This is a genomic window from Paenibacillus sp. FSL R7-0272 (genome assembly GCF_037969905.1).
Classification (GTDB): domain Bacteria; phylum Bacillota; class Bacilli; order Paenibacillales; family Paenibacillaceae; genus Paenibacillus; species Paenibacillus polysaccharolyticus.
On sequence record NZ_CP150221.1, the window covers coordinates 4611474 to 4669144 of the forward strand.

At 43.8% G+C, this 57671-nt stretch carries 48 protein-coding genes and 1 pseudogene (2 of these 49 cut by a window edge); 20 read left to right on the top strand and 29 right to left on the bottom strand.

Going from position 1 to position 57671, the window contains the following annotated elements; genetic code table 11:
- Positions 1-1108, bottom strand: the 5' portion of a protein-coding gene (locus tag MKY23_RS20435) for a tyrosine-type recombinase/integrase (protein ID WP_339831792.1). It extends 26 nt beyond the left edge of the window; 1108 of the gene's 1134 nt are visible here — the first part of the coding sequence; its start codon is at positions 1106-1108; the stop codon falls past the left edge of the window.
- A gap of 877 nt (positions 1109-1985) precedes the next feature.
- Between MKY23_RS20435 and MKY23_RS20440 the strand changes: the two genes are divergently transcribed.
- Positions 1986-3998: a DUF927 domain-containing protein gene (locus MKY23_RS20440; RefSeq protein ID WP_339831794.1), complete on the top strand. Its 2013-nt coding sequence runs from the start codon at positions 1986-1988 to the stop codon at positions 3996-3998.
- A 667-nt stretch (positions 3999-4665) separates the two neighbouring features.
- Here MKY23_RS20440 and MKY23_RS20445 read toward each other — a convergent pair.
- A complete protein-coding gene (locus MKY23_RS20445; protein WP_339831796.1) occupies positions 4666-5304 on the bottom strand; it encodes a hypothetical protein in 639 nt (212 codons plus the stop codon).
- 713 nt (positions 5305-6017) lie between these two features.
- On the opposite strand from MKY23_RS20445, the gene MKY23_RS20450 reads away from it, so the two are divergent.
- A complete protein-coding gene (locus MKY23_RS20450) occupies positions 6018-7238 on the top strand; it encodes a hypothetical protein (RefSeq protein WP_339831799.1) in 1221 nt (406 codons plus the stop codon).
- 250 nt (positions 7239-7488) lie between these two features.
- Positions 7489-7788 carry a hypothetical protein gene (locus MKY23_RS20455; RefSeq protein WP_339831801.1) on the top strand — a complete coding sequence of 100 codons (300 nt, stop codon included), beginning with the start codon at positions 7489-7491 and terminating at the stop codon, positions 7786-7788.
- Positions 7789-7858: 70 nt separating this feature from the next.
- Here MKY23_RS20455 and MKY23_RS20460 read toward each other — a convergent pair whose 3' ends face one another.
- The 4 genes from MKY23_RS20460 to MKY23_RS20475 all read right to left on the bottom strand — a co-directional run bounded on the left by MKY23_RS20460 (position 7859) and on the right by MKY23_RS20475 (position 9632).
- Positions 7859-8095: a hypothetical protein gene (locus MKY23_RS20460; RefSeq protein WP_184182066.1), complete on the bottom strand. Its 237-nt coding sequence runs from the start codon at positions 8093-8095 to the stop codon at positions 7859-7861.
- Between the two features lie 2 nt (positions 8096-8097).
- A complete protein-coding gene (locus MKY23_RS20465) occupies positions 8098-8334 on the bottom strand; it encodes a hypothetical protein (RefSeq protein WP_339831807.1) in 237 nt (78 codons plus the stop codon).
- A gap of 190 nt (positions 8335-8524) precedes the next feature.
- Positions 8525-9268 carry a Crp/Fnr family transcriptional regulator gene (locus tag MKY23_RS20470; RefSeq protein WP_339831809.1) on the bottom strand — a complete coding sequence of 248 codons (744 nt, stop codon included), beginning with the start codon at positions 9266-9268 and terminating at the stop codon, positions 8525-8527.
- A gap of 25 nt (positions 9269-9293) precedes the next feature.
- Positions 9294-9632, bottom strand: coding sequence for a helix-turn-helix transcriptional regulator (locus MKY23_RS20475; RefSeq protein WP_184182064.1), 339 nt, complete (start codon positions 9630-9632; stop codon positions 9294-9296).
- Positions 9633-9789: 157 nt separating this feature from the next.
- On the opposite strand from MKY23_RS20475, the gene MKY23_RS20480 reads away from it, so the two are divergent.
- The 3 genes from MKY23_RS20480 (at position 9790) to MKY23_RS20490 (ending at position 12278) form a co-directional block, all read left to right on the top strand.
- Complete coding sequence (locus MKY23_RS20480; RefSeq protein WP_339831812.1) at positions 9790-10521, top strand: NPCBM/NEW2 domain-containing protein; 732 nt, start codon at positions 9790-9792, stop codon at positions 10519-10521.
- Positions 10522-10768: 247 nt separating this feature from the next.
- Positions 10769-11791 carry an S-layer homology domain-containing protein gene (locus tag MKY23_RS20485; protein ID WP_339831814.1) on the top strand — a complete coding sequence of 341 codons (1023 nt, stop codon included), beginning with the start codon at positions 10769-10771 and terminating at the stop codon, positions 11789-11791.
- 130 nt (positions 11792-11921) lie between these two features.
- Positions 11922-12278 carry a hypothetical protein gene (locus MKY23_RS20490; protein WP_127544934.1) on the top strand — a complete coding sequence of 119 codons (357 nt, stop codon included), beginning with the start codon at positions 11922-11924 and terminating at the stop codon, positions 12276-12278.
- Between the two features lie 358 nt (positions 12279-12636).
- On the opposite strand, the gene MKY23_RS20495 is transcribed toward MKY23_RS20490, so the two are convergent.
- Both MKY23_RS20495 and MKY23_RS20500 read right to left on the bottom strand, forming a co-directional pair.
- Positions 12637-13254 (bottom strand): hypothetical protein, encoded by a 618-nt coding sequence (locus MKY23_RS20495; RefSeq protein ID WP_339831819.1) that lies wholly within the window; start codon positions 13252-13254, stop codon positions 12637-12639.
- A 293-nt stretch (positions 13255-13547) separates the two neighbouring features.
- Positions 13548-13805: a hypothetical protein gene (locus MKY23_RS20500; protein ID WP_127544929.1), complete on the bottom strand. Its 258-nt coding sequence runs from the start codon at positions 13803-13805 to the stop codon at positions 13548-13550.
- A gap of 102 nt (positions 13806-13907) precedes the next feature.
- Between MKY23_RS20500 and MKY23_RS20505 the strand changes: the two genes are divergently transcribed.
- On the top strand, positions 13908-14117 hold the full coding sequence (locus MKY23_RS20505; protein ID WP_127544926.1) for a KTSC domain-containing protein: 210 nt from the start codon (positions 13908-13910) through the stop codon (positions 14115-14117).
- Here the strand turns inward: MKY23_RS20505 and MKY23_RS20510 are convergent.
- The 5 genes from MKY23_RS20510 to MKY23_RS20530 form a co-directional block, all read right to left on the bottom strand.
- Entirely contained in the window at positions 14114-14269 is a 156-nt protein-coding gene (locus tag MKY23_RS20510) for a BC1881 family protein (protein ID WP_127544923.1), read from the bottom strand. The genes MKY23_RS20505 and MKY23_RS20510 overlap by 4 nt on opposite strands.
- 237 nt (positions 14270-14506) lie before the next feature.
- Complete coding sequence (locus tag MKY23_RS20515; protein WP_127544920.1) at positions 14507-14731, bottom strand: hypothetical protein; 225 nt, start codon at positions 14729-14731, stop codon at positions 14507-14509.
- Positions 14732-15200: 469 nt separating this feature from the next.
- Positions 15201-15833, bottom strand: coding sequence for a hypothetical protein (locus MKY23_RS20520; protein ID WP_127544917.1), 633 nt, complete (start codon positions 15831-15833; stop codon positions 15201-15203).
- A gap of 64 nt (positions 15834-15897) precedes the next feature.
- Complete coding sequence (locus MKY23_RS20525; protein ID WP_339831824.1) at positions 15898-17043, bottom strand: PIN-like domain-containing protein; 1146 nt, start codon at positions 17041-17043, stop codon at positions 15898-15900.
- A gap of 180 nt (positions 17044-17223) precedes the next feature.
- Complete coding sequence (locus MKY23_RS20530; RefSeq protein WP_339839765.1) at positions 17224-17499, bottom strand: hypothetical protein; 276 nt, start codon at positions 17497-17499, stop codon at positions 17224-17226.
- Between MKY23_RS20530 and MKY23_RS20535 the strand changes: the two are divergent.
- Positions 17439-17873, top strand: a pseudogene (locus MKY23_RS20535) (rhodanese-like domain-containing protein); the annotation flags it as partial. The gene MKY23_RS20530 and the pseudogene MKY23_RS20535 overlap by 61 nt on opposite strands.
- Before the next feature lie 151 nt (positions 17874-18024).
- On the opposite strand, the gene MKY23_RS20540 reads toward MKY23_RS20535, so the two are convergent.
- Positions 18025-18864 (bottom strand): helix-turn-helix transcriptional regulator, encoded by an 840-nt coding sequence (locus MKY23_RS20540; RefSeq protein WP_339831827.1) that lies wholly within the window; start codon positions 18862-18864, stop codon positions 18025-18027.
- A gap of 119 nt (positions 18865-18983) precedes the next feature.
- Here MKY23_RS20540 and MKY23_RS20545 point away from each other — a divergent pair, with 119 nt between their 5' ends.
- Positions 18984-19763, top strand: a complete 780-nt coding sequence (locus tag MKY23_RS20545; RefSeq protein WP_339831830.1) for an SDR family oxidoreductase — start codon at positions 18984-18986, stop codon at positions 19761-19763.
- A gap of 224 nt (positions 19764-19987) precedes the next feature.
- On the opposite strand, the gene MKY23_RS20550 is transcribed toward MKY23_RS20545, so the two are convergent.
- The gene (locus MKY23_RS20550) at positions 19988-21547 is read right to left on the bottom strand and encodes an acetamidase/formamidase family protein (protein ID WP_339831833.1); all 1560 of its coding nucleotides are present in this window, start codon (positions 21545-21547) and stop codon (positions 19988-19990) included.
- Between the two features lie 456 nt (positions 21548-22003).
- Here MKY23_RS20550 and MKY23_RS20555 point away from each other — a divergent pair, with 456 nt between their 5' ends.
- Positions 22004-22444 (top strand): hypothetical protein, encoded by a 441-nt coding sequence (locus MKY23_RS20555; protein ID WP_154887899.1) that lies wholly within the window; start codon positions 22004-22006, stop codon positions 22442-22444.
- Between the two features lie 139 nt (positions 22445-22583).
- On the opposite strand, the gene MKY23_RS20560 is transcribed toward MKY23_RS20555, so the two are convergent.
- On the bottom strand, positions 22584-23195 hold the full coding sequence (locus MKY23_RS20560; RefSeq protein ID WP_154887898.1) for a hypothetical protein: 612 nt from the start codon (positions 23193-23195) through the stop codon (positions 22584-22586).
- Positions 23196-23341: 146 nt separating this feature from the next.
- On the opposite strand from MKY23_RS20560, the gene MKY23_RS20565 reads away from it, so the two are divergent.
- Both MKY23_RS20565 and MKY23_RS20570 read left to right on the top strand, forming a co-directional pair.
- Positions 23342-24160 carry an alpha/beta hydrolase gene (locus tag MKY23_RS20565; protein ID WP_339831841.1) on the top strand — a complete coding sequence of 273 codons (819 nt, stop codon included), beginning with the start codon at positions 23342-23344 and terminating at the stop codon, positions 24158-24160.
- Between the two features lie 439 nt (positions 24161-24599).
- Positions 24600-29573 carry a discoidin domain-containing protein gene (locus MKY23_RS20570; RefSeq protein ID WP_339831843.1) on the top strand — a complete coding sequence of 1658 codons (4974 nt, stop codon included), beginning with the start codon at positions 24600-24602 and terminating at the stop codon, positions 29571-29573.
- A 154-nt stretch (positions 29574-29727) separates the two neighbouring features.
- On the opposite strand, the gene MKY23_RS20575 is transcribed toward MKY23_RS20570, so the two are convergent.
- From MKY23_RS20575 to MKY23_RS20585, 3 genes are all read right to left on the bottom strand, one after another.
- Entirely contained in the window at positions 29728-30672 is a 945-nt protein-coding gene (locus tag MKY23_RS20575; protein ID WP_339831845.1) for a DUF5050 domain-containing protein, read from the bottom strand.
- 240 nt (positions 30673-30912) lie between these two features.
- Complete coding sequence (locus tag MKY23_RS20580) at positions 30913-32664, bottom strand: exosporium glycoprotein BclB-related protein (RefSeq protein ID WP_339831847.1); 1752 nt, start codon at positions 32662-32664, stop codon at positions 30913-30915.
- 33 nt (positions 32665-32697) lie between these two features.
- Positions 32698-33057, bottom strand: coding sequence for a hypothetical protein (locus tag MKY23_RS20585; protein WP_154983262.1), 360 nt, complete (start codon positions 33055-33057; stop codon positions 32698-32700).
- 781 nt (positions 33058-33838) lie between these two features.
- Here MKY23_RS20585 and MKY23_RS20590 point away from each other — a divergent pair.
- Together MKY23_RS20590 and MKY23_RS20595 are read left to right on the top strand one after the other, a co-directional pair.
- The gene (locus tag MKY23_RS20590) at positions 33839-35779 is read left to right on the top strand and encodes a carbohydrate-binding protein (protein WP_154957850.1); all 1941 of its coding nucleotides are present in this window, start codon (positions 33839-33841) and stop codon (positions 35777-35779) included.
- Between the two features lie 46 nt (positions 35780-35825).
- Entirely contained in the window at positions 35826-37391 is a 1566-nt protein-coding gene (locus MKY23_RS20595) for a glycoside hydrolase 43 family protein (RefSeq protein ID WP_154983263.1), read from the top strand.
- A 128-nt stretch (positions 37392-37519) separates the two neighbouring features.
- On the opposite strand, the gene MKY23_RS20600 is transcribed toward MKY23_RS20595, so the two are convergent.
- Positions 37520-38050: an NAD(P)H-dependent oxidoreductase gene (locus MKY23_RS20600; RefSeq protein ID WP_154983264.1), complete on the bottom strand. Its 531-nt coding sequence runs from the start codon at positions 38048-38050 to the stop codon at positions 37520-37522.
- Between the two features lie 199 nt (positions 38051-38249).
- Between MKY23_RS20600 and MKY23_RS20605 the strand changes: the two genes are divergently transcribed.
- A complete protein-coding gene (locus tag MKY23_RS20605; protein WP_154887885.1) occupies positions 38250-38618 on the top strand; it encodes a helix-turn-helix domain-containing protein in 369 nt (122 codons plus the stop codon).
- Positions 38619-38802: 184 nt separating this feature from the next.
- Positions 38803-39522, top strand: coding sequence for an SDR family oxidoreductase (locus tag MKY23_RS20610; protein WP_090915079.1), 720 nt, complete (start codon positions 38803-38805; stop codon positions 39520-39522).
- A gap of 38 nt (positions 39523-39560) precedes the next feature.
- On the opposite strand, the gene MKY23_RS20615 is transcribed toward MKY23_RS20610, so the two are convergent.
- The gene (locus MKY23_RS20615) at positions 39561-40589 is read right to left on the bottom strand and encodes a hypothetical protein (RefSeq protein ID WP_339831854.1); all 1029 of its coding nucleotides are present in this window, start codon (positions 40587-40589) and stop codon (positions 39561-39563) included.
- A 217-nt stretch (positions 40590-40806) separates the two neighbouring features.
- Between MKY23_RS20615 and MKY23_RS20620 the strand changes: the two genes are divergently transcribed.
- Both MKY23_RS20620 and MKY23_RS20625 read left to right on the top strand, forming a co-directional pair.
- Entirely contained in the window at positions 40807-42879 is a 2073-nt protein-coding gene (locus MKY23_RS20620) for a methyl-accepting chemotaxis protein (RefSeq protein WP_221788155.1), read from the top strand.
- Positions 42880-42972: 93 nt separating this feature from the next.
- On the top strand, positions 42973-44157 hold the full coding sequence (locus MKY23_RS20625; protein WP_154957857.1) for an aminotransferase class I/II-fold pyridoxal phosphate-dependent enzyme: 1185 nt from the start codon (positions 42973-42975) through the stop codon (positions 44155-44157).
- Between the two features lie 109 nt (positions 44158-44266).
- Here MKY23_RS20625 and MKY23_RS20630 read toward each other — a convergent pair whose 3' ends face one another.
- The 8 genes from MKY23_RS20630 to hcp all read right to left on the bottom strand — a co-directional run bounded on the left by MKY23_RS20630 (position 44267) and on the right by hcp (position 54239).
- A complete protein-coding gene (locus MKY23_RS20630) occupies positions 44267-46321 on the bottom strand; it encodes an iron ABC transporter permease (RefSeq protein WP_154957858.1) in 2055 nt (684 codons plus the stop codon).
- Positions 46318-47319: an iron-siderophore ABC transporter substrate-binding protein gene (locus tag MKY23_RS20635; protein WP_154887873.1), complete on the bottom strand. Its 1002-nt coding sequence runs from the start codon at positions 47317-47319 to the stop codon at positions 46318-46320. Before MKY23_RS20635 ends, MKY23_RS20630 begins: the two co-directional genes overlap by 4 nt.
- Before the next feature lie 238 nt (positions 47320-47557).
- Positions 47558-48100, bottom strand: a complete 543-nt coding sequence (locus MKY23_RS20640) for a CueP family metal-binding protein (RefSeq protein ID WP_154983267.1) — start codon at positions 48098-48100, stop codon at positions 47558-47560.
- Between the two features lie 135 nt (positions 48101-48235).
- Complete coding sequence (locus MKY23_RS20645; RefSeq protein ID WP_090915093.1) at positions 48236-48685, bottom strand: V4R domain-containing protein; 450 nt, start codon at positions 48683-48685, stop codon at positions 48236-48238.
- Positions 48686-48939: 254 nt separating this feature from the next.
- On the bottom strand, positions 48940-49971 hold the full coding sequence (locus tag MKY23_RS20650; protein ID WP_339831862.1) for an NAD(P)/FAD-dependent oxidoreductase: 1032 nt from the start codon (positions 49969-49971) through the stop codon (positions 48940-48942).
- A complete protein-coding gene (locus MKY23_RS20655; RefSeq protein WP_221790236.1) occupies positions 49971-50984 on the bottom strand; it encodes an ABC transporter substrate-binding protein in 1014 nt (337 codons plus the stop codon). Before MKY23_RS20655 ends, MKY23_RS20650 begins: the two co-directional genes overlap by 1 nt.
- Positions 50985-51095: 111 nt before the next feature.
- The gene (locus tag MKY23_RS20660; RefSeq protein ID WP_339831866.1) at positions 51096-52700 is read right to left on the bottom strand and encodes a helix-turn-helix domain-containing protein; all 1605 of its coding nucleotides are present in this window, start codon (positions 52698-52700) and stop codon (positions 51096-51098) included.
- A 246-nt stretch (positions 52701-52946) separates the two neighbouring features.
- Entirely contained in the window at positions 52947-54239 is a 1293-nt protein-coding gene (hcp, locus tag MKY23_RS20665) for a hydroxylamine reductase (protein WP_154983270.1), read from the bottom strand.
- A gap of 231 nt (positions 54240-54470) precedes the next feature.
- Here hcp and MKY23_RS20670 point away from each other — a divergent pair, with 231 nt between their 5' ends.
- A complete protein-coding gene (locus tag MKY23_RS20670; RefSeq protein ID WP_154983271.1) occupies positions 54471-54842 on the top strand; it encodes a hypothetical protein in 372 nt (123 codons plus the stop codon).
- A gap of 225 nt (positions 54843-55067) precedes the next feature.
- Positions 55068-57671, top strand: partial view of a cation-translocating P-type ATPase gene (locus MKY23_RS20675; protein WP_154983272.1) — the 5' portion only. 48 nt of this gene lie beyond the right edge of the window; 2604 of the gene's 2652 nt are visible here — the first part of the coding sequence; it begins with the start codon at positions 55068-55070; its stop codon lies beyond the right edge, outside the window.

Here is a 57671-nt window from a genome sequence, read left to right on the forward strand (position 1 = left end):
ACAAGTCGTTTAGCCGCTCCGCTGCTCCGTAATCTACACCGTACGTATGCGAGTAACGATCCAAAGTAATCCCCACCGACGAATGCCCCATTCGCTCCGATACAATCTTCGGATGCACGTTTTGCTTCAATAACAATGAAGCATGGGTGTGACGCAAATCGTGGAACCGGATTTTGGGAAGCCCTGACCTCCTAAGCAAATCAAGCCAACGTGCTTCAAAATAATAAGGACTGATTGGCAAACCATGTTTGGTCTGAGAAATGAGCCCGTGATCATTGTATTTAGGACCAGATGCCAACTTGTCCTCTGCCTGCAATACTTTTTGCTTTTTCAAGGCGGTCATAGTTACATCAGGTATAGCCATGGTTCGAATGCCGGAAGCAGTCTTTGGTTCCTGAAATATATGCCCCTTTTCTCCCCTGGTGTAGGATTGCTTTACGGTTAGTGTTCTAGCTTTCAAATCAACATCGTCCCATCTCAGTGCGATAGCTTCTCCACGACGTAATCCGCAAGTGGCAGCAAACAAAATAATCATATGATATCGATACGGCTCGGTGTATTGCAAGAATTGAGTAAGCTGTTCACTTGTCCATACAGTCGTTTTAGTTTTTGGAATCTTCGGCGGCTTTACTAGTGCGGCCACATTGCGATTCAGGATTTCATGCCGGACTGCTGTAGCTAAACCGTCATGTAGCACCTTGTGGACATGATTAATCGACTGGGGCGACAGACCAGCTTCAATCCGTAGCTTCTCGTACATAGCGACCAAATGATGTGGAGCAAGCTTGGCCAGCGGAATCTGACCAAGCTTCGGAATGATATGATAGTTAATCAGCCATTTGTATGTTTTAATTGTGCCCGGACGTAGCTGGGGCCGCTTTAGATCAAGATACTTGATAAAATAATCTTGAACAGTCTCCTTCGTTTCAGTAATATAGCTACCTCTCCCTATTTCAGCTAAAGCCTGAGCCAGTGCTGCTTCTGCCTCTTTCCGTGTAGCAAATCCTGCTTTCATTTTTTGCCGACGTTTACCGGTTTCCGGGTGTTTCCCCATCTCAATGGTGTAAGCATATGTACCATTTTTCCTTTTACTGATACAACCTCGCATGATCATGCCTCCTTACATAGTTGTCCCCAAAAGTAAAACATGGAGAACAAATCCTCGCCAAGGGATTTCCTGTATCTTGCGAAGGATTACATCATTCTTCTCACCTGCTTCGTTAAACGGTGTTCAACCCGGTTGAACACCGTTTAACTTTTCCAGAAAAACCATTCTCTTTAACGTAATAAGAAATATTTTGATCTACAAAGTTAAACTGTTAATCCTGCGAAAAGATGCGAATAGAATAATTATTTTTACATATTTTTACATGATAAAATAAATTTAGAAAGGAGGATACACCTAGAATCAGCATGTACACGACCGGGCAGTTAATGTAATGGAGACATAACTAATCAACTATATGAATTTTTTCAAAATAGTTGAAGGAATATGAAAAGCTTTGTAAATATGCACTCCCCGTATTCTTTCTATCCCCAGGAGGACACCCAAGCTTTGACCTGACGAGGTTAAGGAATGGATGAGAAGACATTCTCGTAAAAACTCTTGACTTTTTCAAAGCCATCAGTCATACTGCTTGAGCAGATAAGAATTTCTCTGTATATGTATATTTTCTGCTTAGAATGTAATTTATCTTTTTTAATGTAAACCATGTTGAAGAATGTTGATCGCTTTTATTAAACTTTCAATGATAGATGAAAGTTTGTTTGCGATTACTTCATTCGGCATGGTTTTTTTGTGTTTTGTCTTCTTTTGATGTCAGCTTTAAAAAACATAAAAAGGGTCTGGACATTTTCAATCAATGTCCAGACCACACATCAAAATAGGCGAACCATTTCATATTTTTATTAAAATACGCCAATATGATTTCTGTCAATTATTGGAGTGTAGAGATGGACGCCTCCCAATTACAGGAGGTATATTAATGAAGTATCTACAAATGTATAGCAATAACGTTAGAGGAAACACCAATTATAATGATCATCTTCAAGAAGCTATCATTTCTCTTAACGATTCTGCAAAATATCAAAGAACAGAAGGAATTCCTTCGCATCGGACTGAACGTAGTTCAATAATTGAGGCCATTATGGGAATGTTTCCTGACAAAACAGAAGAAATAATCGTTGTCGATCTGATTCACGCTCCATCAATTAGTCCTGATGCAGTTAATGATTTCATGTATTTTCATCATCGAACCTTCCCAGGAAACAAGGCATGTCTCATTCCTGAATTCAATTTAAATAAAGCAAAACAAATCGGTCTACACATTCATAATTTCTTTGGGAGTACTCCGTATTCAGGCTCTCACTTTGAAGTTGTCAATGTCAAACTCGCTCCCCAAACCATTATTAGTTATTATAACGATAATTCTGAAAGATGGGTCCTTCTGCAGGTAGCCGACACAGAGTTGTATCGGGTGACTAAAGAATTTGAGGAAACATGTATTTCAAACGGACTCCCCTTCCAAAAAGGTGAATTTGAAAAACTTATGAAATACATTTCTGCGTATAAGGAACTAAATCATCGCCTCATACCAAGCTATGATCAATATGATTTTATTGGCTGGAATGAAGACAAGACCAGTTTCATTAGCCCACGTCGAAAAGATTGTTATGTTCGTATTGCTGATGATAAAGCACAAATCATGATTAAAAAGGGCTATGTAACAAAAGGAGACGATGCTAAACAGAATTTGGAACAAATACTCGAACAACTTAAAGACAATCCTCTGTCCATTGCAATTTATTTAAGCTCGTATATTAATGCGCTAATGAGCGGTAGATTCGCCTCTTCAAGCTATTTAATACTTGATATTTATGGGGCTAAGGGCAAGGGGAAAAACCTTTTACAGTATACTGCGATGAATCCGATTGGAAAATCTGAGGAAAAATCTCCTTTGATGCAGACATGGGTTGGCGCCACAGATGCGGGAATTTTGGCAAGCATCCGCCCCCATAGTAGTCATCCTGTATTTTTCGATGACTCTCAGATCCAGACTAAAGAAACTTTGCAGAAAGCTATCTATACTGCTTTTAACTCTTCGCTTGGGGTAAAGGCCAATAAAGATGGAACTTCAAGAGAAGATAAGAATACAACTTCCATTATTATATCCACTGGTGAAACATCTATTTTATCAATGGTTCATATGGACGGGCTTACTCGACGTGTTCTCCCCCTTCCCATCGACCGTATATTGGAAACACTTATGAATCAACCTGAGAAGTTAAAAGATTGGCAAGACCGACTTGGAAAATTGCTGAATATGTCTTACGGACTCACACTTGATCTTTTCGTTGATTATGTGCTGGAAAACAAAGAAGTTATTGAGAAACGATTCGAGGAGTGTATTGCACTATACAGAGCTGACTGCCAACACATCATGTTTGACCATGAAAGATATAATTCCTATGCAAAGTATTTGGCAAGCATGCATGTCGTTCTGCAATGTCTTTCTGACAAATTTGGATTGTCCTCTCTAGATGATGAAGAAATTAAGCGCATATGTGAATATACTAATAATTATTTGAAAGAGATTTGTACAGAGAGAAATAAGAATATCCAAGCATTGGAGGCTGTAATTGCCTATGCCACAACTAATCAAAACAAGCATTTCACAGCAAACAACCCCAACCATACTCAATACGGAAAATTTTCTCCCTATAAAAGGGATGGAAAGCAAATTACCTGCCTTATGATTGTGACCAATGAATTAAATAACCTTCTTAATACGTGGGGATATGTATCTAATAATGTAATTTCTTCTTGGGCAACGTATGACGTTATCCGCACATCCACAAGTAATAAAGGCGGTGGGAGGATTTCCAAAGTTAACAGTTACAAATGCTCATTGAATCAAGCCGGTAATACAAAAACCAAACCTTATTGTACATTCATTTATCTAGAAGATGCGCAAAATCTTATTGATCAGAACCAATAGAATATTAACACCATTTAAAATTTAGATCACTTAACTATAAAGGGCTCCTGTTTCGCTTGATGCGAAGGAGCCCTTTCTTATTTACGCCAGATAAATCAGTAAAAAACGAACAATAAGTCCGTTGACTAGTTTCATAAGATGAAGCTTACTACAGTAATTATCAATTATTGACTTAAAGACTACAAGTAAAGCAGCAAAGTATCTTGGTATTTCTACCTCCCACAAGACGACAAATTCGTGGGAGACGAAAAAGCTGGGGGGCATAGGAGAGGTTGGTTGAAGCTTGTGAGGAACGGGGCACAGCTTATCCGTCCTCCCATTCCCCCAAAAGAAATGCACAACAGAAACAAAAACATGCTAACACTAGAAAAGGTCGTTGAAAATTGTACAGAGTGTGGGAGACTGGGAGGATGATATATTTATTTTTTTATTTTTGTTTTGTTTTTATCGGATTTTGGTTCACTAGGGTAGGGTACTCCCGTCATGTCCCCCGCATTTCTCCCGTCCTCCCATGTCTGAAAAATGCTGTGTATAATTTAATCTTATATGTTGGCTGAGCGTTAACATTTTAATACTTTCTATTACTTTCATCTCATGTGAAATATATACACATGGAGAGAGATGAGCTTTAAAGAAGTTTATTTCCTAACGAAGAACAGGTAACTTTTTAGTCGAACAATTTTTCTCCCAATATAGCTCTCAACTCTTCAGTATTTATGGTAGACGAATCTGTACTCGCTAATTCAAGCAATTTCAAATGAACCTCACTAAAGCCTCCGATCAGTCTAATCATGTCTTCAGTCTTTACCGTGACAGGATGTTTTCGCCCAACATATTTATTAGATAGTTTGATTTTTCCGACATTTTCTTGCATCCATTTTTTTATAGTAGATTCTTTATATCCGTACTTCACCAATAACTTAATAACCTCTATCTTCTCTAACCCAGATGGCACTAAACTGACTGGTGATACATATAGGTAAGTTTTGTCATGATTTTCCCAGATATATTTATCTATTTCAGGATGGAATATCTCCTTCATCGTAAAGCTATTAATTGATTTTTTATTTTTTAATGCCCTTATGAAATTTATGTTTCGTTTAGAATAGTCTTGTTGCCTCGCTATAGCTCTATAAACATACATTTCCATTATATTACTATAACTCTTCGGGAGTAAACGTCCAGCAATCAGTTGTTTAACTTTTTCTTCCAATCCAAGCCTCTCAATAATTTCGTCCCTTAATGACTCGTCTTCTACTACTTCTTTATACTTCTTACCTTCAATGCTTGCTACCCATTCTTTCACTGTGAGTGTCATAGTACACTTTCACTCCTTTTAATTTTTGATCAGTTCATATTATAAAGATTTATTTTCATGAACGCCGATCAATTGAGGAATAAAATTCCCGATCCCCCCCCTTTGGTTTGATATAAGCAGCAGAGTACACTGTGTGAACAGGTTGGACATAGCCTTTTAGTTCATCAGATCAAACGAGAACCACTAAGCAACCACCTGAAACCTAACTAAGGAGAGGATTTGTAATGTTCCAAGTCCCTAATGTAACTATTCACCAACTGAAAAGAGTATTCCGTAGAGCAATTCATTCACTAGAAAACTCGGATGTAGTTCTATCCAAAAAAGGGGTGTACATGGAAGGAAGCGCAGCAATTCATCCGCTGACTTGTCATATACGCGCTTCAAAAGAACACATTATTGTACGCTTCCTTCACCAATTTTCTGTATACGGGTATCAAGTAGAGTTGCTTCACTTCACATTCCCAAACAACACAGATGATATTCTCGTACAAACCCTTATTGACAATCTGGATATGAAAAGTTTCACAAATGATCAAACGCTGATTCAGCTTTTAATAAAATCGACCCTCCGTCTCCAACAATTCTTCATGTTCGAAAGAGCGCTCGAAACATTATTCAAAAATTCTCAACCTTAAAAGTTCAAAGAGAGAGTCTACAGACTCTCTCCACCTACTCACTATATTTAAAGGAGCCAACCATCCATGAACACAAACCAAAAGACTTCGCACACACTAGAGCAGTTGCAACAATTGATCATCGCTCCCCATAGCAACAATAAAATGGAACAATTTTCTAAAATAAGCAAAATGCCTTATGAAAAGGACGGTCTTCGTTCTCAACTACTGACTCTTTTTTGGAAAACCCTATATGAGCCATTCCTCATTAGATCCAATGATACTCCCCTGTATCTTGAAACCAATTTTAAACAAATGAACGGAAAGTTTCGAACACAATACTATGGACTCAATGAAGAAAATTTACAACGGGCAGCAAACTTTAGCCTGGCTAAAAATGAAGGCGATTGTGCGTACTATGGAGTCAATCCTAGAACAGAAGTCCGTATGCATGATGAAATGGGATATGAAATGAAAGCCACTAATTCTGGAATAGATCTGTCGAGTGTGCTTTGGCTCGACGTGGACATCAAGTCTGTAGAGGCCACTACTCCAAAGGAAGCAAAAGAATTCATTCTACAATTGTTGGATGAAAAGCTGCCCTTCTCTCCATCTATCGTCGTAGACAGCGGAAATGGTTTCCACGTTTATTTCCTCTTGGACCAGCCATACGATTCCAAACAAGTATCATCCATATGTGCCCGGATGGAGAAACAGATAGGCATCGCTGATCACTGTCATGATGCCTCACGTATCATGCGAATGCCTGGATCTGTTAACCGTAAAGATCCAAAAAAACTTAAACGTACTCGCTTCGTTCGTTGGGAAAATGTTCGATACTCGTTGGATCAATTTGAGGACCTGCCTGCAATAGAAACTATACATTCTTCCCTACACATGCAGAAAATAGAATTGCCAACATTATATAATTTAGAACCATTTCCTGAATCAGAGCTTCGTGAACGTATTAAAAAGGATAAACGACTCCTTGACAAGTTAAATACAGAGTCGATTAATGAATACCTGGACACCTTCGCAAGCAGTAGTATGCGAGATAAAACTCGATCAGGGAGAGATTTCCATATCACCTGCCAGCTACTAAAAGAAGGCTTCACCCCAGAAGAGATCACCAGAATATTTATATCTACCCCTGTCGGTGACAAGGTTCGTGAAAATTGGGAGGACAGGGGAGAATCGGCTGCGTTATCCTATATGACCAAGACTATTGAAAATGCGTTAAGAACCATGGCTGAAGAAGAAAGACATTCCAAAATAAGTGTGAAAATAATAGATCGTCCTCGATATTAATAAACTTTCCTTGTGCCTCTCTCTCCTACTCTAATGGAGAGAGAGGCACAAGGAACATCTGAAATAGTCACTGTTGCTTGGAGCTCTATTTTCCAAAAAAATCGGCCATGTTGCTCAACTCAGCAAATCATGGGGGGGGGGACATTGACTACAGTTTAATGGTCATGATTGGATGTATATGGAGAGTTACATGTACACTTTTGTATCAAGTATGTATCTTCAAAAATACGAGGAGCATGGAGGGATTTGAATGAATATATCAGATCAGGTAAAAGAAATCATAGACTTAGTTCAACAAGCCCCATTGACTGGCAAGGACTACACCGCCTCTTCCTCTGGAGTGGGAGTATTCTATGAATCAAATGTGCATACCATATTGCGAATTGCTAATGAAGCTACAACAATGACAGTAGAGTGCAACATAGATAGTGGTACTGCAACTGTAAAAATTAGAGACGTCGATGTTGACCTGACTGTTAAAACAGGAGCCATTGATGATCTGAAGAGTATGCTTGGAGAAGTGATTTTAGCGAGCGGGCTTGCGCTTTAACTTCTGTTTCGTGTAATCCCGGGATAAAGACTCCATGTGACTTAGGTGGGGCAATACGCCCCGCCCGAGATCACATTTTAGCTGCCACCCTAATCCTTGATAGATTCTCCCTAATCACTGGTAAAAGTTCGTGATCCTCCAATTTAATATAAATCAGACTCCCACAAAATAGATCAAGTAACAATACAAAATCTGCAGGCTCCCTCCCCGCTTCAAATACAAAGCCATTTACTGCAATGTATTCCCGATGTTGTATCAAAATCTCTGAACACGAATATAATTCAATACCAACAACACTTTTTCTCATGTTCAGATCCACCTAACTTCTTCGGGCAGAGAAAGTGTCGTCTTTGTTCGTCCAGCATCCGTGAACACACAAAACACAACACCATGTTCACTCAAGTACACGGACATTAAATATGATCCTACTAACAAACCATTCTCATTTGCTCGAAACTCTTCCTCGGTTACCATCCCCCAGTCTCCTTGAGCATGACGATTCAATGCAATCAGTTGATCGGTTTCACTAATCCGCTCCAACACCATGTCAGTAACTACAACGTCACCTAATTGAAATCTAGCTATATGACTTCTCTCCCCTACAAAATTTGTCCCTATTGAAACATGGAGAAATTTTGCCGGACAAGTAAATGAATGTACTAGGCGACACGATCTATAGGAACATTTGTTTGTAATAAGAATTACATAAATTCTGTAAGAAAGAGTGCAGAATCATCTAAATCGTTGGGATATGATACTTATGGGTCGAATGCCACACACGTTTTTCAACTGGATCTTGATTGGCATTAGCAACACATTGTAAACCTTCAAGATCAATAACGTAAACTTTGCGATGATCCATGTGAATTAATTTCTCAGTCTTAAAATCATTAAGAGCCTTGGAAGCAGTTTCTCTACCTACACCGATCATACTACCAAAGTGTTGTTGCGTAATTTTCCAATTGATCAGATATCCATTTGATGTTTTTTTACCAAAGTTGGATACCAAATCGAGCAGTAAGTTTGCTGCACGCACTCGCACATCCAAGAAGGCAAGATATTCGATTTTACGATCCGCCTGAATTAAGCGTTCACTAAGTATGTATATTACTTTACGCATGAGATCCGGATAGATCCGGACAATTTCATCCATTTGTTCACGTCTGATTTCCCACACACTTACTTCATCAAACGCGGCGACAGAAGCTGTTCTGAGATTATCGTGATGAAATAACTCAAGTTCACCAATAACTTCTCCAGGAAACTGATGCCCGAGCACAATCTCTTGGTGATCTTCTTGACGAAATATTTTCAGAATACCCGTTTGGATAACGTACATCGTGTGACCTGGATCATTTTGAAAGTAAAGTACTTGGTTTTTAGGATATTTTCTGAGAAGAAACTTGGACTCTATCCAAGTTCGCTCCTCTTCTTTAATTATATCTTTGAAAAAAGGACTATCCACTACAGATTGGTACATCGTCATACTCCTTTACTATGGGAGATCAGAATTTTTGGTCCCCCCAGCGAAACACGGATTGAAGCAATTGAAGTGCAAGTTGTTTGTCTTGTGGGGGTCTATCTTCAAGCAAAAGAAGAAGTCTTTGAAGGTCATCTGTCGGAGGAACTGGATCAAGGTGACGGAACAATTGTTCAAGTGTAATGTTCAATCCATTGGCTATTCTCTCCAGACTTTCTACTGTTACATTTTTCTCGCCACGCTCAACTTGTCCAATGTAATTGGTATGTAGTCCTGAACGTTCTCCTAAAAGTTCCTGACTCATCCCTTGTTGCTTTCTAATATTTCGAATACGATCTCCGAGTTTTATTACTAAATTTTCCACACAAACCACCTCAAACTAAGCGTAACTGAGGCGGCACACCATATTAACACACTATAAATGTTATAATTATATATAATAACATTTATAGTTTTTAATTTAAAGTTTTTTCACAAGTTTATTCTATTCAAACTAATTCTAATTACGGAGGTAACAATCGATGGGAAAAATGGGGAAATGGAAATTTGGAACGGTAGGCTTTTTAGTCGGTACTTTATTTTTCAGTGGAATAGCTTGGGGAGCAACAAACAAGATTGAAGTCAGCTTTGATCCGGTTAGATTTATTGTGGACAAAGTCGACAAAACTCCTTCTGGTGGTAAATTTAACAATAACGGCTCGCCTGTTCCCTCCTCCTTCATCTACAGTGGAACAACATATGTGCCTATTAAGCTCATTGGAGATATGATAGGGAAGCCTGTTGCCTGGGATGGTAAAACAAAATCTGTTTTGTTTGGGGACTCGGTAGCAGAAGGAGATTACCTTTCTAACAAGCCTCCAATTAAGATAGCTGAAGATATGGTGATTAATGGTAAGATGAAAATCGACGGGCAGGAATATGATAAAGGTTTACAGCTTCCAAAAAGAGGTTTTATCATTAACGGTTTTGGTGATCATCATAAGTCCCTTACTCAAAGCTACACCCTAAATGGACAATATTCAGATTTATCCTTTATGTACGGGGTTGACGATAGTGTTAAAGAAGGATCAGGAAAATTAACTATTATAGGGGATGGGAAGGTTCTTTGGACTAGTATAGTTAGCAAAGGTGTGCCAATCCAGAGTGCGAGTGTTAATACTTCTGGTGTTCTAGATCTTAGCCTGGAATTCGGAGTCGTTAATGAAGGATATGCTATGATTAATATTGTGAATCCTGTGTTATCTCGTAAATAATTAAAAAATTATGTAGTTAGTTCGCACTTCTATGAAATTAGCAAATTGAACTGTAATCTTACACCTATCCTAAAGCACCTGCATTTAAAATTTGCATCAGCAATTATTGCTTCATAGGTAAACATCATCTAACAACAATATTTCGCAACATTACATCAGTCTTTCATGCTAAAAAGCTTTAATTTGTTAACATTGACAAAAATCTTTCAATCATATTTTAATGAAAAAAATGATCAGGGGGATTAAAATGAAATGCAAGAAGCTACTGGGTATAATGGGGACGGTACTGCTCTCTGTACAATTGGTAACTACAGCCTTCGCCACAGATCCAACTGAAAAATTCGAAGACGTCAAATCCTCTCACTGGGCGTACGGTACAATTCAATGGGCCGTCAACAATGGTGTAATCAAAGGTTACCCAGATGGTACGTTCAAACCAAACAAGCAAGTATCTGAAGCTGAATTCTTGATGATGTTCATCTCGGCTTACGAAGATGTAAAACCAATTTCTGGTCAAACACACTGGGCTGACCCAGTGTACCAAATCGCAGTTGCGAAAAACTGGCCAGTAAATGGTGCCGCTAACACTGCAATTGGCAGAGCTACACGTGACCAGGCAGTTACTCGTGGTGATGTAGCCAACATCATCGCTGGTGCCAACGGTATTAACTACATCGGAAAAGAAGCTATTCAGTACTTGTTGAACGAGAATCTGGCAGGTGGTAAAACTGGAAGTACAGTAGAAGGATACAAGGGTAATGATAAACTTACTCGTGCCGAAGCTGTAGCGTTCATCCAACGGGCTAAAAACAATGGCCTGACTAAATTGGAAGATCGTCCACGTTTCCCAACTGACAAGCCGGTAACACCACCAGCTACAAATGTATCTGCTGATGTTAAAACAGTGTACGATGCTATGAACAATGTGGTGCATAGCAACAGTACATACAAAGACTATACAGTCCGATACTCAACTACCACTGTTAGTGTGATGAAAACAGAGGGAGGAGGACACACCTCCTTCAGTATAGCAGAAACTTCACAGGGATATAACAGAGTTATGCTTTTTGAAGCTGGCAATCCCGATACTTGGAAGTTGGCCATAGAAATGCTCAAATCAGTTGGTATACCTGTTTCAGAAAACTTTCTTAATAAGATTGATGATGCGGTGAATGAGCGTAAGACTTTTACCACAACATATGATAAGTACAAGGTCTCAATATATCCACATGCTACAGCATACAACACCGTACAAATTATGTTTAAGTAATACTTTTGGGGGCTCACACTAATGTGCGGGTCCAAATTTTTTTGACGAGCATCGCATCCTCCTAGCACAGTTAAATAATTGACACAAAAATATTGTCCGATTTTTAATTGAAATAAAAGGACTGAGTCAGTTGTCAATAAAACAAAGTTTTCTAGATGCCTGCCAAAACAACGATTCATTAAAGTGTGCTATGCTCATTAGTATCTATAGAAACGAAATTCTCCAAGAGCCACTATTCATCTTTGAATGCGTGGCTCTTGGAGATGTACAGACACTTTTATTGATGTTAAACAACGGTCTGAATCCAAATTTGTGCGACTTTGAAGGGATCAGTCTGCTACACCTTTGTTGGCAACTTGATAAGAGTGATGAAGCAGGTGTACTCCTTGACTTTGGTGCAGACCCAAAGCAATTAAACATTTATGGTGAAACGCCGTTTAAGACAGCAATGAGAAATGCATGCTTCCACACTGTATCAATTCATTAACATTTCAGTGGATTTTTTGATTTAGAGGACTGCCAGAACATGAAGAACCCAATGGCAAAGAAACTTTGAGTGTATTCAGCAAAACACCATGCATTAAAGAAAGCCCTTTTACTCACGGTAATGTCAGCTAAGCTCTACTGATGCCGCCGACCATGTGCCCTGTGCGTTCGTTCCAGACAATAGGTTCAACATAACCGAACTCCTCTATGCTCCCGCGAAGCTTCTCATATTCAATGTCACCAGGCTGAAAGTCAACGCGGGGGTATATACTGCTATGTTTATCTGATCGATCGGCACGATTCTGATGTTCATCTTCTCTACCTCCAAAATAAAAAGACAGGCTGTACATCGCCTGTCCTTAAAAAATACCTATCATATCTATAGCTTTTTCTACGCGGGCCTTTGAGGACTCACCATAGTACAAAATATTATTGCATTCCAAAGCCAAAAACTTTATAACACGGAATACTGGTTTAAGAATTTCCTCCTCACTTCCAGTAATCACGTAAGCCATAGGCTTAAAATGAGCAAATTGATTACGGTAATCGATCATTTTCTCAATAGCATCTAATTCAGCCTGTGTCAGTACTAAACTTCTGCTTTCTGTATATTTCAACATAAATTGATCATCTTGGCATCGTTCAAGGACTGATCTGATATCTAACAATTTCCCTTTAGCAGGGTAAATGAACATATCTATATAACCCGGATCGTCCTCACCATATTTCTTAGATATGTCATCTCTCATTTCAGCCAATACACGTTTATTAATTTGTCCATCTAGAGACTTGTATACTGTCGCTGATGGGTTCGACCCCTTAATCGCAAGGATCCCAAAACCATAGAGCGCCCCGTGTAATGCAACCATTAGCCACTTAAACCGATGCTGATAATTAATGTCGGAGTAAAAAAGAGAAGCTTTTTCTAAATAATCTATTGCGTTTTCCAATTCGTCTGTACGATAGTTATCATTCATAAATCCCCCCCCCCCCCTGAAGAGTATTTTACTCTGAACGTTTAAACAAAGCACCTTCTCTTTGATTCGAGGATTAGAAGATATAACCAAATGGACCAATTGAGTTGAGTTGGTTTCAACGTTTGGGCAAGCTTCATATTCGTGTGTACGCTCACTCAGCGCCTGTTCTCCGCTCCTCAAATGGTTGATCCCTGCAAAACCAAACGGACGATCTCATGCTGAGAAGCCTTAAACGGCTCATATTCCGTCATATGAGAGCAAAAGAAAAAGCACCCAGAAGGATGCTTGGTTGTTTAACCTTTAATACCTTTAGCTCCTTCAAGTGCACCTAGGAGCCTTTCATAGACGTTAATTGCATATCTATTCCTACTAGTAAACAAATCTTGAGCTGCTTTAGTAACGGTACTGCCCGCGTGGTTCTGTTCAAGATAAAAAACTACTTGAGCCGCCCACTTCTCATATTCTGGGCCATCGATACGAAACGTCCCAGCAGCTCCAGCAGATTTATGACTCTCTAGAGCCTTTCCTTGCGTAATCAAATCTTCAAGCATATTAGCCACCTCCTTCCGTCGATTTTTGTATCATTTCGACACACAGGAAGGATTTCCCTCTTTTGGTGTCGAAAGTCCTAGGACGAAAGGAGGTGTATCACCATGAACTGGCAATCTGTAACTTCATCAAACATTGACGCCATTGCTTATGACTCAGGCACATCCACACTCTATGTTAGATTCAACAACGGAACCTCGTACTCCTATTCGGGTGTCCCGCAAAGTGAATATAACGGCTTGATGTCCGCATCTTCTCATGGCAGTTATCTGGCTTCACACATCAAAGGCAGATACCCGTACAGCAAGCTCTAATCTTGATTGATTAAAATCACAGCTGGTCCAGTAAATGTTTGTTCTTGCTGGCCAACTGTGATTTTAAATTCCTGGTGAGGGTCAACCGAAATAGCTTGAACACCTTCACGACCTGAAAGTTCTTGGCTCAATTGTTTTGTACTCTGACTCATGATGATTCATCCCTCCTTCTTAATTCCTAATATCTCCAAAGAAGCGCTAGGAATACCTCGCTCAACAACGACTCATCGCGACCTCCGAAGAAGTGGCAAGCGTCTTACAAGGGTTATGATAATGCCGACACCTGGACTTGAACCTAAAACCGCTACCTTTCTGTGCATCAATCATCCCCACTACCTCCAAGGTTGAGTTTGTTTTGTATGTAAAAGAAAAAGCACCACGAAGGGTGCTTATTTTACTCCGATACGGTACTCAGGTTCAACATGGTTCTCATTGCCATAGGTAATGGAAACTATTTCACGTTTCTCATGACGAATCTTAAGCTTGTCTCCAACGGACATCTTGTAATCCCATGAACGGTTTTCTTCTTTCAGTTCAGCCACGTCAGTTGTATGAAAGAGTTTACCTTCATTATAGAAACGGATAACTGCATTTTCTTCGATCTTGATGTTCATCACCTCCTGGTACCATATTACAATAAACTCTATGGTTTTTCTTCTTTTACACATAGTTGAAGAGGTTTAGGACAAAACTGTTTCACCCCATCCCATCTGCCCCATACATAACCTTTGCATTTCTCCGGCTGCTTGTTGGGGCGTATGCGTATCTTCTTCCGTCTTCTGCTGATCACTTCAATCCCTCAAAAAAAAGCCGATTCAGTAAAGGAACGACTTTAACGTGATATGTATGATATTGGTGTTACGTCTTAAAAGCATACGACCGTAACGGTCGCCGCAAAACGCTATGCTCTTTGCTTTAAAAGCATATGCACTTTGTAACTATAGAGAAAGGGCAAGACCATTTTAATTTTTGGATTAAGCCTTGTCAAACAGAACGATACCAATACTTTATTAATTTAAAGATCGGCACTGCTCTTTAACTCTTGATAGCTCGCTATTTCACACCAATGTTCACTATTAAGAGTTAGTGATTAATCTCTTTCTGTAATACTGTCATCAAATCGTATATTAAAGTAAAGTTATCTATTGATGTTCCAGCTCGATTAGCTAAGATGTTTGTTTCATCTTGAGAATAAGACTCTCTGTAACATTCATCTAAGTATATTTCAAAGACAAACCATGAGTCAGTAATTTGCTTAACTTCGTATTCATTAAAGCACAAGGCTAGATTCTCAGGAGATATATTATGCTTATATTCAAGAGTGCTTAGATTCTTGTGAATTTCCATACCATCGGAATATGTGATTGCCTTTAAAATATCGCCGCTCCTTTTCATTAAAACTTTTATATATTGATATTTTAGCGAGTTTCTGTACATTTTTTTCTCTTCTTCTTTGTTTTCAGATATTGATTGGTTTAATAGAAGCGTTTGCTCTGTTAAATCTACAGTCTTAACTGCCGCTTCGGAAGCTTTATTAGTTGACTTATAAACAAAAAAAGACAATATCAAAGTTGCAAAAGCATTTACCACTGAAATCCACTCATTTGAGCTTAGGTTCCTGATCCACTCCATAATACCCCTCCCAAATTCATGTGAAATACGAGCAAGAAGAAGAACGTCCAAGTCATATGCAGCATGTGCAGCTGTACGTTTCATTCTTGCTCAATTTCCACAATACATATATATCACCTAAAAAGTCTATTGCCCGTTCAATAAAAGGTCAAAAACCATTCGAAAAACTCCTTTCATAACTGATGGAACTCACATAAAATAAAGGATTTCTATCATTAAATCTTCTGAGAAGATACCTTGGGTCGATTTCCTTATCGATCTCAATGATAATTTCAAATTTTTCATCAGTCTCTATAATGTCATCAAACGCATCTTTTCTTCCTGACATCATCTTATTAATAATACTTACATCGCCTAAATCAACTTTATCTATAAACTCAAACATATTATCTACTTCAATATTATTTAAGGCTTTACACCATAGTACATGCACCTGAAGTATCGGCCTTATCTGCGATTCTGAGAGACTATCTACTACCTCTTGAGCCAAGTCTGGATTGAATATACGCATGAAATCTTGTAATGAAGCAATACATATAGTTTTACCTTGAGATACATCATAAAACTCTTCAATTAACTCACGTCTCGGAGAAATCGGTTTTTTTTCTTTCCCTGCTCCTGACTTATAGAACCAATCCTCTTTAAAATCGGTAGTCACGAATATTACGTCTTCTTTTAAAGACAGGATATAGTTCCACACAAAAAAATCGCCGTATTTATTCTCTGTTTTACCCCCATCTCCACCAGTTAAGGGAGGTCTCTTAGCCTTTGCCCTCTCTTCAGCTAATCTCATTAATGCTTCTTCGGAGTTCATCTCAAAGTTTATTTCCTCAAAGAAAGGTCTTAAAGAGTCCAAAACAATGTCATCATTAAACAGCTTTTTCAAATCTATTATTAATTGCTTTAAGTCTTCTTTGTATTTATCACGACTAACAGCATAAGATTTTTCACTCTCCACATATGTATTTTCTTTATCAATTAAACCTAACAACGGAAGAACCGATTCTAATTTTTGCGGTTTTTGGATACTCGTAAGTAGAAGCTCTATCTTTTCTATAGCCTCAGTTATCTTGAGTGGTCTTTGGTGAATAAACTCCTTGAAAACTTGCGGAGGTATTTTTAGTCTGTTAGCTCCAGAAAGTTTACTTAATGCTTCAAGAACTTCATGAAAAACAACATCTTTCCACTGGTAGGCAGAAAGTAATGCATTGGTGTCGAAAACTACTTTAGCAGTATTAACAATCTCTTCAATCGGTTTAGGTTTAAAGAAAAACTTCTCAATACTTCCACTCATAAGCTCTCCTCCTTAATTTATTTACAATAATATCAAATGAAAAAGAAGAAAAATAGACCGACATTTAGCCGACCTCAAATTCTTCAAACTTTTCAAGTCTTAATGCAGCACCCAGAATGCTGATTGCTTCCTTTTTCTCTCTCAGGTACGTGCTATGGCTAATTCCCATTTCTCCGCAATTTATGTAATCGAACCACCCTCATTATCTAAATAGCCCCGGTTAATAATCTCACGCTTTACAGAAGACAACCTCTCCATTGCAAGACTGAGCAAACGATCTTTTTCCTTCAGTTCAGCTTCCTTGTCGACGTTGTAAACAGCAATATTCTCTGTCTGCTTGCTGAACGCATTAGTGGACTGGTGCTCTTCAACTGCGTGACTGCTGCTTCGCGGTGGATGTGCCGGTTCAGATCCCGTCTTCCTTTGATGTGAATGTGCAGCCAGCCATGCTGGCAAGTGCCCAGGATGTTCAGCAGGCTTCGGCAAGTGGCAGCTCCGTGCTCATCGATTCTCGCGATGCTCGCCGCTATGCGGGTCTGGAGGAACCCATTGATGCCAAGGCCGGACATATTCCGGGTGCGGTGAATTATTTTTGGAAAGATGTGCTTGGTGCGGATGGTCGCTGGTCTGGTGTTGAAGCATTAGAGGAGCGGTTCGTGAAGCTGGGGAAAGATGATGCGATCATCGTGTACTGTGGCTCTGGCGTATCCGCCTGCCCGAACGTGATTGCGCTGGAAGAAGCGGGATTCTCGAATGTGAAGTTGTATTCCGGAAGCTGGAGCGACTGGATTAGTTATGAGGGGAATCCGGTGGCGACGGAGGAAGAGTAGTTCGGAGGACAAGTCTACAGTTTCTCAATGACAAATACACCGCCTTGCAGGCCGATGCCTGGGGCGGTGTATTTTCTTTGCCTGAGCACCACTCTGGAATACGGGAGAGATGGCGGTATCGTTGCACAGGATGGCTAAAGCTTTTCAACTTTTACGCTTGTCCACTCGCGTCCGTGAACCAATGCTCTAAACGGGATTTTGTTGCCGGATGAGGCATATAAATCATCATTCGCTGATCTGGTTCATTGGGGAATTGAAGGGTGACATGCTCGAATTCAATAACTCCAAACGTGGGGTGCAAAAGCTTCTTGTAGCCGTCAAGGGAAACTGGCACTTCATGATACTGCCACATTCTTGTAAAATCATCGCTTGTCCTCTTCAGATCTTCAATTAACTTGTCGAATGAATCATCATTCAGATACCGTGCTCTTGCCGTTCTGAACTCAGCAATCATTCTTCGTGAGACACTCTCCCAATCCTCCGATCCTTCTTTCCAAATAGAATCCGTAAATTGGCGCCACATCAAATTATAATCATGCGGGGGTGACACCCTATGAATCATAAATACAGCATCTGCCGCTTCATTCCAAGCTAAAAAATCCCACTTTTTCCCGATGACATAGGCCGGATTAGGATGCAATTCATTCAGCATGTCCTGAATGGATGGGCTCAGTTTCTCTTCAATGATCGTTGATTGAGGAGGCAGTGATTCTCCAGCAAGCAAAAAGAGATGTCTTCGCTCATTGGGTGTCAGCTTGAGTGCTGAAGCCAAGCTTTCCAGTACACCTACCGACGGACGAATATCACGACCTTGTTCAAGGCGCGTGTACCATGAGAGTCCTATATTCGCGATCCCGGCGACCTCCTCTCGCCGCAAGCCTCGTGTGCGACGACGATTGCCAGGCAAAAGGCCAACATCAAGGGGAGAAACGGAGGCGCGTAAATCTCTTAAGAAATTACCTAGCGCTAAACGGCGCTCACTGTCGTTCAAGTAAACCTCCCCCTTATCCTATCACTCACAAACCTACCATTAAGCAGGTTCTCGTGACCATTTAGTAGTCAAATTATACTGAAGGCAGTTGATGAGATCAACAATTCCAGGCAAGGAGAATGAATATGACAACCATTGCAGGACAAATGTTGGCAAACAAGGTAGTAATGATTACAGGTGCGGGGCGAGGCATTGGAGCTGAGGCAGCAAGACTGTTTGTACAGCAAGGGGCTTCTGTGATGCTCGTCGCGAGGACAGAGTCTGAGTTGCGTAAAGTCAGGGATGAAATTGTGACATCGGGTGGAGATGCTGCATATTTCACAGCCGATCTGTCCGATTCACGCAATGTTGAACAAGCTGTTAAAGCTACAATGGAACGATATGGCCGTCTTGATGCCGCTTTTAATAACGCAGGTATTGGAGTCACGGTATCATCGCTGGTGGATGAAAGAGAAGAAGACTTCGACCTGATCCAGTCCGTAAATTATAAAGCAGTCTGGATGTGCATGAAAGCCCAGATTAAAGTGATGATGGAGACTTCAGGGTCAGGTTCTATTGTTAACACCAGCAGCGTGGGTAGTCTGAAGGCAAATCCGGGCTTGGGAGCTTACGGGGCATCTAAACGAGCGGTAAACAGCCTGACTCAAACAGCTGCAGTCGAATATGGTCCAGCGGGTATCCGTGTCAATGCAATTGCTCCGGGGACCACAATGACGGATATGCTTCAGCAGTGGGTTTCTATCAACCCCGATATCATTGAACAGATTCGTGCGAAGACACCTCTGAAGCGTCCTGCTGAACCTATTGAGATTGCTAATGCAGCCGCTTGGTTGCTTAGTGATTATTCATCTTTTGTTACTGGAGTCGTTTTGCCTGTGGACGGTGGACTTAGTGTATAAGATTCAGTGGTCTAGGTCGGAATGTCTGAATTGATGTAGACATATCTTCGATTGCAATCGCAAGCGGGTTATGGGAAGAATAAATATTTTGATGATATTCTTAGAAAAGGCTTTCTGGACTAATCTGAGAGTTAACAAACTCCCAGTTAGTCCCTTTTTTTGATTCACGTTAAAAGAAAAAACGCGATGGACATCCGTCCACCACGATTGAACAATGAAATCGATTATTGCTTTTTACTTAACGATACGTTTGCTGTTAACGTCTTGTCGATCGTCGTCCAGTTTACATAAGCACCTAGTATTTCATTGATAACAGAAACCGGAACTACGGTTTCGCCATTTAAAAGCTTTGGCACTTTACTATTGAACACTAGTTTATCGTTAATTGAATACACATCCGAACCAATTTGAGCACTTATATTTTTCGTGCCTAATTGGATTTGTGTTGTACGCGTCTTATTATCCCACACGACTGTACCGCCCAATAGCTCCGAAATGGTTCGAATCGGTACGTAAAATTCATCGTTATGAACAACCGGTTTGATGGTCGTACCCCCTACATTCATTGCAACGTCAACATATTCAAGGAAATCGCTCTTTCGAATGAGCCCATGAACCCCTTTCGTTCGGTCTACGACCTGGGATACTTCATAATCCGTTGCCGCCGATAGGTACGCATAAGCTACACTTCTATCCATATCAAGCTTATCGGATAAGAATTGAATCGATTCACGTACCGATTCTTTCATTGCTTCATTCAAATCAGGATCAAGTCCAATGGGAATCCAATATTCCTCTGTTTCAGCAAAGGGTCGTGTGAATTCTCCACGATGCGGGATCGATGGATCACCTTTCTTTAACAGCGTTAACCGAACCGTCCCCCTTAAAGAAGCTTCCAACGCAGTTAACGCTACTTCCCCATCTCCTTGAGCAAAGTGTGGATCTCCAGTATAAAATAAACCGCCTTTGACTTGAATCGGATAATAAATAGTTGCACCGACACCTAACTCATTAATATCCATATTCCCTCCCGTTTCAATAGGCGGGATCGAACTCACTACTTCGCTGGTATTCGGTGCAACCCCCATAACACCTAGAAACGGGTTAATGGGGAAACGTACATTTTTCCCAGCTTTTGTTGGTAACAAACCATACCAATTACCGTTGATCTCTTCAATAGGTGTAAATATAGATACATTATTATATAGTTCAGGTTTTGTTGCGCTAGCCCCCTCTTGTGGGCCTGTATTTTCTGGAAACTCGTCAGGAAGGGCACCTTTACCATGACGATTAGAAATGACACCATAGGGAACTCGAGTTTGCAACGAAAGGACTTCTACTTTAAGAACATCTCCTGGCATTGCTCCCTCAACGGCTACTGGCCCAGTGATGATATGAGGTCCGTCTTTTACATAATCATGCTTAATTGGAGAAGCCGCAATTGCCTTAGCATCATCCAACACGCCATCGGGGGAGATACCGAATTTGCCGAAGTACTCCACTGGATTTCTCCCCTGATCTTCAATCAGTCCCTCATGCGATACCGTATCAAATGTTACAGCACTTCCTGATGGTACTGTGAGAATCGGAGAGCTATCTCGATTAGGCAGTGATCCCCAGCGAACGTTTTCAATCGCAGACGTTACATAATAATCACCTTCTACCTTATCAAATGTTGTTGGTTGCAACGGCATACTAAATCCCACTGAAGGTAGAGCAAATGTAAACATACCCACAATCCCTACTGAAACACCAATTTTCCTAATCGTTCGGTTAATAAACATCACGTCCCCCCTAGGTTATGCAACATTATGTAATATTATATAACACGTATAAACAGTAACATATAAATCTATTTAAAACAATATTTTCTTGTTAACAAAAGTAACAAAAAAGGGCTATAACCCGAGAAAAACTTATTAAATCATAAACAAATGTTAATATATCTAACATATGAAAGGCGTGTAAAACTTAAATATGTTTCCTAAACTTAATGAACATTCTTCAGATATCAGTTATGAGGGGAATGCGGTGGTTGCCCGTATTTATTCATCGGCTTTTTAGGCACTATATTGGTTGGGGTACACGTCGTGATCTATCAAATTCATTCTATAGACTTCATTTAAATAATAAAAATCGCCCCTAATTTTGTTATCTATTAAACGTGCTAAAATAGGATTTAGACCTGCTAAACTTATTGAGGGGTACCTCCTCAATCCATCAAGAAGAGGTGAACAACGATGACGGAGTCATATCATGGAATACATTCGAATTTGCAATTTCCAAGTAGCATCTTTAATATCGACCGCAAGGATGTTCCAGCACTTCTGGAAGCTACGAACGTCAAGCACCAGGAGACCATTGCGGAAAAACTGACTGGTTCGGAGTATGCACTTCATTTACTCCTTGCTGTAGAAGCTGCTAAGCAACTAGTATCAGAATGGACTGAAGCAGTACAGCGATGGTCGCCGCCGCTTATCCTTGATCTGTCCATATGCTCAATTGACTGCGCTGTTGAACTCCTGCAAAACCCTGAGCGGCGACTGCTTCGCTTCTGGTTTTATTCCGAAGATGTACCGGAGGACTGGAGAGAGGGGCACAGTGACCGCTTTTTCGATCTTACGGTGACCATTGACGCCGAATCACTGACCGTGCAACATGCTGCAGGGCCAAGCAGATGAAACAATAGAGCCTGCATTCGGAGACACTAACACTTGTCGATACTCTACCAACAGCCTGAAGGACATTAACACAGACTTCGGGCTTTGAAGCCAGAGTGTAGTAAGTAACAAGTATAACGGCTCTACAATACCTGATCCACTATTTCAATTTATCCACCCGTTCACTATTCTCCCAGATGGCAGGATTATTAATCACCTGACTCTTCCCACGCATAATAGAATCGTAACTATCCTTTCCAGATGTATACCAGTCCACAATAACTACCTTTCCTTTCAGATCTTGTACCAAGAATTCAGTAGACTCCGCATATTCACCTACATCCTTTATAATACGTGCATTCATTTTTAGATAATAAAAACTCTGCTCTCCTTCAATATAATCCACTTTTTCAGCTTCCATCTTGACCTCTCTCACTTGGTTATAAGTTAAATTGTTCTTGCGAAACAGATTATATTGTGATCTGATCTTCTTTTCCGTATATAGTTTGAGGTTCGGGTTATCAATATATCTACTAACGTCAAATTCCAGACCGTTCCATATGACTTTGTAATATCCAGATAAAACCTCTGCACAGAGTTCATAAGCCTTCTCCGTATCCAAAGTAGATAAACTTGGATTGTTGGTCGTTCCCCTCCCTATCAGAGAAGCAGAATCTCCATGTCCTCCTTTGCCCTTGCTACGATCAGACTGTTCACATGCACTAGTAAGCCACATCGTTATTAACAATAAAACAAGGTAAGTATGCTTCATCGTATCCCTCCAAGACTCAATTTTCAATTAATCAATATTTTATTAAAATTTTATATAATTAACATAATTATTTACATTTTTACCTCAAAAGAATATACTCTGATATGAATGAATATCTTAATTATTCCCATATTAGGAGGGTATGTATGATGAAACGTTGGCTATCTTTAACTCTAAGTTTTTGTCTGGTTTTTCTGATGGCAGCTCCACTTGCAGAAGGGAAAACGAATCAGGTTGGCTCTAGCGGGCTCTATGAAGTAAGTACAGGGGTTGCTTTGTATGCGAATATTCAAGGAGTGAAAACGTCTCTCCCTACCGTTGTTTTCATTAGCGGATACGGTGACGATTCATCCGTCTGGTCTGGTATCCAATCCAAGATATCCCATAAAACGTTAACGGTTTCTTATGATCGTGCTGGGCTCGGACTTAGTGACGATACTACCAAAGATAAAACAACAAAACAACAGGTGAAAGAGTTACATAAGCTGCTTCGAAAAGCTAATATTCCAGGTCCATATGTACTGGTAGGACACAGCATTGGCGGATTAAATGTGCGAGGATTTGCTGATCGTTATACCAATGAAGTTGCAGGAGCTGTGCTGATCGATGCCTCTCACGAAAAGCAAGAGGAAGCTGTTCTGGCAATCTTGCCGCCCGAATTTATAGAGATGTACCAGTCACAGTTTACTGCGGAAGGGGATTATGCAGAAGTAACCAAGAGCTTTAAATATATCGAAAAACTGCGTGCCAAGGATGCAATGCGGAATTTACCATTAACCGTAATTTCTGCAACAGAACATGGCATGGGACCAGAAATGGAAATCAAATGGGCTGAAATGCAACAAGATTTAGCATCCTTGTCTAATCAGGCTACTCATGTCACTGCGCCAAACTCAGGACACTATGTGTACCTTGAACAACCTGAGCTTGTGCAACAAGCAATCATTTCTATGCTAGAGCAATAACTTATGTATCGGGGTTTCAATCTTCCCTATAGAAATTCATGAAGCTCGCGAATAGCGAGCTTTTTGACTTGCCTGTAACAACTTACCTCGATCAGAGGTGCCTGAGGAAGGATAGTATCTCGCTTAGATAAAAGTAAAAAGAAAACATTATATTGCTATCCGACCGTAATCCTAATTCGGCATTTCATAGTTACACACCACGCTTGCCTCCTGTAGGACATATGTCTCTTTTTCTACGAAAACGATTAAAAAAACTTTATAATCCACTCCAAATGATCGATATACAACAAATGAACATCCGCATATCCCATGATTGCAACCTGAAATCAATCTCAGGAATGCGGCACGGGAGAACAGAATCATACATATAACAGGTTGTTAGGAAAAAGAGAAAGTTCTGTCTAATGGAAAGACAAGAGCTAACAAAGGAGACGAAGATGTGAAGGGACGAACGAGTCACAAACGAAACAAACGCAGTATCTGCGTGAACCTGCTGTTATCTATGCTATTGTTGATCAGCAGTGTGCCGCTATGGCCAAGCAAGGCAGCAAACGCTGCAGCAGAAGGGTCTTATCTCTTATCCCTGAACAGACCGGTGTATAGTTCCTCATCCCTTGGCGGAAATACAGCTGATCATGCCGTGGATGGCAACAAAAATACCCGGTGGGAAAGTGTTTGGCAGCAAGACCCTCAGTGGATTTATGTTGACTTGGGTGCAGTGGCTTCCATCTCGAACATCTCGATTGAGTGGGAAAATGCTTATGCTTCCGCCTTCGACCTTGAAGTGTCCGATGACGAGGTGAACTGGACGCAAGTATACTCCACAACGAAGGGGCAAGGCGGTATGACGGAAGTTGAGGTTTCCGCAAATGCACGATACGTACGTTTGTTCAGTCATGAACGAGCACAGCAGGCCTACGGTGTATCTCTGTACGCGTTCAATGTGTATGGAACGGGCGGAGCAAATCCACCTCCGAAACCGATTGCTACCAACCTTGCCCTTGGTAAATCGGTCATGGCGTCATCGGAAGAGATTGACGAACCTAGCCGCTCCGCCGAAGATAAGGCCAAGATGGAAAAGCGCAATTACGAAGCGCGCAATGTGACAGATGGTGACCCAGGTACACGCTGGTCTTCCATCTACAAGGATCAGGAATGGATTGTTGTGGACCTTGGCGAGCGTCATGAAATCGGAGGAATTTCGCTACAATGGGAAAATGCGTTTGGACGCGCTTATGACATTCAGGTATCGAGCGATGCAAAGCAATGGACTACGTTGTTTCGGGAGCTACACAGTAATGGTGGACGAGATGACATTCCTGTATATGCAGAAGCCAGATATGTAAAGTTCGCAGGACTTGGCCGTGGTACAACCAACGGATATTCGCTCTATGCCTTTGATGTATATGAGTATATTCAAGGTGATGAACAACCGGTCTACACCATTCCGGCTATCCCGGAGATGAGCTCAGTACAGGTTGGGGCCGGCAGTTATGCCATTAATGACATCACGATGCTACAACCGAAAAACCCGAAAAATCGCACAGCCGACATTACCGCTCCGATTCCATCTAATGACTGGTGGCAGTCAATTCTTGTTTCGGATTTAGGCGATGGAAATAGTCTGGTTACACTTCCGTTCAAAAATCGATACACCAAGCAGGGACTTCATATTTTGAATCCTGGTGCAGGATACCTCTCTGCTGACGGCAATTCGATGGATGCAGATGGTGAAGCAGACCTTATCCTGACTACAAGCAGTATGAATCCGGCCAAGGTGAATACCAAGGTAGCCGGATACGGAGATTACTCCGCAAACATTATCATGAGTGATGATGACACGGCGAAGGTCAATACAACCTTTGTCAAAGGCTCCCCTTTCCTGTACAACACGTTCGAGAACCCGGACACGATCCTGCTCCGTTCACCGAATATCACACGTCTCTTTGATGATCAAAACCGTGAGATTGTACTGCAAGACGGGGAATCATGGACAGGCGATCATATCGGTGTAGAAGTCACCAATCAGGACAGAGCACCTTCACCGCAAACCTTTAAAAGAAACTACGGCCTTTATGCACCAGAAGGAACCACATTTGTAAAGCTTGGCAATACACTTAAGATCAACCTGGGATCAAACGAAAATTATTTGTCGCTGGCTACCCTGCCGTCTGCATCAGAATTAGCATACTATTACCAGCATGCCTATGCTTTTGTGACGGATACGAAGGTTGATTACAACTACAACGAGAGCACTTCCCAAGTTACAACAACCTTCAGCTCCGTTACACAAACGAAGCGTGCCAACTTTTCCACCAGCACATTAATGGCTTTGTTCCCGCACCAGTGGAAAATTGCAACAACTCCACTTACGGAGCTCACTTATCCTTCCATTCGCGGGATGATGAAAGTAAGCGAAGGCAACAGCTTTACGACACAGGATCGTTTCTACGGCATTATTCCGCAATTCGTGGAGCCGGATGATCCGACATACTCGCGCGCGCAATTAATCAGCTATCTGGATCAGCTTGATGCAGATACGTCAGGCAATTTAATGAGCGAAGATCCCTACTGGCAGGGGAAAAAGCTTCATCCGCTTGCGCTGGGTGTGCTCATTAGCGACCAGCTTGGGGATCACGAACGTCGGGACCACTACCTGTCCCTGTTAAGAAACATTTTGACAGACTGGTACACTTACTCACCGGATGAACGTCTTCACTCCTATTATTTTTATTACTCAGAGCAATGGGGAACGATCTTCCCTTACGGAAGCGGGTTCGGCGTCAACACCGGGCTGACGGATCATCATTTTACGTATGGCTATTACGTCTTTGCATCTGCGGTGCTGGCTATGTATGATCCAACATTTGTAGAGGATTATGGAGATATGGTTGAGTTGCTGATCCGGGATTACGCCAATCCTTCGCGAACAGATAATCAATTCCCATGGATGCGTAACTTTGATCCCTATTCAGGCCATTCCTGGGCGGGCGGTTATGCCGACAATCGCAGCGGAAACAATCAGGAAGCGGCAGGCGAAGCTCTGTTCAGCTGGGTCGGGCAATATATGTGGGGCGAGGTCACAGGCAATAAAGCCTATCGCGATACAGGCATCTGGGGCTTTGTCACCGAAGAAAAAGCGGCCGAGCAATATTGGTTCAACTACGATGGAGATAACTGGCTGGAAGGATACAAACACGCTACCGTAGGGCATGTATACGGCAGTGCTTACCTGTATGGCACGTACTTCTCCAACGACGCAGAGCATATTTACGGCATTCATTGGCTGCCGCCGGCGGAGTGGATGACCTATTATGGCCGTGATCCGAAGAATACCGCCGCACTATACAACGGTCTGATCAAGGATCTGGGTGGTCAGCAGGAGCGCACATGGCAACACATCATCTGGCCTTTCCAATCCATCGGGGACCCGGAAGCCGCTCTTGCAAAGTGGAATACGAAAGACATGCAGCAAAACGAAGTCTTTAACGCATACTGGTTCATGCACAGTATGGCATCCACGGGAACACGTACAATGGATATTTGGGCTGATTCTCCGGCAGTAACTGTCTACGAAAAGGACGGCGTCTACACAGCGCAAATCTGGAATCCGTCCGATACCGCCAAAACGGTTCGATTTTATAATGCCAGCGGAGCTTTGGGTTCAGCTACCGTCTATGCTAAGGCTCAAGTAAAGGTCAATCCATTAGAAAATACGGTAGTCAAGCAGCCGGATGCTTCACAAGGCGTCACTTATCTGGATCGCAGCTCATGGACAATTACCGCCTCTTCCAGTTCGGAAGCAGTGGAACGCATGATTGATGGAGATTTGGCTACTCGCTGGTCATCTGGACAAACGCAACAGCCTGGAGACTGGCTCCATATTGATCTGGGCAGCGAGCAGATGATGGATACTCTCTTTATGAACTCCGGCAATAACTGGGGTGATTATGCCCGCGGGTACGAGGTTTACGTTTCGAAAGACGATGAGAACTGGAGTAAACCAATTGCACAGGGAACAGGATCGTCTCCGAGCTTGTCCGTCGATTTAGGGATGCGGACTGTGCGTTATATCAAAATTGTATTGACTGCTCCAGCAGACAGTTGGTGGTCCATCTCGGAACTTAAGCTCGCCCGATTTGGTAAATTGGTCCAAGCACCTGAACATCCAAATCCAGCTCCATTGCCCGATCGGTCAACTTGGATCGTGACCGCTTCCTCCACAAAAGGAACCGATATCACGGCTCATATGCTGGATGGAAAAAAAGAGACATTATGGACGAACGGGCGAAAGCAAGCGGAGGGACAATGGATCACGATTGATCTTGGGCAAACAAGTGCTTTTGATGCAGTCGAGTTGGACTCTGGGAACGCCAAGGATGACTATCCACGGCAATATCGCATTTTCGTTTCCGATGACGGGCAAAACTGGGGAACATCCATTGCTGGAGGCGAAGGAGCGTCAGGACGTCTCTCCATCACCTTCCCTGAACAACAGGCCCGTTATGTGAAGATCATGCAGACGGGTGAATCCGACCAATGGTGGTCGATCTCTGAGTTGTTCGTTCAGCACTATGGAACAGGAAAACAAAAACGTCTCCTGCCAGATGCATGGTCCGTCACAGCCTCTTCTAATGAGGAAACTGCAGCAGCGATACTGGATGGTTCGGATCAAACACGCTGGACTTCCGGTCAGACACAAACAGGCGGAGAGTGGATTCAGCTGGATCTGGGCGACTCACAGATTGTGAATCGGATTGTACTGGATAGTGCTCACAGCAGTGAGGATTATGCTCGAGGTTATGAAGTATACACTTCTCTGGATGGCACGGATTGGGGAAACGCTGTAGCTAAGGGGGAAGGAGATAATGCCGTGCTCTCCATTTCTTTCCCTACCCAGGAGGCACGATACATCAAGATAGTTCAGTCCGGAACGGATTCCCACTGGTGGTCTCTAGCAGAAATCGCGGTTTATACCGCCGACCAGACACCATGGGTACCGGATGAACAGGATGATCTGCTACCTACTGAACTGGATCGGACGTCTTGGACAGTTACTGCTTCTACGTCTGAAGACGTTAGCGCACTGCTGGATGATGATCTGAACTCACGCTGGACCTCTGCATCTGCACAACAACGAGACCAATGGATTCAGATTGATCTGGGAAGCATCCAGAATTTCAGCCGGTTAACTATGGACTCAGGTAGCAGCACCAATGACTATGCCCGCAGTTATAAAGTCTTCACTTCAACGGATGGCGAGCAATGGAATTTGGTTTCAGATGCTCTGGGTACAGATTCTGTAATCCCCGTGATGTTTACGACCCAGCAGGCACGATATGTCAAAATTGCTTTGACTTCGGATACTCCCGAGTGGTGGTGGTCTATTGCTGAATTGAGACTGTACCGTTGATACGCTGAACCAATGACTAAACTTTAAAAGATTCAAATTCGGCACATCTTATAACTAAAGATGTAAAAAAGTACAGGGACCTCAAGCCATAATCGGCAGAGATCCCTGTTTCCTTTTGTGATATATGATAGAATGCCCATCGTCAGGCTAATCATTACTTTTTGATTTTACCATCATATCCAAGCTTATAAACAGTACCTTTCTCAAAAGAAAGGAATGCAAGACCATCGCCTACTGTACCTATAAATCGATCATTTGCGTCTAAAGAACGTAGCTTGCTCTTCTTGCCTGTATAACGATTATAAATATACAAGTCACTCTTATTTTTGCCATTCTTGTCTACTGAAAAACTTCGATAATAAAACTTATTATTTATATATGCTACGGGATCAATATACTCTTTAGAGGCAAATGTTTTTTTTATATTTGCATTTAAATCGGAAAAATGACCTTTGTAGCTATAACCTCCATCTACGATCTCCAAAAAAAACATAACATTCCCATAAAATTCGTATAACTCCACACCTTTAGAAGATAAGCTCTTCAACCCTGTACCATCTAAATTCATACGATAAAACTTGTCATTATCCCTGTTTGTATAATAGATATGTCCGTTGTTTATTTTAAAATTATAAAAAGGAGATTTAGACAATATCGTTTGTTCGTTTGAACCATCTGTTTTCATTGAGCCGAAAGACAACGCATCTGGCGTTTCCGCAGTCCTTTCATCTTTAACAAAATAAATCGTATCTCCTACAGCAGTAAACCTTGCAAAATTATCCTCTTTGTTAAGTGAGGTTAATGCCGATCCATCTTTCTTAATTTTAGCCATCTGACGATTCCAAGGGTCTTGCTCATTTTCAATCAGAAAATAGATCCACTCTCCAACCCATTTTACATCTGAAACTCGCTTAGGGAATATAGACTCTGTTTTGCTTCTATTACCTGTGAATGTTGTAACGTTGATGCCCATCAAATCTCCGTCATCTTCATAACCTTCCCATACTAAAGTTTTAGCGGAATCCTCAGCCCCATATACAGGTACTACACCTAACAACATGATCACACTTAATAACGCTACCAACCATTTTCTTCTCATTCTTTTCTCCCTAAATTATGTATTTTTCTACATTAGCTATTGTAAGTTGAATTTAAAAATAGAACAATCCTTTTACTCTACATTCTGGCATCCTCTCCGTTATGAAATAACTACAGACCCTGCATGTAAATGAGGTGAGCATAATTATAAGTAAACTCAGATGAAAGAACCTATCACCATATGGCGAAAGGTTCTTTTTGTGTGTTCTAGAATTGATAAATTGTACTGTAAAAGATTTCATTAAGTGACGGTAAGGCCACCGCTTGCATATCCCGCAATCGTTGAAGCCACATCAACTCCGGCGGTTACTGATGCAGAGAAGACCATAAGCAGACGGTCACCGGCGGCTACCGGGATACTCAAACCTGTAGTCAAACCGCTGGCGATCGTGCCTAATGACAACACGCCTGTCAGTGCTGGTGCCAAAGTTACAAGGGCTCCCGGTACAGCCGTAAACGTATTATTCGGTGTAGTTGAACGGAATAATTGTGCAGTCAGTGTTATTGTAGATCCAACCAAGCTGAGTCCAGCTGTCGTACTGAAATAAGCAGCCAGTGAGGTTATCGTCCCTGCACGCGGAGCAGAGAAAGCAAAGTTCAGCAAGGTTCCAGCAGCGCCTGTGAGATCAATGATTCCTCCATTAATCGTCACTCCAGACGCATTATTACCAAAGCCAACCAAGCTGGAGGTATTCAAAAGTCCGCCCAGCACCGTAGTCAACGAAGCTGGTAACCCAGATGCATAAGGGATAATCGCTCCAGAACCTGTTGCTCCGGTCGCACCAGTCACTCCCGCCAGACCCGTTGCTCCGGTTGCGCCCGTCACTCCTGTCAGACCCGTTGCTCCGGTCGCACCCGTCACTCCTGCCAGACCCGTTGCTCCGGTCGCACCCGTCAATCCTGCCAGACCCGTTGCTCCGGTCGCACCCGTCACTCCTGCCAGACCCGTTGCTCCGGTCGCACCCGTCACTCCTGCTAGACCTGTCGCTCCGGTTGCACCCGTTACTCCTGCTAGACCTGTCGCTCCGGTCGCGCCCGTCACTCCCGCCAGACCTGTCGCTCCGGTCGCGCCCGTCACTCCCGCCAGACCTGTCGCTCCGGTCTCACCCATCACTCCTGCCAGACCTGTTGCTCCGGTCGCACCCGTTACTCCCGCTAGGCCTGTTGCTCCGGTCACACCCGTCACTCCCGCCAGACCCGTTGCTCCGGTTGCGCCAGTCACTCCTGCCAGACCCGTTGCTCCGGTCGCACCCGTCACTCCTGCCAGACCTGTCGCTCCGGTCTCACCCGTCACTCCTGCCAGACCTGTTGCTCCGGTCGCGCCCGTCACTCCTGCCAGACCCGTTGCTCCGGTCGCACCCGTCACTCCTGCCAGACCTGTCGCTCCGGTCTCACCCGTCACTCCTGCCAGACCTGTTGCTCCGGTCGCGCCCGTCACTCCTGCTAGACCTGTCGCTCCGGTTGCACCCGTTGTTCCTGTTGCTCCCGTAGATCCCCCGGTTGCTCCTGCTGGCCCCGTCGCTCCGGTTCCCCCCGTTGCACCAGTCGGACCTGTCGCCCCGGTTACTCCCTGAGCTCCAGTCACACCCGTCGCTCCCGTAGCACCGGTTGCGCCTGTGACTCCTGTCATACTCGGAGTTTCCCCCAGCAACTCAGAAGAAACTAAACGATGTGCTGTTACCAAAGAGCCTGTGCTGCTTTTTCCCCATACGGAGACTTGAAGAGGATCATTAACCGTCGCTGTAGTAGTAAACGTGAATTCAAAGGCATCCAGATTGGCAAAATAGTTGTTCGTTATCACTTGATTTGGTGCGATGTCCAAAGATTCACTGACATACAAAACTCTCAATCCGCCACTCATATAATACCCTTGTATCTGTACAGTTGAGGATGTAACTTCACTGCGGTTATCAATTCTAACCGTTACGGATTGAGTTGGTCTAACACCACTAACAGCGTTATTTTCGATCGGCCCTGTCGATAAAAAGCTCATCGCTACATTCCCTTCTTTCGAAAAAAGTATTTTCTACAGATCTTTAACTGTTTGTTCGTGCTCCACTACCCGGTGTGCATCCACCAATTGACCTGACGCATCTTTGCCCCACACTGAAATTCCGACGTCTCCCACTCGTTCATCGCTTAATCCAAACACAAATTCAAAAGCATCTAGATTTGCAAAATAATTTCGGGTCACTGCTTCATTAGGTGCAATACTGATCACTTCACTTACATACAGCGTTCTTGTTGTACTCAGCACATAACCCTGAACGGATACACTTACCGCATCTACAGCAGCCCGGCTCACCAATTTGATCGTTACCTGTTGTGTCGGTCTAACCCCGGAAACGGCATTATTTTCGATCGGTCCAGTTGATAATATAGCCATTTTCCCATCCCACCTTTTGTGAACCTCTTACTCTAGCATTACTTGACATCATGGATCACATATTAGTCATATTCATTCACTAGATCAGCGGTGTGGACCATAGACAGGGGACAGTTCACCATTATCAAGCCATAAGTGCCATTAACACCTATAACTTCATCCATACAGAGCTTGCAAATATGTATAATCCGTGTTTATTTCAACCCAAAAATGACCGTTCCTCATGAAATGAAGGAGCTACGGCCACCATTGGATACATCTTATTGATGTCACTCTTACAAATGAATAAACCTTCCACCCAACTTTTTCTTACAAATTTTGATAGAAAATGATTGTATTGTGGCAGAAATGTGATATGATATCGTCAAATACAAAAAAACATTTTTAAACAAAAATGAAAAATAATTACATAAAACGAGTCACAACTCTGTTTTTTTCTTTTTAAAACCATTCTATTGAAAGCGATTACATTACACAACAGGACAAATTATATACTTTTTCACACACAAGTTCGTACTTCCCCCACCCTATTCCTGGGTTACCGCTGTCAACTTGCTACAGTAGATAGCTATTCTCTGTACAGGTTGTATGGCTTAAGCCATAGATCACAAACATGTACGATTCAATCGATCTCTTCTTTGAAAGGAGGTGTGATAAAGAACATTTACTCATCATTCTTCTTTTTCTTCTCACTGTAGCTCCCTCATCAAACAGCTCTGTTCAACCATTCAGCGTAACACTCAATAACACTATTCCATACTAATTCAATGGAGGCGAACGTATGAAGATCCGTAAACCATTAGCTCTGCTGATGTCACTAATTTTGATTTTTTCCACTCTACCTGCCGAGTCAAGCTATGCAGCAAATAATGCTGTTGCCAAAACGCCTGTAAATGCCAATCCGCTCGTCGATCACAAATTGGGAGCTGATCCTTACGTACTCGTTCACAACAATCGGGTCTACGTATATATGACAGGGGATACCTACCTCTACAACAACGACGGATCTGTTCGCGAAAACAACTACGGCACCATCGGCAGAATCAGCGTGATCTCCTCGGCTGACATGGTGAACTGGACCGACCACGGCTACATTCCGGTAGCCGGTGCAAACAATGCCAACAATGGACAAGGCATTGCCAGATGGGCAAGCCAGTCTTGGGCACCAGCGATGGCCAAGAAAACCATCGCGGGCAAAGATAAGTTTTTCCTGTATTTCGCCAACTCGGGTGCAGGTATCGGTGTTCTGACTGCTGATTCTCCAATCGGCCCTTGGTCTGATCCACTCGGACGTGCACTTGTCACACATGGAACGCCTGGCATGTCGGGTGTAACTTGGCTCTTTGACCCGGCTGTACTTGTTGATGACGACGGCTCCGCTTATCTGTATGCAGGCGGCGGTATTCCGAACGAAAATAATGCAGCTTCCATTGCAAATCCAAAAACAGCGCGTGTCATTCGTCTTGGCGCCGATATGACCAGTGTAGTTGGTAGTGCCACGACCATTGATGCACCTTATCTGTTCGAAGATTCAGGTATTCATAAGTACAACGGCAAATATTACTATTCATATTGCATCAACTTTGCTGGAAACCATCCGGCAGCCTACCCAAAAGGTGAAATCGGATATATGGTAAGTGACAGCCCGATGGGGCCTTTCACATACAAAGGACATTTCCTCAAAAATCCGGGGGCATTCTTCGGTGTAGGCGGTAACAACCACCATGCCGTGTTCCAGTTTAATAACCAATGGTATGTCGCATATCATGCACAAACAGTGAGTAAAGCCTTCCTCGGTGATGGCAAAGGATACCGTTCTACCCACATCAACAGACTGACACATAACGCAGACGGATCGATTCAGGAAGTGCAAGGGAACATGACCGGTGTGCCTCAGACAGCTAACCTTAATCCGTATAACAGAGTGGAAGCCGAGACCATTGCTTGGCAAGCTGGCATCAATACACAGCCGACTCAAGCAAGCGGTGGACCAACCGCCAACCAAAATGTGACGAATATCAATAATGGGGACTGGGTCGCTGTTAGTAATGTGGATTTTGGTTCAACAGGTGCATCGAAATTCAAGGCCAACGTAGCTTCTACCGGAAATGGTAACATTGAACTCCGCCTTGGCAGCCCGACAGGTACTCTGATCGGCACGCTTAACGTTACTTCAACAGGTGGCATGCAGAACTGGCGTGAGCTCGAAACCAATATCACCAACACAACAGGACGTCATCATCTGTATCTGGTATTTACAGGCTCAGGTAACGGAAATCTGTTCAATCTGGATTACTGGCAGTTTACTTCCGGTTCCGGTGGTAACCCCAATCCAAATCCAAACCCTAATCCAAATCCAAACGTGACTCGCGTTGAAGCGGAAAGCATGACCCTTGCCGGTCAATATGCCGGGTTGATTAGTTCTCCTTTTAACGGTGTGGCGCTCTATGCTAACAATGATTCTGCGTCTTACAATCAATTCTTTGCTAACCCTACACATCAGTTCTCTCTTCGCGGGGCTTCTAACAACAATAGTACAGCCCGTGTTGATCTCGTTATTGGCGGGGTAACCGCTGGTTCGTTCTTTTTTACCGGAACACAGCCAACGGTACAAACTTTGCCGAACATCACACATGCCACAGGGAATCAGGAAATCAAACTGGTTGTGACCACGGATAATGGTACCTGGGATGCTTACATCGATTATCTTGAAATTTCGTAATCATTCATAATGATCTGTCGATTTTGACATTCCAGGAGGGTTAGTTATGTGGAAAAAAATCGGGTTGCTCCTGCTCACACTTCCTCTGCTGTTAACATCATTGCCATTGACCCCGCAGTCTGCCTCTGCGGCAACGTTTAACAATCCGGTCATTTATGCAGATGTGCCGGACAGCGATGTCATCCGCGTGGGCAATACCTTTTATATGACCAGTACCACCATGCATATGAACCCGGGCGTTCCTGTCATGAAGTCAACCGATCTGGTCAACTGGAGCATTGTGAACTATGTATATGACACACTTGGCAACGGTGATGTACAGAACCTGAATAACGGTCAGAACGAATACGGGCGCGGATCTTGGGCCAGTAGCCTTCGCTACAACAATGGCACCTACTACGTCGCATTCGGTTCCCTTTCCACAGGAAGAACGTACATCTATCAGACTAGTAATATCGAAACTGGACCATGGACGCCTTACACGTTGAACAGTTATTACCATGATCCCTCCCTGCTCTTTGACGGAAACCGTACGTTTCTTGTCCACGGCAGTGATAACATCAGCATCGTTGAGTTAACACCTGATGCCAAAGCTGTGAAATCCGGCGGTCTGAATCAGGTGCTGATCCCGAATGCTAGTCATATCGCTGGCTCCAATATGATTGTAAAAGCAGAAGGCGCACACATTCAGAAGATTAATGGCATGTATTACGTCTTCCTGATTGCTTGGCCATCCGGTGATGGACGAATCCAGCTCGCCTATCGTGCGAACTCATTGACAGGGCCGTATACTGGCAAAGTGGTGCTCAGAGATTCGGGCATCGCGCAAGGAGGTATCGTGGATACCGCTTCTGGTGCATGGTATGGTTTCCTGTTTCGCGACCGAGGAGCCGTTGGACGCATTCCATATCTGGTACCGGTAACCTGGTCGGATAACTGGCCCGTATTCGGGGTGAATGGCAAAGTTCCATTGACAATGAACATGCCTGTGGAAGGACAACCAGCCGCTAAAATCTTCGGTTCAGATGAGTTTAATGCGCCTTCGGGTACATCTACTCTCTCGAAATTCTGGCAATGGAATCATAATCCTGACCCGTCAAAATGGTCCTTGAGCCAGCGTCCAGGCTTCATGCGGCTGACCACAGGCAAGCTCAGCAAAAATATATTGGAGGCTCGCAATACGTTGACACAACGCACGTTTGGGCCAAAAAGTACAGGCATTACCGCCTTGGAAACGGCAGGTATGAAGGATGGCGATTATGCCGGCCTAGCCGCTTTTCAGGCCAAATATGGCTTTGTAGGCGTTAAGATGACAGGCAATACCAAGTCAATCGTAATGACAAATGCCAGTTCCGGCACGATGACAGAGGTGGCAAGTGTGCCCCTGAACCAGAATAAAATTTATCTGCGGGTCATCTGTGACTTCACCAATCAGACAGATAAAGCCTATTTTGCTTATAGTCTGAATGGAACGAACTGGACAACCATTGGCAATACGCTACAGATGTCCTATACGTTGCCACACTTTATGGGTTATCGCTTTGCATTGTTTAACTATGCAACCAAATCTACCGGAGGCTACGCTGATTTTGACTTCTTCCGTGTGGAGTAAGCGTGATGAACGTACTGCTGATCTTTAGGATCAGTACTGCGAATTGAAGTCCACTTGAAGTACAACTGTGACCTGGAATTCCGCTATATGCGGAGCCAGGTCATTTTCATTATTTTTACGGAAACATCTCACTTGAACGCTTTAATATATTGGATATACGCTTCAGCACTGTGGTTAATCTCTTCATCACTTGCCTGGAATGAGGCACCAAAGACAGCGTAATGCGGCAGTGCAGTAACGCCCACATGATTCATGCTTGCCTTGAACGGTGCAATCAGTTCTTCTACACTAAAACCTACCGGCTGTCCTTTTCCGTAATTCTCCCGCTGATCCCCGATTGTCATTGCCAGTCCCATCTGCTTTCCATGCAATCGATTGCCCTTTGATCCATAAGCCCATCCATGCGTGAATACTTCATCCAGCCATTTTTTGAGTAACGGCGGGTAACTGTACCAATAGAACGGAAACTGCAAGATAATATGATCATGTGCCTCCAGTAGCTCCTGTTCGTGAGCAATGTCGATGTTCCAGTCAGGATAAGCTTGATATAATTCGTGGATATTCACCTCATCTGGGTGCTGCTCCAGCTCCATTTTCCAGCGGCGATTCACTCTTGAAGTTGTCATATTCGGATGTGCCAGAATAACCAGTGTTTTCATTGCATGCCTTCCTCTCTCCAAAACAATTTGATTTCTTTCCTTGATATACGGATCATTATCCACCCCGTCACCCCAAAAGAAAATACACACAATGAAGTAAGATACTTACCTCAAGGTGTGTATGGACTTCTGTTTTGTAACTGTGAGAAAATAAATAGTTATCCCTGTAAATACGTATAAATACAACGAGGTGATATGAATGAAGGAATATCGTTTGGGCATTGAAGCCACACTCGAAATCATTGGCGGCAAATGGAAATCCATCATCATCTGTTTATTAATGTCCGGTGTCAAAAGAACAGGAGAATTAGAGCGCAGCATGCCCGGCATTTCTCAAAAAGTACTGATTCAACAATTACGCGAACTAGAACGCGATGGTCTTGTCACAAGACATGTTTATCAGCAAATGCCGCCCAAGGTGGAGTACAGTCTTACGGAATATGGTGTGACAGCAAATACAATTGTGGATGTGATGTGTACCTGGGGAAGAGATAATATTGCGCTCAGGCAGCAACGAGGAGAAGACATTGTTTTGTTATCTGATGAACAAACGGAGCTCTACGAATGAAGCATCTCTCATGTAACCTTCATCTCCCATATCCCTCTTATATAGTAAAATATCATTATCATTATTAATTTTGATGTAGGTTGGATTCCTCTTATACCCCACTCATTTGAAGTAACGCCTTTGCCATAGCAAACAGGACGCTGGAGTAATGAATCCCATCTGTGCCATCAGGAGGTTTTTACGTATGAAAAAATATATTGTATTTGGTGCCAGTAAAGGATTGGGAGACGCATTTGTCCGCGGGGTGCCGCAGGCAGGAGATAAAGTGTGGGTTGTATCCCGCAGCAAACCAGAAAGTCTGCAACTGGAGGACGGTGTACAGCGCGTATGGATTCAGGCCGATCTCTCGGAGCTTCAGGCTGCCAAACAGATTGCAGAGCAGCTACGCAACGAAACGTTGGATGTGCTTATTTATAACGTAGGTATTTGGGAAAAGGAAGGATTTGAGGAACACTACACCTTTGATCAGGATGAGCCTTCTGATATCCAAGAGCTGATCCATGTGAATATAACGTCCACCATTGTATGCATCCAAGCTCTACTGCCTCAGCTTCGCAAGTCTGCCGCAGGCAAGATCATTCTCATCGGCTCTACAGCAGGCCTAAGCAATGCGGGGAATACTCAGGTTTCTTTTGTTGCCTCCAAATTTGCGATCCGTGGAATTACAGAAGCATTGAGAGAACATACCCGGCGGGATCACATCGCCGTAACCTGCATTAATCCGGGAGAACTGGCAGCAGAGATCCCCTATGAAGAAGGAATGGAACGCGCACTATCCGAGTATGGCGGAACGCGCATTCCGCTTCAAGACATGGTTTCGATCGTCCGGTGTATCGTCAGCCTGTCCAATGCAGCCTGTGTGAAAGAGATTAACGTTCCTGCCCTTACGGATATCAATACGTAGTAAACAGGATTGATCTATTGTATTATATTCGCGTTTCTTCACATTAAATATTGAGATAAATGTTCGATCGCCATCGATTGTACTCTTTGTTGTTCAGGAATATGTTCATAGATAATATGTGACTTCCCCTGTTGGATCAGCTGTTCCCGTATGGCTGCAATGCGCCCTTTATTAAAGTCAATAAAGCGGAAATCCACCTGCCGAAGCCGCTCAAGCTCTGCCAGTCTAATAAATGAAGCGGCTTTGATGGCTATATTGATCTCTTTCAGCTCCAAAACTTCCAGTGCACGGGCTGTCCATAAACACTCGATATCTTGAAGCGATTTCATGTAAACCAGTTCAAGCTGTCTGAGCCGGGGCATCTGCGAGAAATCACAACATTGTTCCAGCTTCGGCAAGGATACATGCAAATACTCAAGTCCGTGCATCTGCTCTAGTCCCTGGATACTCATCAATTTCCGCACCGAGCTAAGCTTGAGCATCCGAATGGTGGACTGTGCCAGTACATCAAGCTCACTCTTTAACTCACAATGATCAAGGGACACATACTGTAGTTTCCGCAATTCTGTTAAAATCTCGAGACAGTCCACCGGGCAGTTCAGGATGACGGTCTCTAGACTTTGACATTTTCTTATCACGGTCATGCCTTTACATTTACCGTGCAGTTCAAGATACGTTAACTGTTGATAGTGCTCGATAAAACTCAGATCGATCGCTTTGGCGGGTGAATTCACTCTCAGAAATACCAGTTGCTTCAACGCTCCGAGAATTGTCAGATCCTGCACCTGTGCACAGTCCAGCTGTAAAGCGGATACATGTTTCAACTGCGCTAATCGCCCAAGAAAGCTCGATGGATACTCCGCTTTAGGATCCGCATTCGAAATATGAAGAATCAGATCATGCCTGGCTGCAAAAACGTTCATATCCAATTCGGTCAAATCCTCATACGTATCCACGCCAACACGATAATGAACCGTTGCCCTACGGCGCAAATGCTGCACCGCCTGGTTCATTTTTTCTTCATTCCATGGCATTCCCTGTATCGAAGCATGCCAAATCGAGGTCATTTGCCATCCTCCCATTCCATCTGGTTTACATCCTATCCTAACTCCATTCCATTTCATTCCATTATAAACAACCTTCCCTAAACGAACCACCCAACGATGTTCTGGCTTTTCATTAAATTTTTTTTCATTCGACAAAAATATACATAAATCTATATTATATGCCGACATATAACTCAGGAGTTGGGAACTTCTTATTAAGAATCTGGGGAGATGGAATATGTTAAAGACTTTAAAAAGGCGGGGGAAAACAGGAGCTCGTACATCCAGTATGGCGAACACACTGGCTCTTGTGCTACTCATCATTATTGTTGTCGTATTCGCTGTACTCGGAACATTCATGTTCACAAGTACACGGAACATTCTGGTTCAACAGCAGGAATCCATGCTCCAGACCAAAACACAAGCGATTGTCAGTGAGTTCGATGCCCTATTCAAGGAAAAAGGCTCACTCGTTAAACAAATGTCCACTAATAAATTATTCAGGCAATACATAGAAACAACGAAATCAGCCGCAGAAGCAGCCACTTCTACTTATGCTGCAGAAACAAGGGATACACTGGCCAAGATTGTAGAGGCAGAGCCCTCCTTCAACGATGCTTGGATTGGCGGTATGGATGGTAAAGGCTTCTGGATACAAAATGACGGGGTCGTTTCAGCACCGGATTTCGATATCCAGGCACGCCCTTACTACCAACCGGTGAAAGACACCGATGGACTTTATTTTTCTGATCCGTACATTGACATTTCGGCAGGCAAAGTACTCATGGGTATTTTTTATCCAATCAAGGATGATAACAACAACATGATCGGTTTTGCCGCAGCAGATATTCTGTTTAGTAACATCCCGAGTATTATGGAGAGTTACTCTCTGGGTAGCACCGGGTATTCCATATTGTTATCCAAGAATGGGGATATTCTGTATCATCCGGACGAGAGTAAAGTTCTGAAGGAAAATATCAAGAACACTACAGGTGATATGGGAGAAGTCGGTAAAAAAATGATCGCTGGTGAATCCGGTATACAGCTGATCAACGACAATGGGGAACGTCGTTACGTCGGGTATGCAACCAGTAAAGACACGGGATGGTCCGTAGGTCTGACGATTACGGAGAAAGAAGTTTTAGCAGAACTCAGAACATTCACCTGGATTACCCTTGGCGGTTTTGCTGCAGCTGCAATTCTTTTGGTCATTATCAGTTACATTACGCTTCGTCGTCTATTGCGCACCATCCCGCAGCTACTTAGTAAGATCAAACAGATTGAGCAAGGTGATTTAACCGTTGAACTGGATATCAAATCCAATAATGAGATTGGGCAAATTGCGACTGGCCTGAACTCCATGGTGAAGAAGATTCAAGACATGTTGAAGATTGTTGGTAATTCTGCTCAAGTGCTGAATCATTCATCCAATGACTTGCAGTCGATATCCTCCAGAACTGCTGTAACCATGAACGATACATCTACGGCGATCAATGAGATCGCGAATGCAACCAATTATCAGTCGATTGAAACGGAGAACATTTTACGTAAAACAGGCTCATTATCAAGCCAAATTGATGAAATTGCCGCTGATGCACAAGCGATGGGGTCTATGGTGCAAACCTCTGTTGATCAAAGCGGCCAAGGACTTGCGGTTGTGGAGCAACTGTCCAAATGGTCTGCGGAGAACCACAGTTCCACTCAATCCATCTCTTCCATTATTCAAGAGATCGATCAGAGCCGGAATGAGATTTCCAGTTTTGTAGATACGGTAAAACAAATTGCTTCTCAGACCAATTTGCTTGCGCTTAATGCTTCTATTGAAGCTGCACGCGCCGGGGAACATGGCCGAGGATTCGCTGTCGTTGCAGAAGAAGTTCGCAAACTGGCAGAACAAACGGCTCAAGCTACAGAGGAGATTAACAAAAAAGTAAGTGTCATTGAAGAGAAAACATCCTTGTCTGTAGAACACACGATGCGAGGAATGAAAATTGCCGAAGAGAATACCAAGTCTGTAGAAGACACCAAGCAGGTGTTCTACAACATCAATAAAGATTTGGAAGAACTGAAGCTGCGTATGGCACAGATCACGAACAGCACCTCTAGTGTGCATCAGCACAAAGATGAGATTTTTCAGGCGCTGGAGATCATCTCTTCCACTACTGAAGAGAACTCTGCCTCCACGGAAGAAGTCAGCGCGAGCACACAGGAACAACTGGAAAGTATTCAACAAGTGGCGGATCTGTCCAATCAGTTGAATCAACTATCTGCTAAACTGCAGGAAGAATTGAGTCATTTTAAAGTGGAATAAGCTGTACTCCCCTCCTGCTCTTCTCTTTTGTACGCGATCCATTTATTATTAAATACATGCGTACGAAGAGCACTGGAGGCTGATGGACTTATCATGAGATTTGCAAAACGAATGGATCACTTTAGTGAAGGCATCTTCACCAAATTGCTGGACATAAAGCGCCGCCGGCTGGACAACGGGCAACCTGTCATCGATCTTAGCGTCGGAACACCCAATATCCCGCCGGCTCCGCACATTATGAAAGCACTCGGTGAAGCCGCCGCTGATCCGGCCAATTACATCTATGCTGTAAACGACCAGAAGGAACTTCTTCAGGCGGCAAGTGACTGGTACAGGCAGCGATATCAAGTCGAGTTGAACCCGGAGACAGAAATCTGCTCGCTACTCGGCTCGCAGGAAGGACTTGCGCACATCTCTCTCTCGATTGTCGATGAAGGTGATCTGGTTCTTGTACCTGATCCTTGTTATCCGGTGTTTGCAGATGGCCCCCTTCTGGCTGGGGCTGAGTTATATTATATGCCGCAAAAAGAGGAACACAACTATGTTATCCAATTGCAAGACATCCCTGAGGCAATAGCCGAACGGGCTAAGTTCATGCTTGTATCGTATCCGAACAATCCAACAACAGCGATGGCTCCAGATTCTTTTTATGAGGATTTGATCGCTTTTGCCAAGAAATACGATATTATCGTATTGCATGATAACGCGTATAGCGAGCTTGTGTTTGACCAACAAACATGCGGTAGTTTTCTGGCCTTTCCCGGTGCCATGGATGTAGGCATTGAATTCAACTCCCTGTCCAAAACGTATGGGCTAGCTGGAGCACGAATCGGTTTTTGTATGGGGAATTCGGCAGTTGTTTCCATGCTTAAAAAGCTGAAATCCAATATGGATTACGGCATGTTTATCCCGATTCAGAAGGCAGCAATAGCGGCCATTTCAGGTGACCAAAGTGATGTAGCGCGAGTAAGATCCATCTATGAAGAACGACGGGACATGCTCTGCGAAGGTTTTGCCAAATTAGGATGGCCGATCAGCAAACCCGAAGCTACAATGTTCATCTGGACACGAATCCCGGCACATTATGACACCTCAGAGCAATTTGCCACCGATCTCGTCACACGGGCAGGTGTCATTGTTACACCAGGCAGTGCCTTTGGTCCTTCAGGTGAAGGATACGTCAGACTTGCTCTCGTTCAGGATATGGATCAACTGCAACAAGCTCTTCACTACGTAGAAGCGAGCGGTATGTTGATTCCTGAAGAGTTAAGCAGGTAGATTGTAGTTTTTAGGATGTAGTGTGGCATGTAATACAGATTTGTTTTGAAACAAAAGTAAAAGCACCAAACCCTTCTGATTCGGGTTTGGTGCTTTTTTACTTCAACCTTTACTTCACTGCTTTGCGCCAGTTCGATCGGTACATCAAATACAGGAAGTAAGGTGTACCGATGATCGCAATGAGAATGCCTGACGGTATTTCCGTTGGAGCCATTACCGTTCTGCCAATCGTATCTGCGAGCACCAGCATCACGGCTCCAGCCAGCGCGGACAGAAACATCGACTGTCTCAGTTTATGTCCTGTCAGCAGCCGAACCATATGTGGTGCAATCAGGCCGATAAATCCAACTGTTCCAACACAAGCGACCGCACCAGCCGCGAGCAGTACTCCTACAGTCATTGCCAGTAAGCGAGTACGACGTACATTCATCCCAAGCCCGGAAGCACTATTGTCGTCAAAGACCAGCAGTTCAAACTTGCGAGCAAGCCACCAGGCCACTGGCACCAAAATGAGCAGGAATATACCGATCACTTTGACCTGGTCCCATGTACGGGCATACGTGCTGCCTGTCAGCCAGATATAACCACTGCTACCGTACACGGCACCGCGTACAATTAGAATCTGTATACCTGCGCCAGCAATAGCCGACATGGCAATGCCCAGCAATACAACGGCGGAAGGATTCAATCCTTTTTTCCAAGAAAGCGAGAATACAACCGCAGCCGCAATAGCGGCACCTGCAATGGCTGCAAGAGGCAACACATACATTGGCAGTCCAGGCCATAGAATGAACACCATCATGGCACCAAGTCCCGCGCCGGAAGATACACCTACAATCGATGCATCAGCAAGTGGATTACGTACAGCCATCTGGATCAACACCCCGCTGATGGCGAGAGCCGCCCCTGCTCCTGCAGCCACCAAGGTACGAGGGATTCGAAGCTGTACAATTCCAGAGAATAACCCATCCGACTGAAATAAACTCGGTAGCAGGTCGGCTAGTGGAATACGCATTCCACCGAACATCGTACTGAGCAGCAGCAATATAATCGTAATGGCAGAAAACAGAATAGCGATAGGCGTGAAGGCAAAACGCCGTACTCGCCCACCCGTACTCATCGATGTCGTCATGCCAGCACCATTTCCTGCTTTCATGCGAGTTAGCACGAGCCAGATCAGCCATGGTGCACCAATAATCGCCATCACAGCACCGGTTGGCAATTCCATACTGGAGTTATGTATCATCTTGGCAAGGACATCTGCCCCCACCAGCAACGCTGCCCCCCAGATGAATACACCTGGAATCAAGAACTTATTGGAGCGAACACCACTCAAACGAACCAGATGTGGAGCAACCAGACCTACGAAGCCAATCGGTCCAATGACACTGACGATCACGGCAGCCAGAATAACGGCAATGATCAGCCCACCTGTACGAGCAAGTCCAACTCTCTGACCCAAAGAAGAGGCGGTTGATTCATCCAACTCCAACATATCCCACTGTTTGGACAGAATAAGCGCAAGCAGCGTTACTCCCGTAACCCAAGGCCAGACATAGTTCACACCTGTCCAATCATTCTGGACTAGGGTCCCTGAACCCCATAGGAATAAGCCCTGAGTTTCCATTGAGAAAAAAATATGCAAGGCACTTGTAAATGAACCTAGCACCATGGACACGATCATACCCGATAACGCTAGTCGTACCGGCGTTGACGTACGTCCACCGCCCATAAAATAAGCTGCGAAAGCTGCAAGCAGACCTCCCATGGCGGCAAAAAGAAACGGGGACTGGCTGAGTATATTTGGAAATAGAATAACCCCAAGCACTACAACAAAATACGCTCCGGCATTAATCCCGAGTGTATCCGAAGCCGCAAGCGGGTTACGAGTGATCGTCTGTAGCAATGCACCGGCAACTGCCAGTGCACCTCCTGCAAGAATACCAATTACGGTGCGCGGCATACGCAGATCCCATACCATGTTATGTTCGAGTGTGTCTTGTCTGTTTGTAAGCGCGCCCCAAACGTCATGCAACGAAATTGCTGCCTCACCATAACACAGACTTACAAAAAAAAGCACGATAAGGGCGGTTAGACCGCCCCCATAGATGCTTATCATTCGCCAGTTCGTGGCTGGCTTCGTTCCTTGTTGAGTCAGACTCATTTGGTAATCGCCTCAACCACGCCGTCTACCAATACCTTGGAAGAAATCGGGCCGCCAAATGTCCATGTCGTACTTCCCAGTTGATAGATGCGCTTTTCCTTCACAAAGTTCAGACCTTTCCAAACGGAATTATCTTTCATCGCTGTACCAAATACATCATCGTCTGGCTGTGTAATATAGATAAAATTGCTATCTTGCACTGTCGATAAAGATTCAATCCCGACTGTAGAGAAACCGTAGTTTTCAAGTTTATCCGGCTGCCAGTCATTCACCATGCCAATTTTGTTCAACGTACCCACTACAACCGAGTTGTCACTGAACATGCGCAGGGAAGCTGCATTTTGATACGTGAATGCCTGTGTTAGTGCAAAGTGGAAGTTTTCTTTCCCGGCAGCTGCCAGCTTTTCTTTCGCTTCCACATAATGCTGATCCAAGTTGCTGAGCACTTCTTTTGCTTTATCTTCTTTGCCCAAAGCAGTTGCAATCGTATTAAAAATGGTCGTCATCTTGTCATAGTTATAACCATCACCGTTATATGGATCAAACTCCAGTGTTGGAGCAATAGCTTTCAACTGTTCATACACATTCGAATTGTTGTCTGCGTTGGCGATGATGAGATCCGGCTTGAGTGCTGCAATAGCCTCCATATTCGGCTCGCTACGTGTTCCAATATCCGTAACACTGTCATCCAGAGCAGCTTGGTCCGTTACGTACACTTTATAGTTGGCATTATCTGCATTACCTACAGGCTGAACTCCTAGAGCAACAACATCCTCCGTATATGTCCATTCCAATGTCACGACACGTTTAGCCGGCTTGTCCAATGTAAATTCCCCACGATTATCTTGGACAGTAACCGGTCCAGCAGACTCTTCAGCAGGAGCACCGCCCGAAACCGTATTTTTAGTTGGTTCTGTTGTTGTGGCATTTTTACCACATCCCGCCAGAACTAAAACAAATGCCATCATGATGAATAGTGCATGTAACCCTTTTCTCATATCTCTAATCTCCTCTATGTTTGTATGTATTTATATGATAACAATTATCATTATCACCCATGCTATTCTTTTTTGTCAACGTTGCCTCATAATTTTCACATTCTTTAATGACATCAGAAAAAGGAAAGACATGCCCTGTAGGCCAGCCTTTCCTTGTCTTTATCGTATCTTTATAACATTAGTTCTTATGTTGATCTGCCTATTCTTGGCTTGATACTTGTTCGGGTTGAACCTCAGCTTAGATTAACTGCATTGTCGTAATGCAGGTCTGATCCGTTTTGTATGTAGATAATTGTGTTTCAGCCACCTTTCCGCCGTGAACAATACGGATTGAATACGTTCTATCACGTGGTACCCACAAATCCATAAATCCATTGGCACCAGACTTCAACACTTCATCTTTCATCAAGGTGTTGCCTTCGGAATCATGTATCGTCACACGGAATGGTTCATTTGCCATCTCTCCTTGGCAACCCGTTAAACTATGAATCTCACAAGGATGCGTCTGCTCTACATAAGGAGCAATGGAGAGGAAAAACTCATCTTCGGGCAAATCGTAGGACGTTTCCTGGTTTCCTGAATCTGTCACGGTTAACGTTGTCGCACTGATTGAAGCAGACTGCGGTGTTTCTCGGCCTGTACTGATATCTTCAACCAGCTTTCGGATATCCGGTGCATCCGCCTGTTCGGTCTTCTTTTGGCCTGCCGTATTGGCGATCAAGTATGTTCCGAGTACGATTACAAGTGCCACACTGGCAATAATCCATAACGATTTTTTCATTTGGCAACTCCTTTCTTATTGCTTTAATTATATAAGAAAAGGAGATATCCCGGACGAATTCAACAGATCATTTCACCATATATTCACATTTTTGGTTCTTTGATTGAGCCATCTTGAAATAATTATATCATGTAATTACAGCTTGATCTCGTATTCGCAATGTTCATGACCGCTTACGTTACACTTGGTTTCTTTTACTGTCACTCTTCGTTTCATCATCTTGGTAAGTGCCCCTTCGAGAATTGCCCCCTCCAGATCACATACCATTTTCTCATCTTCAAGTGTAGGCAGTCCTTTACAGAAACAGTCATCCACGGCAACAATGATCTTATGCTCATTTCTTTCTATTACCCGGGGAATACCAATCCGCAGTTCTTCAAACATTTGCAATAATTCCTCGACCGTATGTACAGGCAGATTCTCTCCAATTTTACGTCCAATGGTAAGTGTGGTGCCTTTGCCGCCCATCGGCAAACCCTGATTTAATCCAATTAACCGAATCGTGCGAAACAGTTCCAGCGGCACCATATTTCCCAACTTATCACGATTCATCTTTCTCATATCCTCAAATGTATATTCCAACATCGTTGCGACCTCCCATGGATGATTTATAATTCCATAATGACAGAAAAATATTTCCCTTTCCTTGATTCCAATCAATAAAACAGGCGATTCGCCTAATCTTGCAATCCCGCATTTAACTGGCCAATATAACTTGAAACACAACAAAAAAAACTTGCCAGCCACACCAAGAACTTCTCGGGTGGCTGGCAAGGATATTGACTTTCTTCCTATGAATCTCGCACTCTCTCCTATTCCTGACAGATACATTGGCCTGTCTATCTGTTGGTAATAGCTTTGTTTTTCTCAAAGAACCGGACATTATGAGAAGACACACCCGCCATATCGGATGCCGCAGGTTCCAGATACATCTTGGCACTGTTAACTGCAAGCACTGCATCATTAAAGGCCCCTGCGATCAGCCGCACTTTGCTTCCATAAGTGATAAAGTCACCGGCTCCAAAGACACCTGGAATGCTCGTACGCATGCGCGCATCAACACTCACCCCATAATCTTCACGTTCGAGTCCCCACTGTACAAGATTGCCGAAGTCGCGATCATACCCATGACTCACGATAACTTCATCCATGTCGAGCTGTTTGAATTCCCCGGTCTCCATATGTTTAAGTTCAACACGGTTTATTCGGTCACCCGCACCATACAAGTGAGAGATCCCATAAGGAGTTAAGACCTGAGCATGAGCTTTCATCTGGGCGACTGGCGTTTCATGTGCAGTGAACTCATGCCGCCGGTGTACCACAATTACTTCATTTGCAATTTTGGCTATTTCATTAGCCCAATCAATAGCAGAATCACCACCTCCCGAGATCAGAACCCGTTTGCCAACAAAACGGGAAACGTCTGTAACCGTGTAATGCAGATTGGTCAGTTCATATCGGCTCACACCCTCAATGTCCAGCTTTTGGACCTGTGTCATTCCCCGTCCTGCACATAAAAGGATGGTGCGTGTGTAATGCTGCTCTCCCGTCTTGGTTGTCAGCACAAATACTCCATCTTCACGCCGATGCATCTGATCAATCTGTTGACCGAATACAATAGTGGGATCGAATGTTCTCGCTTGTACCTCCAATGATTCAATCAACTTCTCACAACGTACAGGCTCGATTCCCCCCACGTCCCAGATCAACTTTTCTGGATAGGTACGCATAAATCCGCCGAGTTCCTGTTTGGCTTCAATGATTTTAGTACGCATAGCTCTCATTCCGCTGTAGAATGCAGAGTACATTCCAGCAGGCCCACCGCCTACGATTGTGATATCATAAATGTCCAGTTGCTTCTCAGTATTCATTAAGGCACCAACTTTCCAACAACATAGTCCATTAATTTAACTGAACCTATCGGACCCACACCGGATACAAATTCACTGGTTTTCAGTGGGAAAACATGATCATTCTTTACTGCCTTCAGATTCGCCCACACCTGGCTTGCTTTCAGATCTTCCATGGATTTCTTCGTGTCATAACCTACGAGGGTTCTGTCTTCCAGGAAGATATAATCCGGATTCAACTCAGGCAAAAATTCCAAAGAGAACTGACTGAACCAATCTGTAGAGTCTTTAATGGCCTCCGGACTGTTTAAACCGAGGGTTTCATAGAAAAAGACACTGCTGCTTCCCCCTTTGGGACCCATGAAACGGTAACGATTGTGTTCCACACGCAGGACTAATACCGTCTTGTCCCCCAGAGCAGTTGCAATCTTATCTTTGGCCTGTGCAGCCTTCTCTTCAAATTCGGCCAGTACCTTAGCAGATTCCTCAGTCTTGTCGAAGATGGCCGCTAATTTTGGCATCGCCCGCTCCATTTCACTATTGGCATCCAGTGCCACAGTCGGAGCGATTTTGGATAATTCGTCGTATACGCCCTGTTCCATACCCTCGCCGGCTGTAAGAATCATATCCGGAGATAATGCAAGCAACTGCTCATAATTGTATTGATATTGTTCTACTTCTATCGTCTGAACACCGTGTTCTTTAAAATAGGCGGGTCGATATTCCGCTTCTACTTCTGGCGTGTACAATACGATCTGTGGTGTAACTCCCATCTCAATTAAATACTCGGCATAGATCGAATCAAACACAACCAGATTTTGAGGATGGGCAGGGATGGTCACCTCTCCAAACTGATCCTTCACCACTTTGGTTTCACTGTTATTCGGTTCAACTTTTGTTGTACTTGTTGCTTCCTCACTCTGAGTTCCTGATATACCTGCTGTTGTCTCCTCTTTGGTTCCGCTGGAACATGCCGCCAGCAAAATGCAGATCACCACCAGCATGATACCAAATCCTCTAAAACTTCGTAACATGATATGCTTCGCCCCTTATATGTATTGATAATGATAATTATTATCAAATATTATCAAATAAGAAGTGTTGCATCCATAGCTTATCGTGCGTATTCAGATGGATTATTGTGCTCATTCTGATACGGTATCTACCAGATTGCTGATCATCTGATTTAGAATCAAATTTTGTCCCGTGATGCCATGACCGTCGACCCATAGATGAGTATCTATGTAGAATACCCGCTTGTTTTTTACCGCTTTTAGTTCATTCCATTGAGAACTCTCCAGCAGTTTTCTCATATTCTCGTCCGCACTGAAATGTTGCATCATTCGTTTCTCAACAAACAGATAATCCGGATTGGCCTGTACCAACAAGTCAAGTGAGCAAGGATTGAACCAGGCTGTACCTTGTTCCAGTGCTTGCGGAATTGCTAATCCAAGCTGATTATATATCAACTGTGATATTCCGTATGAGTGCCCACCCAAATAACGGTAACCAAAAGCTTCTACCCTTAGCAGCATAACTGTCGAGGCGGATTGAATGATGGGTTGCAACTTCTGTTGCGCTACGCTAAGTTGTTGTTTCAATTGTAACTGGATTCCTTGGGCTGTTTCATCCTTATGGAACCAAGCTGCCAATTGATAGAGCAAAGGCTCTATGTTCTGATGAAGTCCTGTCAAAAGTGGTGCAATTGTGCGCAGTTTTCTTTTCATCTCTTCTGTCATACTATTGCCCACAATAATCTCTGGTTGGACTTGCCTTACAAGTTCCAGATCCATATCATATTGCGTAACCTCAAGCAGTCTCACCCCATGCACAATAAATTGCTCACGTTGATGTGGAGACAACAGGATCTCAGTGACCATAACGGCATATGGAATAACACCCAGATGAATCATCATCTCTGCACAGATTGGGGAAAGCACTACTATTCTACGATGCTTCAAATGTTGTCTATATTGTTTCGGTGATTCCCCTGTCAGTTGTTTGAAGCGACGACTGAAATAATGAGCATCCTCAAACCCGGACTTTTTAGCAATATCCTGTGAGGTGGCTGAAGTTAATAATAGTTCTTCCTGAGCACGATAGATGCGATAATGAGCCAGATAATCTAAAGGCGGCTTACCATATTGTTCATTGAATTTTCGGGAATAGTGCCACGGCGTAATGCCTGCGATCTGCGCCAACTGTCCCCTCGTAATCACCTGATCATAATGCTCCCGCATATAATCGACGGAACGGAGTATACCATCTTCCGGTCTCAGTTCGTTATCCCGCTTTTGCTGATAGAGATTATTCAACAGCTCATATAACAAGTGCTGATTTCCAACCCATAGCGCCCTCCCCTCACCCGTGTTTTCTTCACTCATATGCTGAATAATGCTAGCCAGACTTCCCCCTGGAAGTTGCACTTTCTTATAGGCTTCCCCCGAAGGTACATGCCAATCGTACTTCTCTACTTCTCTTCCTTCCTCAAATACAGCGTAAGTATCAAACTGAACATGCCATCCTGCCAGATCCATATCGCCTCCGTCAATGACCTCCAGAACCGATTTCTCTTCAAGCGCAATTAATTCTCCAAAGGAGGCGTGAACACGTTGGCCATTAATACTCCATGTCGCTTTGCCATCCAGAATAAATATCAGGCTGTGACTGGCAAAGTAATGCCGCTCCCCGGTGGATATCCATGTATTGTTTAATGCCTTGGTTGACCTCCACTGAGCAATCCATTCCATATTCTGAGGCATATCCTTATCCTTTCACGATCATACTCCTGAAAAAAGCCTACACGCATGCAGGCCCATTCCTGATCCAACTATTCTATTCGTCATGCTCCCATACACACATCCAACGTTTGAACTCATCCTACCTGAATCGCAATCGCTGTGCAATCCTATGCCGGAATTGGTTCACAACGTCAAAAAAAGCCGTGCAGGAAGCACGACTCTTTTATCCAATCTAACTCATATAGCTAGGTTTAATTAAGACAAAGCCAGCATTGCGTTCATATCTTCTTCTGCTGTTGTGATCAGTTTCAGACCAAACATGTCTACGAGCACATCCAGTACACCTTCTGAAATAAATTCAGGCGGTTTAGGCCCGATCCGGATATCCTGAATGCCAAGGCTGAACAGGCCAAGCAGAATGGCTACCGCTTTTTGCTCAAACCATGACAGCACAATGCTTACAGGAAGCTCGTTCACCGTGCAGCCAAAAGCATCGGCCAAAGCCATTGCGATTTTCACAGTTGAACCGGAGTTGTTGCATTGACCCAAGTCGATATAGCGCGGAATGCCCGTGTCTCCCACCGTACCGTAGTCCACATCATTGAAACGGAACTTGCCGCAAGAGGTAGTGAGAATGACCGTATCATTCGGTAGCGACGTAGCGAGTTCACGGTAATAGTTACCGCCCTTACCCGGTGCGTCACAGCCTGCAATGACAAAGAAACGACGGATATGTCCGTCTTTGACGGCCTGGATAATCTCGGGTGCAAGTCCAATCACGGTCTCATGATGATAACCTGTCGTTAATACTTGCTCGGATTGGATGTTCGCTACTGGCAGTGCCAACGCTCGCTCAATAAGAGGTGAGAAATTCTCGCCTTCAATTTTCGTTACTCCTTCGAGACCAGCTACTTCATAAGAGAAGAATCGATCGGCATATGTGCCTTTGATCGGCATAACGCAGTTGGTTGTTGCCAGAATCGCACCCGGGAATTCCTCAAACAGTCTGCGTTGATCGTACCAGGCTTTACCGATATTCCCTTTAAGATGAGCATATTTCTTTAATGCCGGATAACCATGCGCAGGCAGCATTTCGGAATGCGTGTAGATGTTGATGCCTTTGCCTTCTGTCTGACGCAGTAATTCTTCGAGGGCGTACAGATTGTGACCCGTCACGACGATACAATGACCTTCAATCTGATTTTGACTCACCGTGATTGGCTGTGGAATACCAAATCGATCGGTATGCGCACGATCCAATACATCCATGATTCGAATAGCAGCATTACCGACTTTCATCGCCATCTCTAAATGTTCCTGCTGATTAAAGTTTGAGTTCGTAAGTGTCATATATAAAGCTTCGTGTGTGATCCGATCCACCTCAGGATCGGTATAACCAAGCTGCCGTGCGTGTGTTGCGTAAGCCGCAATCCCTTTCAGTGCAAAGATCATCGTATCCTGCAAGCTGGCAATCGTTTCATTTTTACCACATACCCCAATTACTTTACATCCACCACTCGGTGTCTGTTCACATTGATAACAAAACATATTAATTCCCTCCAAACCAATTTAACTCCTTGTTATGAAATAGCGTAACAGAGCTGGAGGCAGACAATTGTGATATTACACACAGTTTTTCAAACTAACACCCATATTCTCCCTTTTTGAACTTATCTAAGACGATCATCCAACCAATTACCAGTATCGCGACATACTTTAAATCGAGAACAACCTGGCCTCGCGGTCAGAATTGCTCTATATGCAAAGGGGAGATGTGCTATGCTTCGACCATTACCAATCTTGCAGAGGTATCCAAGGCTTACTGTGTACAGTCAGGAGAATTTCAGAGGTTTACGAAGAGTTTATCGCGGTAACTTGGGTATTGCAGATCTGGATGCCGTGCTGACAGGCATTGAAAGTTTGAGATTCTTCTCTACCAATCCCAATGCGACGCTTGTTTTGTTTGATCGGTCACGTTTCCGTGATAATTTTGTAATTCTCCGGGGAAATCGCAGTATCCGTGAACTGGATGATTTCCTAAGAAGAGGGGATGTTGAATCCTTGATCGCATCTAACCAGCGGTTAACGGCAGCCCAAGTTCGAAGAATTCAGCGTACAGGCCAACTGCCTCCGGGCTACCGTTTGATTTAAAAGCAACGAATGCTCCTGCTGTAAAATTAAAACTTTCATCCCAGTGATGCTGTCTCTACGCATAAGTATCACTGGAATTATGAATAATGACATTGACAGCTAACGCTGTTCAAGCCTATCCTCCAACTACATATCCAATGTTGAAAAAATAACATCAATAGGCGATTCTAGTTTTTGTCCGATCGGGTAATACACATATAAATCACATGCCGAGGAGCTGGTCGATTGCAACATTACAGGCGCAGTGCAGACGAAGTATTGCAGGAGTTACAGAGTTCCGAGAGAGGTCTTTCCACATCCGAAGCAACGAAGAGATTAGAATCCGCAGGATATAACGAGTTAAAAGGAAAAGATGCAACACCGATCTGGAAACTGTTCCTTGAAAATTTTAAAGATCCGATGGTCATCGTGCTACTCATCGCAGCTGCTGTACAAGTTGTGCTTGGGCATCTGATCGAATCCTTGATCATCTTTCTCGTCATTCTGCTTAACGCTATCATTAGCGTGGTGCAGACCAAGAAAGCGGAAAGCTCACTAGATGCCCTTCGCCAGATGTCAGCCCCCGAGGCCAAGGTCATTCGAGATGGTCAGAAGCAGACGCTTCCTGCGCGGGAGCTCGTTCCCGGCGACATCATATTGCTTGATGCAGGGGATTACGTACCGGCAGACGGGCGTATTCTGGAATCCGGCAGTCTCAAAATCAACGAAGGCATGCTGACTGGTGAATCCGAAGCTGCAGAAAAACATGCGGATGTGATTCCGGAAGAGGCTGGAATTGGGGATCGGCGCAATATGGCATTCAGTGGATCGCTAGTTGTATATGGTCGCGGCACGATTGTCATTACAGGTACGGCACTAAAAACCGAAATCGGTAAAATCGCTGAATTGATTGAAAATGCGGAGGCGAAGGAAACACCACTGCAACGCAAACTGGAATCATTCAGCAAAAAACTGGGCTTTTTCATTCTTGGGCTGTCGATTCTTATTTTTGCCATTGAAGCAGGACGGGTGTGGCTGACGGAAGGCACCGAAAATATAGGACCATCGCTGATCAATGCGCTGATGTTTGCTGTAGCCGTCGCTGTGGCCGCCATACCTGAAGCTCTCTCGTCCATCGTCACCATTGTACTCTCTCTTGGTACCAGCAAGATGGCCAAGCAACATGCGATTATTCGCAGATTGCCCGCGGTGGAAGCGTTGGGATCGGCCAGCATTATTTGCACGGATAAAACCGGTACACTCACTCAGAATAAAATGACCGTTGTGGATTATTACATTCCTCATGGTACAAAAGACGAGTTTCCCGATGATCCTGCCGAATGGTCGGAAGAAGAACGTCGGTTGTTACATATTGCCGTACTTTGCAATGATTCGAACATCAACCAGGAGGGCAAGGAGCTTGGTGATCCCACCGAAGTTGCACTCATTGCGTTTAGCAACAGCGTGAACAAGGATTACAACGAAATCCGGGATCAGTTTCCACGGGAAGCCGAACTTCCTTTTGACTCGGATCGCAAGCTCATGAGCACGGTGCATACCTTTGAGGGACAGACTGCTTTGCTGACCAAAGGTGGCCCGGATGTGTTGTTCAGTCGCTGCAGTCATGTATTTATCCATGGTGAAGTACAACCGTTGACTCCTGAGATTCGTACTCAATTCGAAGAAAAAAATGAGGCCTTCTCCAAACGCGCTTTCCGGGTGCTAGCCTACGCTTACAAACGTTTCGATGACAAAAAAGAGGTCACTCCCGAAGACGAATCCGATCTGACATTAGTCGGCCTGACAGCCATGATTGATCCACCGCGTGAAGCGGTTTATGGCTCGATTGAGGAGTCGAAAAAAGCAGGCATTCGCACCATTATGATCACGGGTGACCACAAAACTACAGCTCAGGCTATTGGTATTGATATCGGACTGGCAAACAAAGATGATCTCGCGATCACCGGTGCCGAGCTGGATAAGATGACGGATGAAGAGCTGGATGGGCAGCTGGAGCATATCTCCGTCTATGCACGGGTATCCCCCGAAAATAAAATTCGGATCGTGCGTGCATGGCAGCGCAAAGGTAAAGTTGCAGCCATGACCGGAGATGGCGTCAACGATGCTCCTGCACTGAAACAGGCCGATATCGGCGTAGCCATGGGAAGTGGAACGGATGTCGCCAAAGATGCGGCGGCGATGATCCTGACTGACGATAATTTTGTATCCATTGTGAATGCGGTCAGCGTTGGACGGATGGTGTTTGATAATATTAAAAAGGCTATCGCCTATCTGTTCGCCGGTAATCTTGGCGCCATTATCGCCATCCTCTTCGCACTGGTTGTCGGCTGGGTCAATCCATTCACAGCGCTACAGCTGCTGTTTATTAACCTGGTTAACGACTCCTTGCCAGCTATTGCACTCGGCACGGAGAAAGCCGAACCGGATGTGATGCGACGCAAGCCGCGTGACATTAACGAGGGCATTTTTGCAGGCGGAACGTTGCAGGCTGTTATCACCCGCGGGTTGCTCATCGGCGTTGCCGTAATTGTGTCGCAATATATCGGTCTCGGTATCTCGGAAGAGATGAGTGTTGCGATGGCGTTTACTACACTGATTCTGGCGCGCAGTCTGCAAACCTTCGCGGCACGTTCCAACACCCAGACCATCTTCCAGGTTGGCTTCCTGACCAACAAGCTCGTGCTTGGTTCGATTGTGGTCTGTCTCTGCCTCTATGGCATTACACTGATTCCGGGTGTTCGCAGCATCTTTGCCATTCCTGACACCTTCGGCTGGGATGAGCTCCTGATCGCAGGTGGGCTTGCGCTCGGCGCGGTTATCCTGATGGAT

Bases quoted from the DNA above. Each gene is read 5' to 3' on its own strand.
- MKY23_RS20465 (WP_339831807.1), bottom strand. From the start codon at position 8,334: ATGGTGTTGGAGCGGATTAGTGAAACCGATCAACTGATTGCATTGAAT.
- MKY23_RS20610 (WP_090915079.1), top strand. From the start codon at position 38,803: ATGAAAAAATATATTGTATTTGGTGCCAGTAAAGGATTGGGAGACGCA.
- MKY23_RS20455 (WP_339831801.1), top strand. From the start codon at position 7,489: ATGAATATATCAGATCAGGTAAAAGAAATCATAGACTTAGTTCAACAA.
- MKY23_RS20470 (WP_339831809.1), bottom strand. From the start codon at position 9,268: ATGTACCAATCTGTAGTGGATAGTCCTTTTTTCAAAGATATAATTAAA.
- MKY23_RS20635 (WP_154887873.1), bottom strand. From the start codon at position 47,319: ATGAGAAAAGGGTTACATGCACTATTCATCATGATGGCATTTGTTTTA.
- MKY23_RS20495 (WP_339831819.1), bottom strand. From the start codon at position 13,254: ATGAATGATAACTATCGTACAGACGAATTGGAAAACGCAATAGATTAT.
- MKY23_RS20550 (WP_339831833.1), bottom strand. From the start codon at position 21,547: ATGTTTATTAACCGAACGATTAGGAAAATTGGTGTTTCAGTAGGGATT.
- MKY23_RS20460 (WP_184182066.1), bottom strand. From the start codon at position 8,095: ATGAGAAAAAGTGTTGTTGGTATTGAATTATATTCGTGTTCAGAGATT.
- MKY23_RS20640 (WP_154983267.1), bottom strand. From the start codon at position 48,100: ATGAAAAAATCGTTATGGATTATTGCCAGTGTGGCACTTGTAATCGTA.
- MKY23_RS20485 (WP_339831814.1), top strand. From the start codon at position 10,769: ATGAAATGCAAGAAGCTACTGGGTATAATGGGGACGGTACTGCTCTCT.
- MKY23_RS20520 (WP_127544917.1), bottom strand. From the start codon at position 15,833: ATGAAACGTACAGCTGCACATGCTGCATATGACTTGGACGTTCTTCTT.
- MKY23_RS20560 (WP_154887898.1), bottom strand. From the start codon at position 23,195: ATGAAGCATACTTACCTTGTTTTATTGTTAATAACGATGTGGCTTACT.
- MKY23_RS20575 (WP_339831845.1), bottom strand. From the start codon at position 30,672: ATGAGAAGAAAATGGTTGGTAGCGTTATTAAGTGTGATCATGTTGTTA.
- MKY23_RS20605 (WP_154887885.1), top strand. From the start codon at position 38,250: ATGAAGGAATATCGTTTGGGCATTGAAGCCACACTCGAAATCATTGGC.
- MKY23_RS20595 (WP_154983263.1), top strand. From the start codon at position 35,826: ATGTGGAAAAAAATCGGGTTGCTCCTGCTCACACTTCCTCTGCTGTTA.
- MKY23_RS20555 (WP_154887899.1), top strand. From the start codon at position 22,004: ATGACGGAGTCATATCATGGAATACATTCGAATTTGCAATTTCCAAGT.
- hcp (WP_154983270.1), bottom strand. From the start codon at position 54,239: ATGTTTTGTTATCAATGTGAACAGACACCGAGTGGTGGATGTAAAGTA.
- MKY23_RS20585 (WP_154983262.1), bottom strand. From the start codon at position 33,057: ATGGCTATATTATCAACTGGACCGATCGAAAATAATGCCGTTTCCGGG.
- MKY23_RS20670 (WP_154983271.1), top strand. From the start codon at position 54,471: ATGCTTCGACCATTACCAATCTTGCAGAGGTATCCAAGGCTTACTGTG.
- MKY23_RS20580 (WP_339831847.1), bottom strand. From the start codon at position 32,664: ATGAGCTTTTTATCGACAGGGCCGATCGAAAATAACGCTGTTAGTGGT.
- MKY23_RS20630 (WP_154957858.1), bottom strand. From the start codon at position 46,321: ATGAGTCTGACTCAACAAGGAACGAAGCCAGCCACGAACTGGCGAATG.
- MKY23_RS20505 (WP_127544926.1), top strand. From the start codon at position 13,908: ATGAACTGGCAATCTGTAACTTCATCAAACATTGACGCCATTGCTTAT.
- MKY23_RS20655 (WP_221790236.1), bottom strand. From the start codon at position 50,984: ATGTTACGAAGTTTTAGAGGATTTGGTATCATGCTGGTGGTGATCTGC.
- MKY23_RS20525 (WP_339831824.1), bottom strand. From the start codon at position 17,043: ATGAGTGGAAGTATTGAGAAGTTTTTCTTTAAACCTAAACCGATTGAA.
- MKY23_RS20510 (WP_127544923.1), bottom strand. From the start codon at position 14,269: ATGAGTCAGAGTACAAAACAATTGAGCCAAGAACTTTCAGGTCGTGAA.
- MKY23_RS20615 (WP_339831854.1), bottom strand. From the start codon at position 40,589: ATGACCTCGATTTGGCATGCTTCGATACAGGGAATGCCATGGAATGAA.
- MKY23_RS20625 (WP_154957857.1), top strand. From the start codon at position 42,973: ATGAGATTTGCAAAACGAATGGATCACTTTAGTGAAGGCATCTTCACC.
- MKY23_RS20590 (WP_154957850.1), top strand. From the start codon at position 33,839: ATGAAGATCCGTAAACCATTAGCTCTGCTGATGTCACTAATTTTGATT.
- MKY23_RS20545 (WP_339831830.1), top strand. From the start codon at position 18,984: ATGAATATGACAACCATTGCAGGACAAATGTTGGCAAACAAGGTAGTA.
- MKY23_RS20515 (WP_127544920.1), bottom strand. From the start codon at position 14,731: ATGAACATCAAGATCGAAGAAAATGCAGTTATCCGTTTCTATAATGAA.
- MKY23_RS20650 (WP_339831862.1), bottom strand. From the start codon at position 49,971: ATGAATACTGAGAAGCAACTGGACATTTATGATATCACAATCGTAGGC.
- MKY23_RS20450 (WP_339831799.1), top strand. From the start codon at position 6,018: ATGAACACAAACCAAAAGACTTCGCACACACTAGAGCAGTTGCAACAA.
- MKY23_RS20660 (WP_339831866.1), bottom strand. From the start codon at position 52,700: ATGGAATGGATTGCTCAGTGGAGGTCAACCAAGGCATTAAACAATACA.
- MKY23_RS20565 (WP_339831841.1), top strand. From the start codon at position 23,342: ATGATGAAACGTTGGCTATCTTTAACTCTAAGTTTTTGTCTGGTTTTT.
- MKY23_RS20440 (WP_339831794.1), top strand. From the start codon at position 1,986: ATGAAGTATCTACAAATGTATAGCAATAACGTTAGAGGAAACACCAAT.
- MKY23_RS20600 (WP_154983264.1), bottom strand. From the start codon at position 38,050: ATGAAAACACTGGTTATTCTGGCACATCCGAATATGACAACTTCAAGA.
- MKY23_RS20645 (WP_090915093.1), bottom strand. From the start codon at position 48,685: ATGTTGGAATATACATTTGAGGATATGAGAAAGATGAATCGTGATAAG.
- MKY23_RS20480 (WP_339831812.1), top strand. From the start codon at position 9,790: ATGGGAAAAATGGGGAAATGGAAATTTGGAACGGTAGGCTTTTTAGTC.
- MKY23_RS20620 (WP_221788155.1), top strand. From the start codon at position 40,807: ATGTTAAAGACTTTAAAAAGGCGGGGGAAAACAGGAGCTCGTACATCC.
- MKY23_RS20500 (WP_127544929.1), bottom strand. From the start codon at position 13,805: ATGCTTGAAGATTTGATTACGCAAGGAAAGGCTCTAGAGAGTCATAAA.